This is a genomic window from Nitrospira sp. CMX1, from assembly GCF_054902215.1.
In genome coordinates, this window is sequence record NZ_JBUBKD010000068.1 from 1 (window position 1) to 57,152 (window position 57,152).

Below are 57,152 nucleotides of genomic sequence, written 5' to 3' on the forward strand. Positions count from 1 at the left end.
CTGACTCATCGTTCTTACCCTACGATTCCTCTGGACCTTCTCTTCGCGAACGATCGCCAGTCTCAATCGGCGCTTGCTCGCAGACAAGCGCTGCAGCTTCTTGGCGTCTCCCTGTATGTCTGCAGTCCGGAAGACCTGATTCTCCTGAAGCTCAAGGCTGGCCGTCCTCATGATTTTGAAGATGTGCTGGGCATTATCAAGAATCCTCACTTGCGCGTCGATCTTGACTACCTCTGGAGCTGGGCTGACCGGCTTGGGCTTCAGGGTGAACTGTCCTATGTGTTCCAGGCAGCCGACACCGGAAGGTAGAGACGCTTGCCTGCCTCGTTTCGGCCATGACCATGGTTTTGTCCCCCGACTCCTCCTTTTATCCAGCGGCCCAAACGGCACGTCGGGATTGTATTTGTTCACCGGATTCAGCGGATTGTCCGGATGATACTTGTAACTATATGGGGGTGCGCCTTGCCATCACATGGGGTCATATCTCCTCGGATTTACATCATGGGGACAGCACCTCTCGACCATCCTAGATCCTCATGGTCCGAGCAGAATCAAGGGACATGCCTCAGGGAGCCAGTCCGCCACGATGTGTGGCTCGGCACATCGCACCAGACACGATTGCAAATTGACCACGATTTCTTCCTTCGATATACTGTTATGGAATCGGAGGACGTTTCCATGCCTGTCTCCCAACTCTCTTCAAAGGGTCAGATTCTGATTCCCCGGCAACTTCGACGCAAGCTGGGGTTCAAAGCCGGGGGTAGAGTCCAGTTGACCGAAGAAAGCGGCCGCTTGGTCATTACGCCTGCGGCGGATGATCCTATCGCAGCAGCTACAGGATTTCTCACGGGCAAGTTCTCCCTGACGGACGACCTCCGTCGCGAGCATCGGGAGGAGACCCGGCGTGAGCAAAAAACTCGTCCTCGATAGTTTTGCGCTGGTGAGCCTCTTCCATAAGGAACCCGGGTGGGAAAAGGTCCGTACCGTTCTGTACGAGCAATAGCGGGCTGGAACCAAAGCCTACTTGAACTGGGTCAATTGGGGCGAATTCTTTTACATCGTCAAACGCAAAGTGGGCGCGGAACGGGCCACGGAATCCCTGCGGCTTCTGGAACAGTTGCCCATTGAACTGGTTCCGGTCGATCTGCCGTTGGTCCGCGAGGCGGCGGAAATCAAAAGTGCCTATGCGGTCTCTTACGCGGATGCGTTCTGTATCGCCACGGCCCGTCGCATCGGAGGAACGGTCCTGACGAGCGACCCTGAATTCCATGCTGTCGAGCATCTGATCACCGTTCGGTGGCTGCGCACCTAAGCGCCTTCCCCTCATCTTCCCCTCCCATCCAACGGTGCAAACGGCACGTCGGGGTTGTACTTGTTCACCGGATTCAGCGGATTGTCCGGATGGTAGCGATTCACCGGATTGAAGGGATTATTCGGATTGTATTGATTGATCGGGTTGGTCGGATTGCCGGGATCGTACCGGTTCACGGAATTGAACGCGCTGTTAGGGTCGTACTTATTGACGGGATTGAGCGGATTATCCGGCGCATACCGGGTTGTCGGAGTGAAGATGTTGTAGTCCCGCTCGTAGCGCCGGTCGAAGCCCATCTCGGCGTGGCTTGTTGTGGTCCACATCAGAACTAGCATGATCAGCAGCCCTGTCGGTCTCATTGTCGCCTCCTTGCCACCAGTTCATCGCGGCCTACTATACCGGACGACTGTGACATCGGAGGTCCCTTCCGAAACAATTTCCTTACCGCACACTTTCTTCGACTCTAGTAAGGGCTTCCGACAGCCAGGTCGGTTCTCGCTCTGAACTGATCATGACATCCAGGGTCTCTACCGATACCGGCGTGCCGTCCGATCACGATCTGGCCAATGCCGGCTTTCCAGTGAGAACGATTGACATCTGCCTCCTCCATGCATACGATACTGGCATATCAAAGAGAGGTGCTGAATGCGTACAACCTTAGATCTCAACGAGAAGCTCATTCGGAAACTTATGGACGTGACTTCCGCCAAAACCAAGACTGACGCGATCCATCAGGCGGCAGCGGAATTGATTCGGAGAAAAAAACTAGATGAGCTCAAGTCTCTGAGCGGCAAGATCCGTCTCGACCTGGATTGGAAAGAGCTGGAACAGACCGAGCTCCACCATCAAGCATCCTTGAAGCGCCGCCGTCATGGTCATCGCTGATACATCCGTCTGGATTCCATTCTTTAATCGTCCAAATTCGCCTCAAAAAGCCACTCTCGATTTACTTATTGACGCCGACGAAGTCGTCCTGGTCGGAGTGGTACTGGCTGAATTGCTCCAGGGTTGCCGCACATCGTCGGAACGGGAGACCCTTTCCGAGGCCTTGCTGGCCTTGCCCTACCATGAAGTGACTCAGTTCATTTGGTCGCAGACAGGTGATCTCTCGGCACAGCTGCTTCGTAGAGGCGTGACCTTGCCGCTGTCGGATCTGATCATCGCCGCCTTGGCTATCGAACACCACTGCCCGGTGTACAGCCTGGATACCCACTTCAAAAAGATTCCAGGTGTGCGTCTGTATTTGCCCGCATCACGCCGATCATTCTCATAGTGCTGAGCCGGAGTTCCTTCGTTGAATAGAGTCAGCCTCTTCCGCAACAGCTACTCGCAGACCGTCGGGACATACCACCCGGACACCGCTGCCAAAGCTGAGAATCCATCCGACGAGTTCCCGGCTGTCGGCAACGATCAGGGTCATCCGTAGCTTGCCGCCCGGCAACCGTTTCAATTGTTGACTCGGATGCCAGACACGATCTTTTGCCCACGCAGCCGTCCCTTTCTCGAAAATCAGTTCCACCTCAATGCGCGGTCCACGCATGACGGTGAGCGTATCCTCCACAAAGGCCTCGAAGTCGAAGTGCAGCGGGATTTGATACGGCAACTCGGTGGGCGTCACGGACTTGATCCGCTCGACGGCGAACATGCGTGGCTCGTTGCGAAGGTGGCAATAGCCGACGAGATAGAGCCCCCCGGAGGCGTACCAGAGCCGGTAGGGATCGACTTCCCGCCTAGTCACGCGCCCGCGCGAGGCGGACTCGTAGCGCATCTGGATCCGTTTTTTCTCGGCAATGGCATGGGCGACACGCTCGACGACCTCTCGATGACGTTTATATCGCTTATGCGGACCGAGGCCGACGGAAAATGTGCCTTCAAGTTGGTGCACCAACGCAAGCCCTTCCGGCGGCAGCGCTGCCGAGGCTTTACTCAAAGCAGATTGAAGGGAGGCATGCAGGGTGGTGCCTTCGAGCGGGGCAATGAGACGACGACTCAACGTAAGGGCCATGAGTTCTGTCGGTGAGAACCGGAGGGCCGGAGCATGGCGCACTCCATCGAGGAGCTTCCAACGTATCCGACCGTCGATCCGCTCGGTCACCAGCGGCCAGCCGGCCGATTCAATGGCATCGAGATCGCGTCGCACCGTGCGTGGATGGCGGACGGCGGAATGGTCGAACCCTTCGGCGAGTTGCTCCAGCGTGAGTCCCTGCCGCGACGCTTCCAGCTTGTTGAGGAGAATGAGCTGTCGGACAGCCTGGTCGTTACGCGGCATCGCCCCTCCCCGTTTGCCAGAGCCCTACGGAGCTGTAAACCACGAATGACGGTATTTCAATGTCAGAGGAAGGGCAAGCGAAAAGGGGTTCCCGATCTCGACACCGCGAAGACTCTCGTCAGATAGAGACATTCAAGAGGCACGGTGCCGCCAACGGTAGAAGCAGCACTCCTGCTCCGGTCATCGCGTGAATCGTCACATCAGGGAAGGACTCAGACCGACCATCACGATTTCTTGATTCGATCGAGGATCAGCGCGGTACAGCCGCCCAACAACCCTCCGCCCATCACCGTCGTCAGCAGCTCTACCAGTTTCAACTCCCACACCGACCCTTGCGCTTGCATGACTTCCCTGATGCCACCTTGCACCATGATGACGGACAACGCCATCGTGGCACCCACGACAAACCACCAGATAAACACGCGTACCGATGCCACGGAAGCCTCACACGTCAGGGTTACGGTCAAACGAACGATACTGAATCGCCTCTGCAATATGCACGGTCTCGATCCTCTCTGAGTCGGCCAGGTCCGCGATCGTCCGTGCGACACGCAGGATACGTCCGTGGGCTCGCGCGGAGAGTCGAAGCTTTGCCATCGCCTGCTCAAGCAACTCTTGAGCGGGCTGATCGATTCCACAATACCGTTTTACCAGCCGCGGCTTCAACTGCGCATTTGCATAGATCCCCTCCGCTCGGTACCGCCGCCGCTGTCGATCGCGCGCCGTCGCGACACGCGATCGGATCGCCGCAGAAGATTCTGCGGCGGGCAGCTCCGTGCGAAGCTCTCGAACCGGCACCGGCGGAACATCCAGATGAATATCCAGCCGGTCCAATAAGGGACCGGAAAGTTTTGCACGATACCGGCGAATCTGTATGCCGGAACAGATACAAGACCGAGTCCTGTCTCCATAATATCCACAAGGACAGGGGTTCATCGCCGCAATCAGCATGAACTGGGCTGGGTATTTAAGCGTCCCACTTGCCCTTGTCAGGATGACAGACCCATCCTCCAACGGTTGCCGTAGCCCTTCGAGCGCCCCTCGTTTGAATTCAAGCGATTCGTCCAAAAACAACACCCCGTTATGCGCAAGCGAGACTTCCCCGGGCTTGGGGATGGTCCCTCCCCCGACCAACCCTGCGTCAGAGATACTGTGGTGAGGGGCCCGAAACGGCCGAACGGTCAACAACGGTCGGTCCGGGGTGAGTAATCCCGCCACGCTGTGCACTCTGGTCGTTTCAATCGCTTCATCCAATTCCAACAACGGCAGGATGGACGGCAAGCGGCGCGCCAACATGGTCTTACCGGATCCGGGGGGACCGACCATCAAAACATTGTGTCCCCCCGCCGCTGCCACTTCGAGGGCTCGTTTGGCGTGGTCCTGTCCACGAACATCGGCATAGTCCTCATCTTCCGTCGTGCTGACCGCCCCCAAGATACCCAGACATGACTCGCTTGGAACGAGAACCCGGCTTCGCTTCAGAAATTCGACCGCTTCAGGAAGGGTGTGGATCGGATAGACACGAACCCCCTTGACCCATGCCGCTTCAGCCCCATTGTCTGCGGGAAGCAGCAAGTCGTAACCGGTTCGGCAGACCAGCGCAAAGGACAGGGCTCCGGTAATCGGCTTCACGCGGCCGTCCAACGACAATTCCCCGACAAGCACGGAACGATCGAGCACCGACTGCGGAATCACCTCCTCCGCGACGAGAATGCCGATGGCAATCGCGAGGTCGAGCCCCGACCCCTCTTTTTTGACGCCGGCAGGAGCAAGATTGACGGTGATGCGTTTGGCAGGGAAGTGAAACCCGGTATTCTTCAGTGCGGATCGAACACGGTCTCGGCTTTCCTTCACCGTGGCATCCGGCAACCCGACGACCGAAAACTGCGGGAGCCCGCCGGAAATATCGACTTCGACATCTACGAGATGTGCATCAAGACCGACCAGCGCCGCGCTCGTGACCCTCGCAAGCATGACCCCACGCCTTTCCCTAGCAAGATGCTGAAACAGTCCGCCGGCATCGTTCTCGCGTCGCTCAGACGCTCACCGTACGGCGGGGAGTACGGTTCGCCTCTTTACTCGCTGCGGCCTTGCCGGACAGCCTTTTTGAGCATCCTGTGCTCGTTCCTGAACCAGACTCTGGTGCGCCCCAGTTGCGTATGCGAGCCTTGCCCAGCTGGTTTTTCCGCAGCCTGCCGGCTGGGCCACTGAAAAAAATGTGTTCATTATAGGGAGTCTCTGTAAGGGTTTCAATAGAACCTTCTCTCGACCGTTTCGTCTCAGGCTACAGTTCGAGGCGGCTCGTGCCCCTTCGGCCGGACTTACCCGGCCACGTATGATCGGCTACAGGAGAGGCCTCCATGGAGAATGTGGGCTAGCACCCCATCAACCGGCTCTGTATAATTCGCCATGCTCCGCAGGGCACCGCCAGAGAATTCGGTTCGGTCGGATGAACCACCATGCTATGAACACCCCTCTCAGATCCTGATCCTTGGTATGACGCTCTGGTTGGGCTTACTCCCGATCCAGAATGATTCTGTCTTGGCGATCGACGGAACTACCGGCGTTCCTCGGCAACAACCCAAGCACGCTTCCCCTTATGTTGGATCAGCCATGGCCGTGCTGGCCACCCTTCAGCAGGCGGCAGTGCTTCCGCCCGAAGGCACGCGAGAGGCCGATCGTGTCATCCAAGCCGTCATCCAACTGCAATCCGTCTTTGCCAAGGGAGCGGATCCCGCAATTCAGGCATTCGCCCAACGTGCGCTGGCCGACAAGCACGGAGAACAAGCCGCACCTGCCCTGGAGCAATTTCGCGCCAACGGGTGGACAGCAGACGTGCTGGAAGCACTCGCGGATGCCGACTTCAAGGCCTCACCTGACGAGGGGGAGAAACTGGCGGTGGGGCTCGGACAGTTTAATGTGTCGGTGGATGATTTTCGGCGATTCATGCGACTCCTGCGGGACGGCCGATCGGCCCTCATGGCACAAGGATTGGCCTTTGAGGAGGTCTATACGCGTCATCGGAACACGATGCCGGGCACCACACGCTAGCACGCTCTTTCATGGTGCTGGTTTCGAGTGTCTGGTCTCTTGTGATGGCTTCATTGAAGGACATGAAACCCGAACCTTGCAACACGAAACCCATTTCACCAAGCGACATCACACGTACAACCCATATGGATATCACAACCTGAATAAAGGAGAATCCCATGGCGACGAGAGCGTACATTCTTATCAAGGTCAAAGCGGGACGAACGAAGGATGTGGTCAGTGCACTGAAGCGCATCCCAGGTGTTGAACAGGCTCACTCCTGCTTCGGCCGTCCGGATATTTTCGTCTTTATCAGCGTCCAGGACGAGCGCGCTCTCTCCGACGTGGTGATTACCAAAATCCATGCGATCGACGGCATCGAAGAAACGGATACCCACATCGTCGCAGAATCGTAGACCGCATCACGATAGAGAGGTATCTCGTGAAGCGTACGACGCTTCATGGGTGCACGTCACGGTTCACACTTCGGCAGGCTTACGGCCCTGAGTTCTTTCGAAGGGCGACCAACGGTCGACGATGACGGGAGCGCCCCCGAGCTGAGCCGATTGGTAACAGGCTTCGGCGATTTCCACAGCTCGGCACCCGTCTTCTCCCGTGATCGGCATAGGTGTGCCGTCATGGACCGCCTGAAGGAATGCTGAGAGGGTATCGAGGACGGTCAGGGACGGAGGGATGTCGATATCGGCTGTCGTTTCCCCGGAACTCGTTTCAGTACAAATTCGGCGACGCATCCAGTCGGCCTCTACCCGCCCCTGTGAACCGACCCAGATTGCTCGTCCCGCACGCTCACTCACAACTCGGGTGATCTCCATGCGACAGATCGTTCCCCCTGTCATGGTGAGATGAACTGAGGCCATTCGTTCCGGAGCAATCGGTGGGATGTGATCCATCGTGCAGCGCACGGCCTGTACCTCTTCACCCGTCAGAAACCGAGCCAGATCAAGCATGTGCACACCGATCTCCAGTAAGGCCCCTCGCTTCCCATAGCCCGCCACATGGTCCGGAGCCGTCTTCCGAATCTCGATCTGAAAGACTGCGTCAAGCTCCAGAGAGCGCCCGAGAGAGGATTGGAAGCGCTTCATGTGCTGAATGGTCCTGTCGAACCGAAGGGTCTGGGCCGTCATGAACGGGAGCCCGGCATCGTGGGCCAGCGCAACCATTGTCCGGGCATCGGTGACCGTTGTCGCCAGCGGCTTCTCAACCAACAAGGGTTTGCGGGCTTGCACAGCAAGTCGGCAGATCTCCGGGGAGTACAGAGGGGGAGTCACAACCACGATCGCGTCGACCGACGGATCAGCGATGAGCGCATGGGCCTCACCGTACACCGTAACCGAGTCGGCACCAGGGAGCTGAAACCCCTGTTCGGGATGTCGTCGACACACAGCCTGGAGAGAAGCCATAGGCAGATCATGAACAAGATGCTGGGCATATCGAGCTCCGTGCCGGCCGACCCCGATCAACCCCACTCTGATGCGGTCTCTGTTCATGATACGTCGGACTATCGTTAGAGCCACGTCATCCAGCCGTCAATTGACATTCCCACAAACGGCTTCATATAGTAACGCCATGTTCGGCACAACACCACTCCGGTAACAGAATCTCAATCATGCCTACAGCACCAATCGCTCCGTTTTCAGTCGATCAGATCGGAACGGGAACCGCCCGTTTCCCAAGCGGCGTACCGATCCCCACACATACCGATCAGATGGTGGACCCCTATTTCAAAAGCAAAATGCCGAAGGAGCACCAAGTCGATTGCCTGCTCTTTTGGCCGCAACAAGCCGGGACCTATCCAGGGCTTGTCCTGCTCCATGATTGGTGGGGACTGACGAGTCAGATGAAGGATCTTGGCGCACGCCTGGCCTGTGAAGGATACATGGTCGTTATTCCCAATCTCTACGGTCGATTGGGAGGGATGGTCACCGCCAACGACGACGTCGCCGCTGCCCTGCTGGCACGACAGAACGACGACCAGGTCATCACCGATATCAACTCGTGCTGCGAATATCTCAATACTCGCACCATGGCGAAGAAGAATATTCATGGGGTCGTCGGGTACGGAATGGGTGGATCGTATGCACTGCGGTTCGCCTGCCACCGAAAACGGTTGCGTGCGGCCGTTTCATATTACGGCAAAATGGTGACGCCCAACGAAATGATGAAAGACCTCTTTTCGCCGGTCCTCTATCATCAGGCGGGAAACGACACCTGGGCCACACAGGACGATGTCGAACAACTACGGAGTACTTCCGCAGCATACGCCAAGCGGGTCGAGATCCATTCTTACCCCAACGCCTCACATGCGTTCTGCAACGAGACGAAACCACATGCCTATGACGCCGACAGTGCGTCCCTCGCGTGGGAGCGTACGGCCGGCTTTCTGAAGTCGTGTTTCCAAGGAACATGAGTCAGGCCCGCTCTCCCCTTGACGATTTTCCATACATACTCGGCAATATGGCAAACAAGCTGACGCAGCATCAACCTGGTCTCGGACAACGGCAGGAAAGAGTAGGCCCATTCCTCATCCTGCTGGGCGTACTCCTCCTCCCGTCGTTGGCCATGGCGGAGGAACAAGGCTCTCCGCGCGTATTGACCGACGTGGTGACGCAACGAGGCGATCAGCTTGCGCTGCTCGAGTCAGACGAGGGAGCGCTGAGGTTGTTTACGACATCGGTCGGACCGGCCCTGGGGTTGAAAGATGCCGCCGGAGTCTTGGGAGCCAAACTCCCCGGCAAAATGGTCAAGGAACTTGGGGTGGTGGAATTGTCCCAGTCCGTCTCTGAGTTGATGAAAGCGTTGGGGACATGGCAGTTCGCCAATTCCCTTCGCCAGGAGGCAGGATCATCCGGTCCCGACGTTCCCCTTCCTACCGCACGGCAAGACTGGTTACGGGCAAAAAACCCGACGGCCTCATTTCCTGAGCTCCTCCGTCTGACAAAGGACGAACGAGGATCTCAGCCGGCGCAGGGAACATTGCAGGCACGAAACGTCGAACTGCTCTTGGCGGCGGAACGTACGGCGTTTGAAGCCAGTCACCACGCCATCACGGCCTGGTGGAACATCCATGGGTGGAAGGAGCGGATCCGACAAGCCAAAGGCCATTCACGACTCTGCGGGACCTGGCAATGGATCATTCATAATCACCAGATCCATGGAGAGCAGAAATCCACCATCATCTTTTCCCCGCCAGGACAAGCCTCGGCCAATGCTGCCGCGCCGGCGGAAAGCATCGTTCTCGGAGATGCCATTTACTTGCGTTGGGAGCAGAACGGACACATCCAAGAAGACAGTCTCCTGTTCATCAAAGACGATCAGAAGATCGAAGGGTCTTTTCAGAACAACACCGGCGGATGGGGTCCCATCAGCGGCAAACGCCTCGCTCCCTGCAAGCCATAGTGGATAGCACGCAGGATGTTCAAAAAGACCGTCCAGCGAGACCGCAGCAAGCGAAAGACCGAGGCGTACGCGGTTGGTAGGTTGAGGCCTTGAGCGATGCGAGAACAAAGCTGGAGGACTTTTTCAACATCCTCCCCAGCGCCAGGCACGCCACCCCAAAACACCCCAACCTGCGATGAAGAGCACGCCACCGACCGGCGTCACGGCGCCCAACCATCGGATACCCAAGAGCGATACTGCGTACAGGCTCCCGCAAAACAGGACGGTCCCGGCTGCAAACAGCCACCCCGCTTTGGCCGTACCGGTATCACGTCCGAGGTGCACTCCAAACCCGCTCAAGATCAGACCAAACGCGTGGTACATCTGATAGCGAGTCGCGGTATCGTAGACCGCCAACATTGACGGCTCCAAAATCGTCTTGAGCATATGCGCGCCGAATGCCCCAGCCGCGACGCCAAGTCCTGCACTGACGCAACCGATTCCCACCAACCACCGTGCTGACGAGTCAATCCCCATGGCACATCACTCCCTTACTCAACCGGCCGGAAACCAGCGCGGATCATACGCGATCTCAGCCGAATACTCCATCGCCAACACCGAGGAGCGGCATGGATTCTTCTGGTATAGTTGTTCGATGCAGCACCGATGGATCATCGTCTGGCTTGTGTGGCTCCCCGTTCTTTCCACAGGCGGAGCACTCGCCATGGCCGCCGACTCCCAACAAGTCGACCGAAACAAAGGACTCACCGTCGAAGATCTCACACGTGGATTACGGAGTGCCGCGAAGAATATCGAAAAAGAAATTCCCAAAATCGGACCGGCAATCGGAGCAACGATCAAATCCGTCGGAAGAGGGACTTCGAACAAAACACCGTCCCAGAATCCACCGTCCGATACACGATAGCATTCCGCCTCTCATCTCAAACGACCTCCCCAAATCAGTCTTTGCTTCTTGTTGCCGACTCCTGTATGGTTCATACCTATTTTTGCAACCACTCTGAACGAGGGCCATCATGTGGGACAAAAAACGAGAGGGCGATTCCGACAATGGGAATTTCACCGTCCTGGGAAAGGACGTCACGTTCAAGGGCATCGTCCACTTTCACAGCACGGTTCAGCTCGACAGCTCGATTGAGGGCGAGATCCATGCAAAAGGGATGTTGGTGATCGGTGAGAATGCCACGATCCGAGGAACCATCGTCGCGGAAACCATTGTGACCAGAGGAAAGATCCATGGCAACGTGACCGCGACGAGTAAGATCCAACTGCTCAAGCCCGCGGTCGTCCTCGGCGACGTCTCTGCTCCGTCGTTCTCGATGGAAGAGGGCGCTTTTTTTAAAGGATCGATCGACATGGGCTCACACCCGGTGGCCGATGAGCTCCAACAGACGCCCCTGGTCCTGACGGAATCACCGCAACGGCTGAGCCTTTCCCGTCCGGTATTGATCGAGAGCGAGCGAGAGGGCTGACGACCTCCCGCTCTGCATCCCGTTAATGCAAAAGTTCCTTGGGAATATTCCCACCGTTTGCCGCCAATTTCTGCAACACCGCTTTATGAAGCCACATATTCATGTGGGCTGAATCACCCATCTTGTCCGCAGGGCACCCGAGCTCGGTCGCAAGTTCTTTACGCGCCGTGAGACTGCTGTCCAAATTCAAGAGCTTCATCAAATCGACGATCGAGGTCTTCCAATTCAGCTTCTGCGAATTCTTCGCGGCAAGCCCTTCAAGTTTTCCCACGACATCGACCGCCGACATCGCAGTAGGCTTTGGAGCCGCCGGCGCGGCAGTGGGAGCTGACGGAGCGGCTGTCGCTGGTGCAGCAACCGGAGGTGCGGTTGCCGCGTGCGCCGCGGCACCAAATCCAAGTTTCTCCATAATCGTGCCGAAAAGTCCCATCGCAAATTCCTCCTGGTGGAAGAGTGGCAAATCACATTTCTCTGTCGTTGACATCGAATCTACCACTTAAGCAGAAACAAAATCACCCCACTTTTACTCGAGCAGCTATTCCGCTCATCAAGACTGTCTCACAATAGTACAGGTCCGCACTTTCATTCTGTACAATCCCTACACCGAACCTTTCCGCGTCGGATAGACATCGTTCGACTATTCAGTAACGTGATACAAAGGCTGCTCGTTACATCTCACTCTTCGTTATCTCTTCCCGGTTTTTTTACCCTGCTGTAAGATACCGCCCTAGCCGTTCACCAACCGGGAGGCTTACCGATGGCTCGAAGTGTTCCGCTTCGTTCATTGCGTCGTGTCATAAAAGCCGCGTTATTGACCGAACGACAGGACGGTTCTGCAGCCGATGCCCTTGATGTCATCGAAAAGCAGACTTCAATCATGGAGTCTCGAGTGATCTCGCGCCGCCAATTTTTAGCCGGCGCCGGCGCCACACTCGCCATGGGTACGATGGCCGGCTTTCCACGGCAGGCTGGTGCCAAACCGTTGCCTTCCTCACTCTCAGTCGGAATCGTCGGGGCAGGACTCGCCGGATTGGCTTGCGCGGATACACTTAAAGCCCAGGGCATTCGAGCCTCTCTCTATGAAGCAGCGGCCCATGCGGGCGGCCGCTGTTCATCATTACGCGGATTTTTCCCCGGGCAAGTGGCGGAACGTGGCGGGGAGCTCATCGACAATTTGCATAAGACCATGCTGGGCTATGCGCAACGATTCGGTCTCATCGTAGAAGATGTGAACAAGGAGCCGGGAGAAGTGTTTTACCACTTTGCCGGACAACGGTACCCGGAAACCGCGATCGTGAATGAATTTCGTGATTTTGTATCCGTGATGCGGACCGATTTGAGCCGTCTGTCGAGGGCGGTCACGGCGATCTCCCATACGCCTGACGATGTGACTCTCGACCGAACGAATTTGCTCGCCTATCTGGAGGGCCAGAATGGCGCCGGAATGAAGGCAGGCCCCCTCGCGAAAGCCGCCATCATTGCAGCCTATGAAGGCGAGTATGGCCTCACGGCAGATGAACAAAGCGCTCTCAATCTTCTTCTGTTCATCCACCCTGACCGCCGTTCGGAGTTCACCCCGTTCGGCATCAGCGACGAACGCTATCATTTAGTAGGCGGCAATGACCTGATCATTGAGGGATTGATCGGCGAACTGCCCGGGCAAATTCTGTATGGGAATAGGCTCATGCGAGTCCGCAAGATAAGCGATGGGCGCATCGAGCTCACCTTTCAACAAGGTGCTCGCACCGTCACGTTCTCTCATGATGCGGCCGTCCTGGCCATTCCATTTACGACTCTGCGCCACGTGGATTTGGACAGCAGCCTAGGCGTGCCTCCTGCACAGCACGCGACGATTCAAAATTTGGGATATGGCTCCAATGCAAAGACAATGGTTGGCTTTTCAAGTCGACCTTGGCTGGCACTGGGTGGGAACGGCACCTCCTACTCCGATCTAGCACATCTTCAGACGACGTGGGAGACAAATCCTGCTCTGGGATCGGCGACAAGAGGTGTTCTGACAGATTATTCGAGCGGGCCCCGCGCTACTCGCTTAGATCCTAATGCGCTCCAGGCAAATACTCAGCAGTTCTTACAAGATTTGAATCGGCTGTACCCTGGAGCCTGGGGGGCCGCCGCGCTGGTGCAAGGCCGGTATCTTGCCCATCTCGAACATTGGCCGTCGAATCAGCTGATGAAAGGCAGCTACACCTGCTACCGTCCTGGCCAATTTACTACGATGGCCGGACTGGAGGGTGTTCCTGTGGGAAACCTGTTGTTTGCCGGAGAACATGCGAACTCCTTCTATGAATGGCAGGGCTTCATGGAAGGAGCCGCTCTCTCCGGCATAACCGCAGCACAATCCATTCTGACAATGGCCAAAGCTCATTGACGTAAGCTCGTTCTCCCATGCGTCCAGCACATCCTCCAGCACGTGCGCGTCGCGCTTCGAAAGCAACATTGCGCATCCTGTCGCTCGGCGACTCGGCTCTCACCATCGAGTTCGGGAACGAGATCAATTCGAGAATCAATTCCCGAGTCGTGGCATTCGCAACGACCCTCTTCGACCAACATTGGCACGGTATCCGCGACATCGTCCCCACCTATCGATCAGTCACTGTTCACTTTGATCCGCTCCAATGGGATTCAGCCACATTGGCCAAGAGACTCAAGACCTTACCGCGACGAGAACCAGGCCCGGCTGAACCACAAGGCGTTCTCCATGAAATTCCCGTCTTGTACGGCGGTGAGTGGGGACCGGACTTAGAAGAGGTCGCCGCCTTCGCCGGGCTACGGGCAGATGAAGTAATCGCATTGCATACTTCGGTACCCTATCGCGTCTACATGCTTGGATTCAGCCCAGGCTTTCCCTATTTGGGACTCCTCCCTGAACGGTTGGCGATGCCTCGCCGAGCAACCCCACGGACAAAAGTCCCAGCTGGATCAGTCGGTATCGCTGATCGCCAGACCGGAATTTATCCCATCCCAACCCCAGCGGATGGCAGCTGATCGGTCGAACACCGGTCGCCGTTTATCGGAAGACCAAGACCAATCCATTTTTGCTGAAGCCGGGCGACAGAGTCCGATTCAAACCGATTGCACAGGATGAGTTCGATCAGCTGAGCCGCGAGACCGCGCATGACAACCATTGATCTGAACAGCGACATGGGCGAGTACGACACCCCTGAGTGGCTGGCTCGTGAGGCCGAACTCATGCCGTTGATCACATCCGTCAACATCGCCTGCGGTGCTCATGCAGGCCATCCCACGCTCATGCGCCGAACAGCCAGGCTGGCCTGGGAACACAACATCGCTGTCGGTGCCCATCCAGGATTTCCCGATACCAAAGATTTCGGTCGCGGAGAGCGTCGGACCACGCCGGAAGAAGTTGAGTCACTTGTCGCCACACAGCTGACAACGTTGGCCGATGTGCTGGCCTCGGAACAGCTGATGTTCACCCATGTCAAACTACATGGCGCGCTCTATAACCTGGCAGCCAGAGATCGCGTCGTGGCCGAGGCCGTTGCACGAAGCATTACATCATTCAATCCCCACCTGCTGCTGTTTGCCCTCGCCGGCTCGGAGCTGGTGAAGAGCGGAACGACCGCCGGACTGACCGTAGTCCAGGAAGCCTTTGCCGACCGAGCGTACAACTCCGACGGCACATTGGTTCCTCGCTCACGACCCCACGCGCTGTTACAGACTGAGCAACAAGTTCGTCGACGGTTGTGCGAGATCCTCAATGGTTCAGTCACGAGCCTCGATGGGCAGCGAATACCAATCCAGGCTGATACCCTGTGCGTTCACACAGACAGTCCGCACGCGATTGAGCGCCTCCATCTTATTCGACAGGAACTTGGATCGGCTGGTGTTCACATTGCAAAGCCGCTCTCGACATAATGGAACACCAACCAGCGACGATCCATGTCCTCAAGAGCGGGTGGCTCACCACCGTACAAGATCTGGGGCGTTACGGCTATCAACACTACGGCGTGTCCGTCTCGGGAGCGATGGACTCTTTCTCCACGATCGTGGCGAATCGATTGGTGGGGAACCCAGACCAGGCGGCTGTACTGGAATGCACCCTCAAAGAACCGGAGCTCCGGTTCGAACAGGATACCGTCATCGCCATCACAGGGGCGGATCTCTCCCCAACCATTGATGGCCACAATGTCCCGATGTGGGAATGCATCCTGATTCCGCTCGGCAGTCGATTACACTTCGGCGTACCACGTGCGGGAGCTCGTGCCTACCTCGCCGTCGCCGGTGGCATCGACGTCCCGCTCGTGTTGGGCAGTCGTTCGACCCATTGTGCCAGTGAAACCGGTGGACTTCAGGGGAGGCCCCTGAAACAAGGAGACATTTTACGTGGTGGGAAACTAGGACCAGTCATCAACCAGAGAATCGGCACAAGGCTCCCCGACCCGCTCCGTCCTCACTATGCGCGATCCGCCACCCTGCGTATCAGTCCTGGTCCACAGCAGAATTTCTTCGGGAACAAGCCATTCACAACCTTGACGGAGCCTCCCTATACCGTCGCTCCGCAGTCCAATCGCATGGGCTATCGCTTGACCGGCCCCAAGATTGCTCAGAAAGGAACTGCTCCGTATATCTCGGATGGCGCCGCCATAGGCGCCCTACAAGTACCCCCGGACGGGCAACCGATCCTGTTGATGGCCGACCGGCAGACCACCGGAGGGTACCCCGTAATTGCAGTTGTGATTTCAGCAGATCTCCCTCGTGCTGCACAGCTGGCTCCTGGCGACAGTATCACCTTGACACGATGCTCGGTCGCTCACGCCCATACAGTGCTGCGACTGCAACGGGCTCGACTTGACGCAGAATTGCCGCCATGTGACACGCTCCACAAATGATTGTCGTACACAGCCTTACCACGGACTATCCCTCCGACTGTGTTCACATCGACAACTTATACCGACGCTCTGCTTCCTCATGACGCCACACCGTATCCATTTGGATACTCGCTAAGTCAAACGCGACTCACCGTATCCGCGTCAATGTCTCGGTGAATAGCACAAGGCTTGAGAATTCACGATATGTCCCAAGAGCATGATGTGGTCCGTTCCTTGCTGAACCGTAACGGTACTGCGCCGAGGCATGAGGCACGGAGCCAGTCGGCATAACTAACCCCGTGCAGCCTGCGCCGGCAATCTCCGTGGGCATACAACCCTGCTACCAGAACGTGACGGTCAGGATGATCTCAGTCAAGCATACGTGACGAGGGAGTTTTGGCTGTAATCCCATTCCAAATTGGAAGGATGGTAACGGCCGATCGACAGGTCATCTATGCTCCGGACGAAATCGTCTTTAAAGAAGCCGGAATACCGCTGACTCCCCAAGTCTTTCCCGATTGTCCGCTCTGACCGCCCTCCCATTTCAGAGAAGCGTGACGGGCTTGACGGAAGTTCAGCCACGCCTGAGCTGAATCTAATTCGATACACCATGAATCGAAAAAGATTCACCTCATCGTCGTTCCTCGAATCGACTATACGTAATTCTTCAGATTCCGCACCACGGGTCATACCTTCTGCCTGGTCCATTCCTTGCTGAATGAGCGCGTAGCATTGAGTTGTTCAAAAGACATCTCATCCATGAATCTAAATGGATCTATCGCTGAATAGGGCCTATGCGGCTACATGAGTAGGGCTACAGCGCCTTATCCTGACGAGGGATCGAGCATATGAAGAGTAAGTGGTATTGTCCCGGCCGCGAGAATGACGAGAGCGGCGTGACGGGGAATGTGTTGAGACTCAGGATTCGACCATCAGCTAGTGGGAAGTGACCACGGAGGTGTAAGGCAAGGATCAAGTGCTCAACACGGTAAAACAACGGTCTTGCCTGGCGAGAATGGTTAGAGTCGGAAGCTCTCTACCACTGTACAAACGCCTAACTTCATAATCAAAGGGGCACAGTATGCCAACCAACGATGGAGTTCTTCGAGTTGCCGTAACGCTCCAGTCTATGATCAGCCAGATTCCTTTGGCATCTCCATTTCACCAAGTTGGATGGTGTCGGTCCACACACAAGGAGAACCAATGGAGGTTGCAACTCCAACAGCTGCGCTTAGTAGTCCTGGTTCTCACGGCAATGTGTCTAGGGCATGAAACTGTGCAGGCGCAAGATGCTCCAACGATTAGCGTAAACCCAGCGAGCCTTGTTTTTGCAGCTGAGCAGGGAGGCGCAAAACCAGCTGAGCAGGTACTTACTATTAGCACCTCTGGGGATCAGGACATAACGTGGACAGCAACGAAGAGTGCTCCTTGGTTGACAATAGACCATAGTACTGGAAATCAAGCCGTACCAATAAGGGCCACAGCAATCACAGGCTTTCTCGCCCCAGGGACATTTAAAGACGAGATCACAGTCGCCGTCAAAGGCGAGCAAGTAGCGAAAATCCCGGTAACATTTGTGGTTACCTCCAAGCAGGTTGGCCCGCTCCTACCATCTAGCACGAGGGAGCAGGATGAGAAATTCAGTATCCCCTCCAGTGCAAACTCCGAGTGGCACAAATATTGTGTCGATAACAGCCTCAATCTTAATGGTGACTTCCAATCGGCTAAATCTATTTTTGGTCTAATCGACGGACAGTGGTCGGTAGGCCCAACCGTATCAACACAGCTCATCAAATACGATATGGCGAAAAAGCAAGCCGGCTTCAACGCCTCTGTTGGTGCCGGCGCATCATTTCGATTCTACCGACCCATTAGAATTAAGGACCGCGATGGTTCACTTCTTCAAAAAGTCAATATTGGACAAGTCAGAACGGAATGTCGCCAGACCAGTTTTGGGTGGGACCGCAACTCATATAGAGCATCTCCATTGTTCTCCATCACGCCAACTTTGTATGCCACTAAACCGACGAGTGCGGGAGATTTGGCCATACAACCGGCCATCGTGTTGGGATTTTTTGAGGACGTTCTCAATTTTGGGGTTGGATTTAACCTCACGGGACCGCCAGAAGAAAAAGGCCATGTGTTCTTGCTGATGAGCATTGGGACTGGATTCAGTTTCTGACGTTCATTGCATCTTCTTCAGAGTTGAAGCCTGAACTCGCTATCGGATGAGTCGACCGACATAGGGAATGGAGTTTCACCTGCAAGCGATCCATACGATTCATAATAACTAAACTAGCCTTTAGTGGCACGGAGGTATCACGGATGGGAACGATCAGCTGTATATTTCCGCAGCAGATCTCTAGAACGGTATTCCTGACACTGGCTGTGAGTCTTACGACTGGATGCTCATGGGTTACCTGGTCTAATAGCAGCATCCGCGGGGGTGAGAGTACACACTCCCCTTCGGGAGCCACGGGATACGACAATGCGGTACCAGTCGCACTCGTTGAGAAAGGCCGAACTACCAGAGAAAGGGAGAAAGCGGGGAAGAACGAGATAGAAGCCTCCTTTGCATTTGAGAAACCTGTGGAAGCGGACATCGACGAGAGATGCTCAGGAGATAGCGATTGCTCTCATGAAAAGATCTCGTACGAATCTAAATTCTGTACGCAACTAGGTTCATGCAGTGCAGATCTTTTCGTTCTGGAATTTGATGACCAGGGGCGACTCTATCACCCCGAACAGATGGAGCACTTGTTTGAGTTCTTACAAGACACCATGTCTCCCCATGCCTGCAACCCCAGCGAACAGGAACCGTGCTTTGATGATGTCAGCCTGATCGTCGCCGCCCATGGCTGGCGACATAATGCGGACTTCGAAGACTGGAATCTTCGACAACTACGAGAAGTGCTTTACAGTGCCGTGTTGTTTGAGGCTCAGAAATCAAGCGAAGCCGAACGTTGGAATCCGTCGAACAAGCCTCGGAGAGTGGTCGGAGTGTATCTAGGATGGCGCGGTGCGACTGTAAAAGAACAGTGGATTGAAAACAACTTGTTGTCCAAGGTGCTATTTACAGTACCTGTTAAATTGTCCGCTTTAGCAACCTTCTGGGACCGAAAGGGTGCTGCACTGGACGTGGCCCTGGGCTCAACACGGGAGCTATTTGCACGGTTAGGACATATCCGAGCCAACATAAATGATATGGATGACCCCCATAACAAAACCAAAAGAATGGAACGACCTTGGAAATGGTACGGTAAGTGTGCTGCACAGGCCGAATCCAGCAAGAGTAAATGCGTTGCAATGAGAACGCTCATCCTTGGGCACAGCTTTGGGTCACTGGCTATCTACAACGCCATCTCGGAATCATTAATCGACAGTGTATCTGCTGGGATTTATAACAGTCCTTCTGCAGGCGAACAGGTCTCGTCTCCATACGCTGATCTCATCGTACTCATTAACCCAGCATTTGAGGGAGCGCGTTTTGAACCACTCTACCAAGCATCACTCAATCGCATGAAACGGAGCTCCTATAGTCTCACCCAGGATCCTGTGCTTGTCTTGGTGACAGGCATGTCGGATTATGCAACAAGATATGCCTTCCCCATGGGTCGCTTCTTCAGTACGCTCTTCCAGGACAACTCCCCCGAAAGCAAAGACGGTAAGGATATAGGCAGAAGAGCGGATGAAGAGCGAAACGCAAACCGGAACACGGTGGGCCACATCCCCCGGTACATGACGCACTATCTCGACAGTTTCCCTACCGTGCCAGATATGAAACCAACGAAAGATACACACAGCAGCTTGGACGTATGCTTAAAAACTGGCTGGAAAGAACTAGCTTCCATAGAAGCTTTGGGTAAGAAATCACTAGCAGGTGCACTTGATGAGACCGCGATGGAGTGGAAGAAGAAACTCCAGGAAAGCAAAAAGACGAAGCAGGGCTGGCCTGCTCGAGCCTTCTGCGGCGGTCTACGGCTAAGTGTTGCAATGCAGGAAGCACAGGAAGGCGAGGACCCATTGGATGATTTGTCCGATGACCAATCACATGACCAGGACCCTTGGAGTAATCAGCTCTTATCGAAAGAGATCCTTCAAGATAAATGGGGCCAGGGCCTGAGGAGCCCGCACAACCCTATTTGGGTCGTCCGCACCAAAGATACAAACATTATCGATGGTCATAATGGCTTTCTTAATCCCCGTATGGAGGGATTCATTCAGCAATTGTACCGAGAGGTACTGAACCCACAATAAGTTAGATACAACTGCTCCCTTGGTATACATACACATAAGAACACGGTTCCGACTACTGAGGCCTGGTGTCGCTTCGAAGGCACCAGGCCTTAGCTTTTCCACCCCCTCAATCAATGGTCATTCCTGACGGCGTTATAGACACCATTATTTTTACACAAGGGTTCATCCTATGCTTTCATGCATGCTGCGCATTCTTCTGTTGTTGGTTCTCGCTTCACAAAGTTTTGGGTGCAAGTCTTCTGATATTGGTCAGGCAGAGCAGAGCCATCCTATCCCTTTACGGGAGCAGTTCCATCATATCTCCGTAGATGAAGAGGGACACGCTCGTGGATATGTCCAATACAAAACCCAGTACGACAAAGAACAGGCCAAATTCGCTGTCCAGGCCGACTTCGAGAATAAGGAGCAATTGCAAGATGGCTATTTCCAGGCGCAGTACGTTGATCCAATCCTCAATAATATGGAGCGATATGTAATCGAGCAGCACGAAAAGGAACGGCCCGCTCAGATTCTGCTCTTCATTCATGGTGGCCTCAATAGCTATGAGGAAGGACTTGGGCACATCGACAAATTCTTGAAGGCGCAAACAGCGACAGAAGAAGAGAAGAGAACTTTAAAATTTCCAAACCTTAATTCTTATTTCCTCCTCTCACTGAACTGGGAGGCGGGATTACAATCAGCACTCTTTGATCATTTCTTTCACATTCGATATGGAAAACGAGATCCATGGTTCGCCACAGCAACGTCACCCATTGTCCTTTTTCACGACCTAGGAAACAGCATCATCAAAACTCCAGACGCCATCTACTCTGAAACGAAGGACCTATTTCAGAACCAATCAGCAGATTATACGAGCGCTATGATAACGACAGCTTTAATGGCCAGCTATTATGGGCTTCCCATTGCGGCCCTCCATCCTACGCTAACCATTGCAGGTGTGATGCCGTATGCAACCTATGGCGCTGCAGGCCTCTATGGCTATACCACCCTTAGGGATGATCTGACCCGCTACCTCTTCATGCCTATCCGCATGGCAAGTGCCCCGCTCGTAGAAGGATTTGGCACACCTGCCTGGGACATGCTGAAGCGCCGGCCCGATTTGTTACTGTTCAACCCCGCAACCAAAAAAGACAGTGCGACACAACAACTATTGAAACAGTTGGCAGATAGGATTGAGGATGGCAAGTGGCAAACGGCGGAATGTAAAAGCAATAAATCCGTCCCCTGTCCCCTCGTGGAACTGACGCTGTTGGGCCATAGTATGGGGGCCATGGTCTCCGACCGCATTCTCACAACACTGGCTAAGCAACTGACGTTCAAACACATTATCTATCTGGGGGCAGCGAACAGCATCGCCGATTTCAAAGTATCTGTGGTTCCTTATCTTAGAGACCATAAGCAGACTAAGTTTTGGTCTTTTGCGCTGTCCGAGGTGGACGAAAGCAACGAAACTTATGCCGCTGACCTCTTGTCGCGGGGATCGCTCTTGGTATGGATTGACCTCCTCCTTGAACGAACATACGGCCTCCCGCAAAAACGCTTTGGAAGAGAAGCCAACCAAGGGTGGCTTAACATCGATGATGGAGATGCGTGGAAGAGCATATGCCGCATATCTTTCAGCAGCGATCGTGCACGCAAGGAGGAACCACGGAAGCACGGAGACTTTACCGAACCGGACAAAGTAGAGCTAGTGCTTGGGATGGTCAAGAATGGATGCCCGGAGCCGGTGAAGCTTGTGAAAGCTCCCGAAAACACGATGAGTGACAACGAGTTTAGAAAGGATCTACAGCAGAAGCTTAATCGTGTTCCACGTTTTACACCCAAGTCGATTGGGGCGATCGTCGATAATGCGCCCTATTCGGATAAAGGCGATCTGGATTACGGGGAGTTTCTTTCGGAGCAATCGTACGAGGAAATTGGCAACTATATCTCTCCCATCAACATCAATATGGCAACAACAGACGAGCTTGCATTACTCCTGAGAGGAGATCGTTACCTGGCACGGCAAATCTTCGAACGTGCCTGCCAGAAACCATATGCCAGCTTTGAAGAGTTGAGAGAAATACAACATCTAAGTCCTGAGGCGTATATGCTTATTAAAGAGTATGGAATCATCGGTGATCCGAGGCCAATTTCAAATGATTCGTGGTTCGCTACCTTTAACATCTTGCACGATCTTAAGCCACAGGACTTGCCGACTTGTACACCTCCGGATTGGGGGCCGTACATTCGCCATCAGCTTATGCATTGGAGATCGAATGTTCACCCGCTGGATCCTGGTTATAAGAATAAGTCTAGGGAGCGATATAGAAAACTCTATACAGCCGATGACCGATATCGAAAAAAGGTAATCGATGAAATTAAAAGAGAAGGCATCGCTATTCCTCCCGTTGAAAGAGCAGGCATTTGGGATAAGCTTCTGAATACGAAGAACACTTGGGATGCGATTCTCTCCATCGAAGAAAGTCGCATCGCGATAGGGATACATAGCTGGGCTGACCTACAAGACAGATATGACCTGGAAGACCAAGAAAGGAACCATGCCGAGAGACTTGTTGCCGATATCAGTGTGCGAGCCACCAAATCTGATGTTGATGCCGTCATCTTCGTGACCAACGAAGATGTCTTTTCCAAGCCATCCATGGCCAAAGTGAAAGAGGCCATCCGGAGCGCGTTGGGCGAAAATTTCCACAGCGTTTATGGATTACCCAAGACCATTCCTGACAAGATTAAAGCCATTCTCCAGCGATACACGAAGGAGCACACTTCTTAGTGGAGTGAATTCCAAACACTGCGGGTCTGGCATCGGAAAGAAGCCATACAAAGTGCGGGCTGCTTGAACAGCACTCTCTCACTAGTACGGGCGATGGTTACCTCCGCTGGTTGGTTCTCCTGGTATAATACAGTCTTCATAGTTGCGTACTGAACGATCTAATCCAGTTAAATTGGTCCATCTGTGAAGACAGAGGTGTGGTACAGGTATGGGAAGCTATCAAGGAGAAGACAACGTGATGTCATCTCTCTGCCGTCTTAGGGTCCTCTGTGGAGGCATTGCACTTCTTCTTTCCGCATCAGCAGCCTTTGCTGAACCAGAGAATCCATTTGGCTTAGTTCGCGAGGCAGAATTTGATCAACGATTGAAAGAAGACATTGAGCCCTATTGGGAACAACATGGCCAAAAGGGCACTTTTATCGGTGTGGACGGTATCCAGATATCCTATATGACGTTCGTTCAGGAACATGAAGCGGGCGCCATCGTGATATCGAGTGGACGCACGGAATCGTATGTGAAGTACAAAGAGCTTGTCTTCGATTTAACTCGTCTCGGTTACTCGGTGTACATTCATGATCATCGTGGACAAGGCTATTCGGATCGCATGCTCCCTGATGAACGAGAGAAGGGCCATGTGAACCGGTTCGAGAATTATGTCAGTGATCTTGATACGTTTATTCGGACCGTCGTGTTATCCAAGCCGCATCAGAGATTATTCTTGTTGGGGCATTCAATGGGGGGCGGGATTGCAACGTTGTATATCGAGCGTTACCCTGACGTTTTTCATGCCGCTGCCCTCTCATCCCCGATGCACGCTCCCAGTATTAAAATACTGGGGTCGTCGGAAGCAGGATGCTGGTGGTTCAGGGCGATGGACTGGCTCTGCTACAACTGCTGGGCCGGCCTCTTTCCGGATCCTTATAAGCCGACGACTTTTGCAGACAATGAATACACGCACTCCGAGACTCGCTATCAACATCTGCTGAACACGTATCAAGAACACGAAACCATACAGTTAGGCGGGCCGACGCGTGGGTGGTGCGGTCAAGCTTGTGCTGCTTCGGTAACGATGCGGAAGGATACCAAGGCAATACAGATTCCCGTTCTGGTCCTGCAAGCAGGAGCCGACACTGCGGTCACCCTTGAAGCTCAAGATACATTTTGCGAGAACCTCAAAGAGGAAACCGGAAAGCCCTGCTATGGTGGAGCGCCAAAACGGTTTGACGGAGCGAAGCATGAGTTATTCATTGAATCTGATGAATATCGAATTCCAGCCATCACTGCCATTCTCAAGTTCTTTTCTCAGGTGAAATAGACATATTGATCTTGCACCAATATTTGAGGGCAAGTCCTAGACTGCACCTTCATCGTTCCCCCTGCCTCAACCTCATGGACCTTCAATTGATACAGTGACACTGTAGAGCTACTATTGATCTCGTTAGCTGGTCTCGCTACCATGCTCCTCCATGCGAATCGCTCTTTGGAAGGCAGAATTCTTCCTATTGATACTGGTTACCTCTCTCGCCGGTTGTGCCACCGGACATTACACACCGCTGGGTGAGGCCGGGAACGATGTCGTTGAGCAGCTCAAAGAGAATGTCTATCGGATAGAGTATCGGGTCGGGGCCTTCACGTCGCAAGATCAGCTGGACAGTTATCTCCGTCGACGTTGTGCAGAGCTGACGCTGCGCGAAGGATACGACTACTTTTACATGGGTGGGCGATTGGACGTGTTGGGGCTCTCACGTCGTACGGCCATGACAGTGACGTTGTACAAGAACCCCAAACCCATCGGTGTTCCGGATGTCCAGAATGCCAAGGACGTGCTAGTCGAAACTGCAGCCGGCACAAAGGCGGAATAGAGAAACTCCCATCACAGTTCGTAGCTTGCCAGAAAGAGGTCTTACGTCGCTGGACCTTTCCAGTCAGCCAGGAGCGACACATGCCCTTTCGCTTTGGTGCGTTTGACGTAAGCCGCATCCGCGGTGAGATACAAGCCTTTGGCACGAATAGCCAGCACATGATAAGCGGAGTCATAAAAGGTGACGTGCTTCACCTCCCGCATATGGTCGAGCACAGCCAGTCCATACTCTGTCCGCAACGGGACCTCGTCAAATTCGTACGCCAGCAAGGCACTCATCAATTCGACGGCCATGGTCGGATTTTTGAGGCCCAACACATTCCCCACTTCATACCGCCAGAGCGTCGGCAACCGAATCTCAACCGATTCGTCGAGCAGCGCTTGTTGCAACTGGATGGCTTTGCGATAATCGGGCTCCTGTTCCTGCTCCAAAACCCACTTCAAGAGCACGGAGGCATCAGGGACAAGAATCATCGGTCAGTTCGCTCCCGATCTCGACGGACGGCGTCTAGAATTTCCTTTCCGGTGAGAGTTGCACTTCGCTTCCGCAAGCGATGTACCACTTCGGTTGCCTGCCGGCGTTTACGTCGAAGCAGTTCATGCCTGAGTGCTTCGTTCACCACCTGGCTCCGCCGTCGAGGTGGAATAAGCCTGAAGAGCTCATCTCGCAATCGATCATCGATGGACACATTCAGTTTGGCCATACGTATCGCTCTCCTCAGAAGGCGCATCTTTCCATCCCTTCATTATGCGCCCACTATAGACGCCCTATCAAGGCGTTTTAAGAAGAACTACACGAAACCAGATACGGCTCAGTGCTGGGCGGACGGACGAGAAGAGTGTTGTTTCTCGGCGCCACGACGGCGACCGCCCGATACGCTCCTGCAACGGCCTACTAAAACACAATGGTCCATCCTTCTTTTTGTGCCTGCTGCGCCGTATACGAGACCCCGTCCACTTTCAAACCTTTATCGTTGAGCAGAGTGATCATCCCCCCCTTATTCCCCAGTTGCACATCCTGTGACAGCTTGACCGAGATCGCAGCGCCGGAAAGGATCGTACCGGACAGCGCCATTTTGTTCTTCAATCGGTCTGCAAGCTGCCAGCCTGCGAGATCAATGTCCGTCGGTGACGCATTGAGCAAGGTGACCGTTTCCTGCTCCGGTGCCGGACCGAGCGGATTCACCAGCGCCCCCACAATCCTCACAAGATGGTCTGGTTCCGTGGGGCTTGGCTCCGGCCCCGGTCCCGGATCCGGCACATCGGAACTGGCGTGGCCGGTGCGGTCATCGGTATGCCAGGCTTGGGACTGAAACGCTAAAAATACCGCGACCCATTGCTGGGTGGACGGAAAGTGGAACATCAAGGCCCCGTCTTGCCACACTCCGTCGTCGCCCTTATGGGAGGCATCATTCCCCTGGTTCATGTGAATGTCGTGAATGCCGTTCCCTGGTCGGAATCCAAAAATCTTATCGGCCTTTCCTCCCTCCGGCCCCCACCGTTCCCCAAATGCATAGACCCGAGCATCCGGTTCCTGCATGGCACGTTTCACATAATGCTCAATCTGATCACTCAGATCGTTATCCGGCCCGGGAAGATTCGGCGGAAGCAACCGCATGTCCGATCGATTGAAGAGATTGCCACGAATGAAATCCACCGCCTGCCCGCCCGGCTTGCTCGACAGCAGAGTAAACTCATCCTCCAAGCCGGGTAGATTGGCAGTGATGGGATGCTGGAAGTTGTCATCGACCAAAAACAGCAGCTCTGACGGACTCAGCTGAGACTTCACATTGACCGCGATGCGGTACTGGATCGACCCGGCTTGGATATGCACCTGATAGTGAGGAGAGGATTGGTCCTCTTCCCGTTTGGCGGCGATCGCTCTCCCTTTTAAAACGCCATATCGTTTCAGCGGCATGTATTACCTCCATCATCGGCTGTTGGTACATGTATACAGATGCCAACCATTCATTCACCTGCTCTGTCGTGTCTTCAAATAACGCCCTGCCCCCGCCCGATCACCTCGTCGCTCACACCGTTGGAGAGGCAAGGACACTCTGTTTGACCCGCGCTCTCCTGGCCATCAATCAGCTCATCCCCACAAAGACCAGTTGCAGCAAGTTGCGAGCCGTGTTGATCGAAAGCTCTGGAGGTCAACACCTACGCAGCATTCGCGAAAATGGTCTATGTGGCGGAGAGTTCAGCTGTATCGTTTTGGATAACGCAACGTATCCAAACAGATACGTTGGTAGAGGAACATTTCACCGGTGGGGAAGGCCAAGTGCACAGAGAATGACCCGACCCACGGCATCCTGCTGTCTGATGATGCCCCACCGGAATGATCGTCTCGCTGAACTGCGCCCGCTTGGGCATGGCAAACCATTCCGGCAGAGGACCATTCTTGTCCATGTTACTGATATCATGACACCTGCCTATCGAGACGTGAACGTGTGCACCGTGTCTGTAGCCATATCGGTGATGTAGCCTTCGGTGTGAAGCTGCTTGCAAAGGTGTGGGTAATCTCAGCATGGCTCCATTCGCTTGTCCATGGGCAGCTCTTGGATGGAAACAAAGAGGTGAGAGGTGATGCAGAACTTCTCTCGGTGGTCGACGCTGCTTGGGCTCGCACTTGTAGTCATATTGATCACGGGGTGTGGGGCGGCACCACGGCAGGACTCCGCCGATGCAACAAACTCGCTGACAGAACAGAGCCGGCAAGTCGATTACCTTAATAGGAAACTCATTGAGGTGTTCGGCCCCCTACCCGCCATCGCGTCAACACCATTTCTTGGCCTGGCAGTCTTGACCGGGACGGCGTTGTTAGTGGACGAACCTGTATTTGCCGACTCGAGCCTGCGGCTGGTCCGGCAGATCCGACAGAATTCGCTGATTCTCCAGGCCAAGCAGTATGCGAATTGGTGGCTCTTTGGCACATTCGCCTCCCTGGCTGGACTCACCTGGCTGGTCAACTCCGGGAAAATTCGGGGAACCTTCGGAAAGTTTGTTCGTATTGCCGAGGATGTCGCGGTGGGTCTCCTCTATCTGATGATCGGTGCGGATACGTTGATGCCGAGCGCACCACATGTGACCGCATCTGATCTTCATTCGGGGATCGTACAGGCAGGGATCGTGCCGGTTTGGGAATCCAGCACAGCGATCCTCATTCTGGCCGCCCTCATTTCGCTGGTCACGATGATGCTCACCAGGTTAGCCTTGGATGTCCTCATCTGGCTGAGTCCTGTGCCGTTCATTGATCTGATCTTCGAGACATGCAAGGTCATGTTCTCTCTGGCCTTTCTGGCGATCTACTTTTTCCTCAGTCCCCTCGTGGCGGCGATTCTTGGCCTGCTCCTGTTGGTTCCCTGCTTCATGCTCCTACCCTGGGCGATTCGGCTCTTACACTTTGGATATCGCATCGTGCTCTGTCCGATTCTTGTGCAACTTTCACCACAGTTCATTCCGCAATTGATCGAACCGACATTGGCACGAGCGGCCGGCGGTGGGGAAGTCACACTGGCATGCTTTGCCTGGGTGTTGAACGCGCGAGGCTTCAAAAAACGGGAGGCCGTCGCGCTCTTCCGCACGTCCGGGCACAGGACAGTTCGCCCTCGACATGCGAAACGGCGGACAAGAGCGTTGTGCAATGTGGACGAAGAAGTGCTGCTGGGTCGTGCTCTCGCATGGATCGAGCTACGCATCGTCGATAAGAGAGGACAGCTCTTAGATCGCTATGCACTGCCCCTCCCCATGATGAAAGACTTCGACCAGTTGCTCGTCTTGCTCGGCGCCAGCAACGCCGGTGATTTCGGAGTCATGAACACTCTCCGTACGATAATCAAACTTCCGGAGAACGTATCATCGCTCTGAAATAAGACTGAAGCGGGAGCCGCGTTGAACATGGCTTTAGATCTCCACGACGACACCGATTTCGACGACCTGTTCAGCGGGAATATGGAAGAACGAACTGGCCCGTTGAGAGTTGCGGCTGAGAAACACGAAAAGCCGCTCCCGCCATAGCGCCATACCCGGTTTTGATGTCGCCAGTGAGTTCACACGACTCAGAAAAAACGTCGCCCCCTCCAGGTCTACCTCCAGTCCCTGCGACCGGCAGGCCACGAGTACGCGGGTAATATCCGGCGTCTCCATGAACCCATATTGCACGACAACTCGCCGTACATCAGATGCAAGAGGATCGATGCGCATATGATGACTACTCGTGACGGTCGGCACACGAGCAGTCGTGGTTGTCAGGAAGACCAGTTGCTCATGGAGCACTTTGTTGTGTCGCACATTCTGCACGAATGAGGGCGGCGTCAAGTCAGGGAACTGGGTCAGGTACACCGCCGTCCCAGGTACGCGAGTCAGCGGTTTGGCGAGAACCTCCTGTAAATAGACCGTCAGTTGCGGCATCTTGCTCCAAAGATGCTTCGCCACGAGTCGACGGCCGCCGTTCCACGTCGCCATCAAGAGAAACAGGCCGGCGCCCAGGACAAGCGGCAGCCAGCCGCCGTGCGGAATCTTCAGGACATTGGCGCCGAAGAACGAAAGATCGAGGGTCAGGAAAAAACCGGTGACGAGCGTTGCCAGCGGCCAACTCCATTTCCATTGGCGCCGCATCACGACAAAAATCAGTAAGGTAGAAATGACCATGGTGCCGGCCACGGCAATTCCATAGGCAGCAGCCAAGTTACTGGAGGTGCCAAAAAACAGAACCAGGCTGATGGTGCCGATCAACATCAGCACATTGGTGGCAGGGACATAGATTTGTCCGATCTGGGAAGCGGACGTATAGCGAATCGCCATACGCGGCAGATAGCCCAGCTGAATCGCCTGCTGGGTAAGGGAAAAGGCACCGCTCAGCATCGCTTGCGACGCGATGATTGTCGCCAGTGTCGCAAGCACCACGAGAGGCAGAAGCAACCATCCAGGGGCCAGCAGATAGAATGGGTTGGCTACGGCTTCCGGCTGTCGAACCAACAAGGCGCCTTGTCCCAAATACTGCAAAACAAGCGACGGCAATACCACGCCGTACCAGCCGAGACGAATGGGTCCCTTTCCAAAGTGGCCCATGTCGGCATACAAGGCCTCCGCCCCGGTCAGGACAAGAAATACGCTCCCCAACACGGCAAAACCTTGTGTGGGATGATCCAGCAGAAACTGAACGGCATGGTGCGGACTGAAGGCCACGAAGATCTCGGGAGTCTGAATGGCACTCCTGATTCCTAAGGCAGCCAGCGTGACAAACCAGAGCAACATGATCGGGCCAAACCATCCACCAAGACGTCCGGTCCCGTGCGACTGGATGGCAAAGAAAATGGACAGCACGGCGACGGCGATCGGCAACGTATAGGGCTGATAGGCCGTCGTCTCGACTTCGATGCCTTCCACGGCGCTCAAGACCGAAATCGCCGGCGTAATGATGCCGTCACCGTAGACCAACGACGCTCCGATCAATCCCAGCGCGATCACGGGACCGATGCGTAGGGGGAAGGCAGACTCTTCACGATGGCGTTGGCCGAGGGCCATGAGCGCCAAAATGCCCCCTTCGCCTTGGTTGTCGGCCCGCATCACAAACAGTAAATACTTCACGGTGACGACCAGGAGGAGCGCCCAGATGATGAGCGACAGGATGCCTATGACTGCCGATAGGGTGACGGATAATCCATGTGACGCATGAAAACATTCTCGAAGTGCGTAGAGGGGGCTGGTCCCGATGTCGCCGTAGACAACACCGAGCGCGGCCAGCGCCAATCCGGTCGTCGTCGATCGCTCGGACTGGTTACTCATGGAGAAAAGAGAAGAGCTGGATGAGACGACTGGGGGTATGGGCGCTCTGCATGCTGCAGCGATCCTAGCTGGCTCAAGAGGTCAAGACAAGGCGATACAGGACGTTCCCTTCCTCTCCACATCCTTGCAGATCCCAAGTCCCAGGCGTTGTTCGATCAGCTCCGCGGCGCGCGGTGCCCCGCCTCCAGCCTGGATCGCGTCCCGGACTCGTTCGGCAGCCGCGCGATAGGAGGGCTCCGATCGCACACGAACCACTGCGGCGCGCAATGCCTCGGGCGTCACCTGCGTGTGTGGAATAGCCTCACCGGCCCCAATCCAGGAAACCCGGGCAGCGATCCCAGGCTGTTCGTTTGTGACGGGAACAGCCACCAGCGGAGTTCCAGTCGCCATCGCGTCGAGCACGGTGTTCAGACCGGCATGGGTGACCGCAAGGGCCGACCGGCGGAGGAGGTCCAACTGCGGAGCATAGGACACGACGACCGGGCGTCCAGGAAGAGCGCCAAGTGCTTCAGGCTTCACCCCGTGCCCCGTCGAGATGACCAGTTGGGCATCCAGCCCGTCGCAGGCCTCTGCAATCACGCGGAACGTCCCGGCAATTTTGTTCTGCAAGGTCCCCAACGAGGCATAGATCAACGGCCGCTCGTCCAGAAGCTCCCATGGAAACGAGACCGGTTGGTATCCGCCAGGGAGCCGAAACGGGCCGACGAACTCGATCTGTTTCGGCAACTCATGTCGAGGGAATTCAAAGAGCGCAGGTTGTTGGCTGATTTGCAATGTGTCGGACCAGACCTGTGAGATGTCTGCGGGTACCGGAAGACCCAACCGGCGGCGGTGGTTCTGAATGCGTGTCACGATGGGGGCATAGAGGCGGTTGAGTCCCGCCCATGCGATCCGGTTGCGAATCCTGGCCCACCACGCATCCCGAGGTTGCCAATGTGTACAGTACGGTGGGACGGCAGGATCAGGGTTCAGGAGGAGCGCATTCCCGACGCTCGCGAAAGGAAGTCCTAGTTGATCCGCCACCGTCCCACCGGGGAACGAGGCTTGATCGACCACCAGAGCCGTCACGCCGGCAGCGCGTACCACGGTCGGCCCGACTTCCAGAACCGCTTCTGCAGCGCGTGCGCCGATTGCCAGGGTATGTTTGAGCGCCGCACGGTCCTGTAGCGAGCCCAGCTTATGAATCTCGGCCTGGTACTGGTCCGGCGAAAAGACGGTCCCACCGAGACCGACGATCTCGAACCCGGCTTCCGCAATCGATGAAGGAGGCGCACCCAATAAGAAGAACGTGACTCGGTGCCCACGGGTCCGCATCGCATCCGCCAGCGCCACCATGGGGTTGAGGTGTCCCGGTACATTGGGACAGAGAATGCCGACATGACTCATCCTGTATTCCTTCTTCAGCGTATTCGACGTACACTCAGATTGAGCCTGACGCTCCGGAGAGCTGAATCCACCGAAGCTTCTTCCTGTCAGCCCACGGCGTTCATACGGGATAGTACAGAGGACAAACCATACGCTATGGATCGCGCTGATTCAATGAGGTTGAAAAGGCGGTAGTGGGTCCCTTTCAATTGAGTAGCCCGATAATTTCTTCCAAGCTCCACACATGATCGGCAACCCCTGCTTCCATGGCGGGAGTGACGCGGAGCGTTTGGTGAACCTTCGCAAAGTTGTAATGCATAAAGTGGATCGCCACGGCATGCGCTTGATTCTCTAATTTCTTGCTGAAGGCATTGGTTAACCTGGTCATGCGCCGAAGACTCATTCGCATCGTCAGGTTCTGCCGCTCAACATAGCTGGTTGAGATATGGGCTTCGTCAGGGTTGCCCTGTATCTTGATCTTCCTTGTTCCGCAACATTCAGCCGGGCTATACCGCGCCTGTCCTTCCCGAGGTGGGGCAGAGTAGATCTTCTCCAACATTGCATAGTCCACATCAGCTCCGAATGCTCCCTCAACCGCTCGCAAGTAGGCTTTATGTCCATCCGTAGTCAATTGAATACGATTAGCCAAGCGTGACGCGAGATCATGAATAAACTTGCTGGCATACTCTGCACTCCTCCCACCAACGAGATAGGAAACAATAAGCTTCGTGTCGGCATCGATTGCTACCCAGGTCCATACATCCCCAAAGCCAAGTTTCCCCTTGTACTCGTCAGGAACATTCTTCTCCTTCGCATAACAGAAGCTCCAAATTTCATCACACTGAATACGCTGGCAAGATAAGCGGCGGAGATGCTCATCTTGATACCGCGCACAAGCTGAACCAAGATCCATTAAGAGCTTCAGCACCGCTTTCTTGCACACGCCCGTCATGCGACAGGTTGCACGAACGCTATTTCCTTCGACTAGAGCGGAGATGACTTGAACTCGTTTGGCTTGCGTCAGTCTGTTCACGGCTCGCTCCAAGCTATGGAAGAATTATAGCTTGAGCGGTCAAGCATTTTCAATAATAAAAAAGCCATCCCAAGAAATAGGATGGCCTTTTTTATTCAAACATTATGAACGATGTGCGCAAGCACTAGCTTTCTTTGAAAGCTTTCGCGTTGAAAAGCTCCGTCTATCACTGTACTCCCAAATTGGTCCATCTTCCTTGGAGAGGGCAATAGCCCTTTCGACAGCTTCCCCCGTTGTGACTTCTCGCCGCAAATTGTCTATGGTTTTTTTATTGAGTGCGATCTCTTTCATGATTAAATTTCCCTTATTCTTCCACTCACAACAAGTGAGTCAAGGTATGGGATGATATCTCCCAGTATACTATTCACGTCCTCATTATCAGAGAACTTATCACATAAATTCAAGCCTAATCCGAATGTCTCCCCACCTATCCCAACTGTTTCACATCCCTCAGCTTCTTCCTTGTCAATTACAAAACCATGAGTGGGGTATCTTTCGACTAGCTGTCTTGCAATGCGTTTGGCATCAGTCCATGAGTAGTTTGGGCGCATGAGGCGCACCGCATATTCTTCAGCGACCTTTAGTTCTCTGGATTTCTTAGTATAATCTAAAGTGTCTATTTTTTGGAGCAATGGCTGTAAAAAATGCGATACGTAGTTCAAGACCTGAGGCAAAATTACATCTGTCCTTTTCCCAGTTCTGCGTATCAAGAGGAGCATAGTTTGATCGACAGCAGTCATAGCGAATGCATTCAATCTTTCTAGAGATTGGACGGCATCAAGTGCCGACCCGTAGGATTCTCGCTCCATATCAAACATTTGCACATCCAATGGCCCAAGTTCGGCTTCAGGCCCAAGAATTAAATCGGATGCCCCTAATGCTAATAACGTTCCCGCACTTTTCGCATACTGCGGCACGATAACCGTCAATTTATTCTGAGTGCGAACCTGCAACATCCTTGCGAGTCGATATGCATAATTGGCTTGGCCACCAGGTGATTCCAGTAGCAGTGCTACAGGCTTCCCCTTGGGCATATCTGACATCGCACGTTGGAAACCTTTAAATAAATCAGCCCCTATTTCTGACCATGGTCCATCATTATTCTGTACGATAAACCAAACAGGCATATCTAGGAGTTTCTCTAGGCGTTGGATAAGGTCTACGAATCCCTTTGGTACTGGAGAAGCCGGTCCAGGATATATTGATGCGCAAAACTTGGCGGGAGACGGAGTTTCCTTTGGAGGCGTTACGTCAGGAAGTGCTTCACCATTGGTATCCGCGAGCTTTTCGGCCCCATGACTTTGCCTATCTTTCTTCATTACTGCCCCCCCTCTTTCCCCACCGCAACCTTGCCGCCTTCTTGGCTATCTCAGATCTCTTTTTAGCAGACAGCTTATCGGCTCTTGCCTTCCCTCCCTTAAGCCCTCCTAATCGGCCCAGGGCCACAGCGGCAGGGTTCTTTTCTGATTTAGATGGTTGCTTCTTGGGGGGCTCGGTGGACTCTCCGGTCACAGCTTGCAGGATCTCAAACGCGGTCACATTGACATCGGTGGATGGTTTCTTTTTCTTCATGCTCCTAGCTTACATGACCGCTTAAGCAGGAACAAGACTAGGGAAATTCAAAGGGACCCACTACCGAAAAGGCCATCCCAGGTGAGGTAAGGACCTTGCGTCAATTCCTGAACGCTGGCAAGCTTCCGCATGGTTCCTAGAGAGACCTGTGAGGGAAGACGGAGGAGACCATCGAACTCATATGCGACGACCTTGGTGGACGTTCTCTCACTCGCTGACAATCCTGCTTCTCCTCTTCGTGACAGGCTGCGGCGCGACGCAGCTTGGGATGTGCGCGCCGCATACCAAGGAAGAAGGGACGCCGACCCGGAATTGGACCGAATGTTTTGAGCAACCCTTCTCGCGGGTGGGAGTCACCCATTCCGTATTCTGCCTCAATGACGGCACGGCCAAACCGCCGGTGCTCTTGCTCCATGAATTGACCGGACTGTCTCCCGGCACACTGGCCTATGCTGAGGAGCTCTCAAAAGATTTCACCGTCTACGTGCCGTTGCTGTTCGGTGAGAAAGGCAAGTTCTCGCTCGTTCATGGGTTGGAGGCCTACTGGTTTCGAGGCGTTATTGAGTCATTCCCTGGTGGCGAATGGGGAATGCCGTCCAAAGGCAGCGCGCCGATCGTGACCTGGCTGCGCGGCGTCGTCCAGAAGATCGGAGAGCGGCAGAGGGGGCAACCTATCGGTATCATCGGTAATTGTTTGACCGGACCGCTTCCTCTTGCCCTCTTGGATCATCATCAAGTCGCAGCAGCAGTGGTCGCGCAACCGGCGTTGCCCCTGCGTTTCTGATGGTATGCGGACGACGACAGAGCATCCCTCGGTCTCTCAGAAGACGATCTGCGGATCGCCACCGCGAGCACCGCCAAGATTTACGGATTGCGGTTTGAAACAGACTGCATGGCCCCTCCTGAAAAACAGAAGACCCTGACCGATACATTCGGCAATCGCTTCATCAACGGAGCGATCCCGGCCAGCGCCTATCAGACCAACGGCAAGCCGACTCACGCACATAGCACACTCATTGGCTCGTGGAAAGAGCAGGCCCAGGCGGGACAGGCCTCACGAGATGCGCGCGGACGAGTACGAACTTTTCTCCTCCAGGAACTCTCCTGAAACTTGTGCGAAAGAGTGATGGGTGACAATGACCTGCTCCAGGCGATTCCCGTAACGCTGTTGTTCTCACGCACACAATCAATCGCATTCCTTTGGAATGCGCCACACTTCGTATTGAAACTGCAGAAGAAGTCCGTTACAGTTCGCCCACTAGATTTTTTCACCCTAGGAGAACACCATGAATCGGATTTGCACGTCGTCCTTGCTCAAGGGAATACTGGTTGGAATGTTCTTGCTGAGTGCGACCCCGGCACGCGCACACGACGCCGATGGGGGCTGGGCCCATGAAGGCATGGCGGAAGAAGGAAGAATCACAGGAGGGTTTCGTGTTGGTCCGAGCTTCATGACACAAAACGCCGGCGTGTCCACGGTCGGTCCCTTGGTGAACTTTCAAGGCATGTATGGACTCAATAAATGGTTCCGTGTTGGGATGATGCTGGAATGGCAAAATCATGGTGTGGATGATCCTGGAACCGGCTCCGTCAATACCGTCACCTTGCTGCCTGTCAACTTGGAGTATCGTCCTGGACATTTTGGGAATCTGATTCCCTATGTCACGACCGGAATCGGTGTGAACATCAATACGCATAACGTTTCTGACAGTTTTGCTTGGCGGGTCGGCGGAGGCGTGGACTATGCCTTAACGAATTGGCTCCCAGGAGCCCCACAGGGAATGATGCTGAACGTAGAAACGGCCTGGAAACGGAATCATACAAACGGAGATGCCTCCACAATGGGGTTGTTGTTCGGCGTGCGCCACACCTTCTGAACAGTCGTTGGTCCCGCATGGGCAACGCCCATGCGGGACCGCAGATCACCCAAATCCTTCTTGATCCAGACCGGACCGGTCTCCACGTTGTATCCCACTCTCTATTGCAGGTCCGAGCCCCATCAAGTGCCCCTCTCTGGCAAGAGCGATCCCCCGCACAGGATCATGGCACACCGTGCCATAACTATTTCTCCTGATTACGGTGTTGTGACTCGAGCATTCTTCCGCCATTCCCATGGAGGCACTGGATCTGGATCAGCCCACAATCCTCTTTGGAAGTCTCGCGCCTCTTTCTCCAGCGCTTCGAGCTGGGCATCCCCGGGGGCCTGCTTCCGGTCCCACCAACACCAGCCCTGTTGCACCAACGTCCGACTCATATTCCTCTCATCTGGAAGGAGCACATCCGCAAGGACACGCCCCCGCTTGTCCTTGCCATAGACCTGAAGCGTGACGTCCATACTAAACGCCAGATCCGACGTCGCTTGCTTGGCTTGCTCACTGTAGGGCTGGCCGCCCTTCGGACAGGCAATCCCGTTCAAGCGGACTCGTTGTGCTTTCCCATTTCGTACCACTTCAATCGTGCCACCATCGAGGATGGTCACCACCTGGCCGCTGAACGGGAAGGCCTCTCCTCCGGTCAGGAGCATGCCCATCAGGAGAACGGTGATTCGTAAGGGGGAAAGAACCGGTTTCGGCTTGGTCGAAAGAATCGTTCCTTGTCGCATACGCACATCCACCTCAACACATCCGACTTACCCTCTTGTGTACTACACGGAGGCTCAGGAAAGTAACCCCATGAGTGTGGCAACTTCCACGAGACAAGCGAGATCTACGGGAATGAGCCTGTCGCGTCACGCAAGTCGTACGTTTCTCGCTTGTCTGGATGGATTCACACCGTTTCGTCCTCCAACCCTACGCTTTTCGGACGAAACTTGCACTGGACGTTTTGGCCTTCGCTCACTTATCATGCGCGCATCACTCTGCTCGGAGGTCTGCATGGGTTCTACGACCATGTTTCGACTCCTTATCCTGATCATTCCTCTTACTTGGGTCATCCTTCGCCTCTTGCCTGCCGATCACTCACGATCCAGCCATCTTCGTGGCGTCACACAGTCAGTCGAGGAGTACAAATCCCATGAAGAGACCGATCAGTTTCTTCGCCACGAATCCACCTTCAAGGCCCATTACCAGTCACACTATGCGACGTCGGGACAGACCTACCAACATTATCAGCTGGCGTACAAGTATGGATTCGACCTGGCCCAAGATCGCGACAACCAGAAGATGGACTGGAAGAGCATGGAACCGCTGGCCCGACAAAACTGGAATGAAGGCATCATGGGATCGTGGAGTCAGCACCACGAAGCCGTGCTGTACGGATGGGAACAGGGCATCAAGAACCACGGCGGATAACGACTGAGAATATCCGCATTTCACGCTCGACCAGGCCAAGCCGCCGCATCTCAACCCAATCCTGTGCGGTCGGCGAACGGTGGCGACCAAGCACCACATCCCCGCCCGACAGCAAGTTGAAATTGCAGTCTCCATATCGATGGTTAAGATAGTGATGGTGCCTCAGAAATCGGACATATCCGGTCTTGAGAATCCACCGCAGGACCGGACACACCCCTGTCAGCTCCTCTCCCTGCGGCCGATGCAAATAGGGATGCACGAACATGGCCAGGCAGGAATACGCGACGACGGCGGGAAGCGCTCCAAGAAGTCCCCACGGACCTAGCACGAAGCCGATCAGCATGATGCAAGGCAGGATCGGCAGATTAAACCAGACAATCCCAATACCCCGCAGCGTCATGCCATAGCGCTCTTGCCTGATCAACAACGCCTGAGAGCCCTTGAGTCTCAGATCAAGTCGTTCCCTTTCCTGTTGACTGGAAAACTGGGTCACAAAATCCTTCCGAAAGGTCCATCGATGATGGACGATACCGTGAGAGAAATAGGCTCGCCGAAAAGGTCCGCTGATCCTCGGGTAACGTGCCCAGAGCCGACGAGTTCGCAGCCCCGCGTGGTAGATCACCCGATGAAAGATCGACTCCAGTACGGTCGTCACGGCATATCCAAGCAGCAGCCCGGCACACATGTGCAGAAGAATAGACACCGCACCTCACGACCATGGGGTTCCGAGCAGGAGGTGAGTCCGGTCAAGACCAGACTCGACACAGTGATGCCCTACGAGTACAAACCTACGACAAGTTTTTAGTTATGACTACCGCATAACATTCCAGGCCATCGCATTCACATCCGCCCCGCAGCCTTCTGGGCCAATGCCTTGAGCTTCGCTTCGTCGCCGACGCCTTCCCTGATTGAAAGTTGCGCCAGCACAGCACCTTTTCTCATGGTGAGTTCCAGCGAACCGAGGCCGAGTCTGCCTCGATCCATATAGGCCTCCTCTCCGAAGCCGCTCACCGTCACCGGATTTTTCGCATCCTTGCGCATGCGCGCGAATACCTCACCAGTACCAATCCAAATTTCGAATTCGTCCTGGCCATTGGTAAATTCGTACGTACACGACTTGGCATCGGCCAGCGTTTCACCTCTTGGCGGCCCTTTCAACTTGCTGAGAACCGCCTCGACCTCTGCTGTTGTCACTAATGTACAGGGATCGAGGCCAGGCGGAGCAGCGCCGACAGGAAGGCTCACGCCCATCACCGGAATTGCACACAACACGACACGGCGGACCCAACTGAGTGTTGCTAAGTCCATGCGCTTTTCTCCTTGTTATGGGAACAGCATGTGAATGTCCATCGCCACGGCCTTGGTCTCTGTCGGTTCAGCTATGGACTCGGCGTAAGAACATTCTTGACCTTCGTCACCCAGTCAGCCCTGTTGGTCGAAACCTCGTCCACAACTTCGGCAATCAGTTTCCCATAATCGTCATATTCGGTTACCGTGACTTTCACGACATAGGTCCCAGTCCCCAACCTCGGCTTCTTGCTTCTGGGAATCAACGGGAACCACTCACTTCGGGCCGCGGCAATATTGGTAGTGTCCCCAAGCTTTAAATCATTCAGATGGATGTGCAGATCCGCCACATCCGTCCGATACGAGACATCGCTGTCATCTACCCAGTGGGCTTCCAGCACAATATTCACGTCGGCATCAATACGATCCCTGACCGTCGTGAACCACGTCCAAGGGATATACCACTTGCGATCTTCGACTTTGACTTTCCCCAAATGCACGTATGCGGAATCCCCCACAAGCTGCAACTGGCCGTTGGTAGAGAGTTCTTGCGCATCGACCGCAAAGGTCAGAATTGCGGCGGTCAGCGGCTTCCCATCGCTCACAATGGATCGCGTAATCCTCACTCCACCGAACTGGACCGATGTCCCACTCTTGTCGTCCGTGTAAAATTTACTTCCTGCCTTGGCCCCGCGATAGGTCGCTGTATGTTCGAGACGATCTTCATTGAGTGCCGGCCTCGTGGTTTTGACCGCATAGCGGGCCGCCACCGGTACGGTACCTGCCGCAATCACCGGTGCCGCAAGTGTTCCCTCGCTGACTCCCGACGCTCTCACTTCACCTGGCTTCAACACATCGACAACGACTTTTTCACCGTCCGCTTGCATGGAATAGGGATGTGCCGGCACACAACCGGCCACGAGCCCGATCAGCCCAAAGATCCTGGCAATCTGAAGCCCACTCGGTTTATACATACGACCCCTTCCTACTCACTCGCTCATCGCACTATAGACCACGAGGCGCATAGAAGTATACGTAGCCGTGATCGATCCCATGACTAGCTGCTACAGGACGGTCCCAGAGCGATACACCTCACAACTTCACTTGTCATGTTAGATTTTTCACAGAAGAGGATTGACAATTTTTCTCACCTAGGATACTGCTCCCATCAGAACCGTAAGGGAGAAGAACTTTCCGAACCGACTCGCGAAAGTACTCAAGATCACTCAGTATGCCCTATTCAGGATGCCGCAACCCCCATGACATACTCGATCCACGAGAGCAATCCATTAGATGATTAGGAACCAATCCTACCTTAGTGTGATCGGTCGACCCAGAGCGCCCTCTCGTAGTCTCTCAAACATGACGGAACCCTGACCATGGAAGGGATGCGCAACGCTTGCCATCCAGAGAGGGCCACCGTGAGGGAGAAGAGAATGTCCTGGCTCATGAAGAAGGAGAGCTGCCGATGAAAACATTGGTCTTGGCCAATCAGAAGGGTGGCGTGGGAAAAACGGCGATTGCCTGCCAACTGGGATACTTTCTCGTTGAAATGCTCAAGAAACGGGTCTTGATCATTGACTTAGACCATCAGGGAAACACATCGAAAAACATCGGCACCTCCAAACTGGCCACGATCTCGGCCGTCACCGCCGATCAACTGTTGACTGAGCCGGTCACCACCATTGAGGGTGGAACCTTTGTAGTGATTCCCTCACACGCCGATCTGCTCAAACTCGAGCGCCGAGAAGAAGATCACAACCTATTCGCGAATAATCTTCGGTTGTTCCTCAACGAAATGGATGACCGATTTGATGTGGCCATCATCGACACCAACCCCAACCCCGATATCCGCGTACTCGCCTCACTCGTGGTGGGGGATTTTGTGCTGTCGCCCATTCAGCTGAATCAAGAAGCCGTCGACGGCATTGCCGCACTTCGAGCACAAGTCCTTAAGATACAAAGCACGCTCAATAAAGATCTACGATTCATCGGCCTGCTTCCCAATCTGGTGGAGCCCACGCCTTTTCAACGCGCGAATTTCGACCAACTCTGTACGGCCTTTGCGTCCTTGTTCATTCGCCTGGAGGATGGACGGATGGCCGCTATTCCCTCACGCACGGCCGTGGCGGAGGCCCAGGCCATGGGAGCGCCGATCTGGACCTTGCAAAAGACCAGTTCCCGCGAGGCATGGCTGCACCTGAAACCGATCTTTCAAAAAGTGGCTCATACGATGGGGGTGATGGAATGAAAAAACCACTGATCGCGACGTTGGATCTTACCGCTCTTGATCGGACGACTCCCGCACCTACGCCAGATCCGATTGCCAAAGAACGAACCGTAACGGCTGAAGTCCTGGGGCGTCCGCTGCACATTCCCGTCAAAGACATCGACGAAGATCCTGGACAGCCACGCCAGGAGTTCGATGCGGCGAGCATGGAGGAACTGGAACAGAGCGTCAGAATCCATGGGGTCAAGACGCCGATCTCAATTCGCCCGCATCCCACCGAGCCGAAGCGATGGATCTTGAATTTCGGAGCGCGCCGCCTCAGAGCCTCCAGAGCCGTTGGGAAAAACACGATTCCCGCGTTCATCGATCGCTCACATACGGATTACCAACAAGTGATCGAGAACCTACAGCGGGAAGATCTGAAACCCCGCGAGCTCGCAATGTTCATCAAGAAAAAGATGGACGAAGGGGAGAAGCAGGCGCATATTGCCGAGCTCCTGGGGGTAAACCGGTCCATGGTGACGAATCACCTCGCGCTCATCGATCCCCCCTCCTGCATCGAAGAGATTTACACGTCCGGGAAATGTTCATCGGCCAAGACACTCTACGATTTACGAAATCTGCATAAGGAGTTTCAGAAAGAAGTCGAACGGTGGTGTACCACCGATCAGGAGATCACCCGTGCATCCGTGTCCGCCTTATCCGCCAAGCTGAGAGGTGCACAGAAACCAACCGCCACTTCGTCAAAGAATGAACAGGAGAATAAGAAGCGGATGGCCGGTGAGACGACAACGATGCCGTCGTTGATCGTCATCGTGCAGGATCGATCAGGCACGGTGGATCTGCAGCAGGCCCCACAGCAACCGAACCACCTGATCATTAATTTTTCAGATGGTAAACAAGAAGAGGTCCTCGCACAACATTGTCAAATTGAACAGATCATTTTCCCGTAGCTCCGCAAGTTTCATCCCTCTCTCCATCTTATGGATGGAGAGAGGGATCATCAGAACATCTCCTTACATCATATCTCCCCGTCAGCCACGAGCTTCATGCCCCCCACACCGATTGCCACCTCAGCACCTGAATTGCTGTTGAGTCAGTCGATATCCTTGTTGGACATGTCCAACAACAAAGTTCGCAAGATACTGCCCTTATTCACATCAGGCGATAGATCGCCATAGGCACTGATGAAATCTCGATCACGAGATAGCAGCAATCTGTTGGACATGTCCAACAGATTGCTGTCCACTTCGTATGTCATGGGATTGCTGATGATGGGGATGAATTGAACGGATTGGGAGATTTAACTACGAGACCCTCTACTCTTCAATACATTCGACAAAGGAAACAGAGGGTTAATGGTTATTAGAACTCTGCGCCCATGTGTTAAATCACAGTAACCATGAGGGCCAGGTTAGTGCTAGCAGTGCTGACCGAGGAACCGGGATCAACATAGCTTTGTAAGGATGAAAGAAATCATGGCCTCAGGGCTCTCCGTTACCGATAGGAAGGGACGATGCATACTGTCCTGCTGATCCTACCATTCCAGCTTGGTGACCGCTTTATTGTATTCAAAGAGTTGTCTGCCGATCCTGCTGCACAGTTTGAGCTCAAGAAGAAATAGATCTGGTGTTCTCAAATGGTTGCGAAACGATAGAACTTTCAGTCCCAGATCGTGTGCAACACAAAATTCACTGACTGTAAATTATTGAGATGTATCTCTCCTATACGAATAGAAGATCATTTCAGAAGTATCTGAGAAGATGTCAAGATCCTGCATTTCCCAACGGATGGCGCCCATTGATAGGGCGCCATCCCGGAGGCACGGTATCTACAGGAGAATGTCGGTGCCAGCCCCGCCGCCGACGAGCCCAGGGGAACCAACTAACTGAATCTCGAACTCGGATGCCGTATCCCCGTCAGTACTGCCAGAAAGAATTCCCCCGACATACCGCAGCTGGCCCGCCGCCGTAAATGCCGCACTGCCGATGTAGGTAAAGGCCTGATTGCCTAACGCGAGTAGCGTCGTATTGGCATCGATCGTGGCCAAATCGATTACATCGCCTTCCGTTCCGACAAAACTGTTGATGACATCTCTGTTGCTCGCACCGGGTTGACTTTCGCTAACTGAATTGTAATCGAAGGTATCGATACCAGAACTACCAGTTAGGTTATCGCGACCGGCCCCACCGTTTAGCAAGTCGTTACCAGAACCTCCAGAGAGCCCATCGTTCCCAATACCGCCTAAGAGAATGTCGTTACCTGATTCACCAAAGAGCAGATCATCGCCAGTGCCGCCATCGAGAATGTCATTCCCTCCATGTCCAAATAAAGGATCGTTGCCATCCAGACCTGCGAGCACGTTATTAGAGTTATTGCCGGTTATGACATTTCTATTTCCATTGCCCGTGCCATTGATAGTTGCCGTACCGGTCAGAAGGAGATCCTCGATGCCGAAGCCCAACGTATGGCTCACGGACGAATACACAGCGTCCACCCCGCCAAGAAAATCGTTAAAAGACTCCGCCGCCACATCGCCCAGGTTGTCCACAATATAGCTATCGTTTCCACGGTCACCATTCATATTGTCGGCCCCCACCCCACCGTCAAGACGATCAGTACCATTTCCGCCAGAGAGTTTGTCGTTACCGATGCCACCGAAGAGGGAATCGTTATGGTCGCCTCCGAAGAGCTGGTCAGTCCCGCTGCCGCCGTCTAGAGTGTCATTCCCTGCAAGTCCAGACAAAGAATCGTTGCCATTCAGGCCAAAAAGAATATTATTGACGCCATTGCCGGTGAGAGTGTCGTTGTAGTTCGTTCCGGTGATGTTTTCCATGCCCACGATGGTGTCGATCCCTGCCCCTCCCGTGTTCTGCGCGCCTACTAGACCGAGATTAACCTTGACACCAGCCGTCGCCCCGATGAAGGCGTGACCACTGATACTCCCATTGCTATAGTCGGCGGTGTCGCTTCCGGTTCCACCATTGAGCGTGTCATTTCCGATTCCACCGTTAAGCGTGTCATTTTGGCCTCCTGATGTATTATCACCGCCGAAAAGCGTGTCGTTGCCAGATTCGCCAAAGAGCAGATCACCGCCGCTGCCGCCGTCGAGGATGTCATTCCCCACAAGCCCAAAGACGGTATCGCCTCCATCAAGGGCGTTAATAATGTCATTACCAGAAGTGCCGAAGATGATGTCCCCTAAATTAGTTGCCATAACCACCTCCTATGGTTGGTTAGTCTCGTGCGCGGATCGTTCCTGACTAGGATGGATAAAAAGGGAAGGCTTTCGGACAATCTTCTCTCTCCCTTATGATTTATCACCAGTGCCCTGGTCATCATGATAAGCACTGGGGGTTGCTACCGAACTACTCTATTGTGGAGAGATCTTGGAAGAAACAGGCCGCACAGGATAGCACAGGCTGCGCATAATTGCAGGACTGACTTAGCATGACAAAACAGATACTTGTGGTGAAATCTAACTCTGTGCACTCAACCTTAATTATCACCAGTATGGTTTTGTCCATGTCACCACCTCACGCTCAACCCTGTCCTCAATACGACCGACATAATTACTGGCGAGCACCACTGACAACGATACGCTAGAAAACGCTTCGACAAAGGGGGCCACGGTGACGAACACACAACTCGATCAGACTTGCATCAATACGATCCGCACCCTATCCATGGATGCCGTGCAGCAAGCCAACTCCGGCCACCCCGGGACGCCGATGGCCATGGCCCCCGTCGCCTACTGTCTCTGGCAGCGAGTCATGCAGTTCGATCCGAACGATCCGATTTGGCCGAACCGGGATCGATTCGTCCTGTCGATGGGACATGCCTCCATGCTCCTCTACTCGCTCCTGCATTTGACCGGAGTGAAGGCCGTAAACCCACAGTACGAACGGCTCGGTGAACCCTCGGTGCAACTAGACGACCTCAAGCACTTCCGTCAACTCAACAGCAAGTGCGCCGGACACCCCGAATACCGCTGGACCTCCGGCGTGGAGACGACGACCGGTCCGCTTGGACAAGGCATTGCCACCAGCGTTGGGATGGCCATCGCCGCCCAGTGGCAAGGCCATTATTTCAATCGCCCGGGCTTCGACATGTTCGATTACAATGTCTATGCCCTGTGCGGAGACGGCTGCATGATGGAAGGTGTCGCTGCCGAAGCGGCCTCCCTGGCCGCTCACTTGAAACTGTCCAACCTCTGCTGGATCTACGACAACAACAAGATCACGATCGAAGGCCATACCGAGTGGGCCTTCAGCGAAGATGTGGCGACCAGATTCGTCGGTTACGGATGGAATGTCACCAGAGTCGGCGATGCCAACGACCTGGACATGCTCGAGCGAGCCTTCACCACATTTAAAAAAGAAGCGGATCGACCGACGCTGATCATCGTCGACAGCCATATCGCCTATGGCTCCCCCAATAAACAAGATACCCACGCCGCGCACGGTGAGCCGCTAGGTGAAGAAGAAATCCGACTGACCAAACGGAACTACGGCTGGCCTGAACAGGAAAAGTTTTTGGTGCCCGATGGCGTCCGCGAACATTTCCAGCAAGGCATGGGTAAACGTAGCCACGAAGCCCGCACAGCTTGGATGACACAATTTGAAGAGTATAAGAAGCAATTCCCCCAGCTCGCCAAAGACCTCTCAAACATGCAACAACGCCGATTGCCCGATGGGTGGGACAGGGATCTACCTGTGTTTCCAGCCGATGTAAAGGGTGTGGCCGGACGCGATGCCTCGGCCAAGGTGCTCAACGCTCTGGCCAAGAACATCCCCTGGCTCTTAGGAGGCTCTGCAGACCTAGCTCCTTCAACCAAAACACGCTTGACCTTCGAGGGAGCCGGAGATTTTACTGCAAAAGATCGCGGTGGGCGCAACCTCCATTTCGGCGTCCGTGAACATGCGATGGGCTCCGTGCTCAACGGGCTCTCTCTTTCAAAAGTGCGCCCCTATGGCTCTGGATTTCTGATTTTCAGTGACTACAGCCGGGGGGCAATCCGCTTGAGTGCGCTCATGGAAGTCCCTGTTATCCACATTTTCACGCATGATTCAATCGGAGTCGGAGAGGATGGGCCTACACACCAACCGATCGAGCAGCTCGCCTCGCTCAGAGCTATTCCAAATCTCATCGTTCTACGACCGGCAGATGCGAACGAGGTCTCAGAGGCCTGGCGCGTCATCATGCAATTGAAACATGAACCGGTGGCCTTGATTCTGACCAGACAGGCCCTCCCCACCATCGACCGCTCCACTTACGCCGCGGCATCCGGCGTCGCAAAAGGCGCCTATGTCTTAGCCGACGTGCCCGGGGGGAAACCGGACGTGCTGCTCCTTGCCAGCGGCAGCGAAGTCTCACTCTGCCTTGAAGCAGCAGAGCAGTTGAAGGTGGAAGGGATCACCGCTCGCGTCGTGAGCATGCCTTCGTGGGAACTATTTGAGCATCAACCGCAAGCCTATCGCGATAGCGTGATTCCCCCGAACGTCACGGCCAGGGTCTGCGTGGAGCAGGCCTCCACGTTTGGATGGGCACGGTATGCGGGACTGACCGGCGAGATCATCGGCATGAAGACATTCGGTGCCTCGGCACCGCTGAAAGAGCTTCAAAAGAAATTCGGATTCACAAGGGACAACATCGTCGCCGCGGCGAAAGGGCAGGTTCTAAGGAAAGCAAAAGCGGCCTGAGGTCTACCCCTGATTTGTGGGGGCAATGAGCGAATGTCGGGAACGCGCAGGCGATTTGTACATCAGCAACCGGATAAGGAGAGAAGTCATCAGTAGACTATTTCTCATAATCTTTTTTGTTCTTCAGATCGCCACATTCATAGTTTTTCTGTTTTCCTGCGTTGTTACTCTGTCCGACGCTCAAGGCGCATTGATCTTCATTTTTTCGCTACCCGTGATCGCCCTGTTGCTCAGTCTATCCTGGGCGATCGCTCGAAAAATGGAAAATGGGAACTCTCTGGAAAAATGGCCGAAACTTTCGGCTTTCTGTTTAGTGCTATTTTTTGTTTTTCCCTGGATTCCTGGTCTCAACGTCGTACCAGATGCTTTCCTAGATCTTGTCGGGAGGTCATTTCAGTTAGCCCTCGGCAAAATGCCGTACGTTTACTTCAAAGCGCGTAACTCCTTTGCTCAACTCCTTGAGCGAGAATTGGGAAAACAGCCGAACAGGGTTGACCTTGGTCTGCTCGGGGTATCATTCGCGTGGGACCACGTTTGCGTTTTTGGACCCTATACCAACAACGCTCAGGCTCGAGAAGTGCTCCACATCGACTGGAATATTGAAGAACGAAGCGAAATCGGTCATTCTGATTCCATCAATAGCCTCGTATTTCTCTTCGAGGGAAAAGTGAGTACGGTCATAGATCTACGTCGAGCTGTCGCAGATTTTAAGTCGGTTGATCGCTGTTGGGATCGTCGGCAAGCTGCTTTTCAGGTAACCCACAATCCAAATAATCGAACGATCTTGAATTGAACCGAGGTGGATGTATGGGGCCGGATATCATTTTAGAAGGACCGGCATTTCTCATCATATGATTCCGTTTGAAGCCATGCGCGAAATAGTCGTTGCCAGAATGGACCTTTCTGTTCTCCAACGATGTGGAGGGCGTGAAACCTGGCTGGCATCAAAGTCACTGCCTTGGCTGACGATATAGGAGAAGGTATTCGACGCCACCTGCTTCTCACCGCTTGCCGCCTTTGCGGTTGCCTATCTTCTCTTTCCCGACCAGCTCATGTGACACGCCGTGATTATTCACCGACGCGGGTTATTCGTCGTTCGTGAAACCAGGACATCAGTATCGCCGATCCACGGCCTCATACCGCCCGCATTGAGAGGATACAACAGCTTGGCTCCTCCTTTTGATGGGTGAATACCAAACGTGGCCTACAATGACTCCCGACCCTCTTAATTCTTCCCCAGTCTGTTCGTGGACAGGTTGAGGATTGAACAACACGTTGATTGAGACGCAATCAACACAGGCCCATCCTCTACCATCGCCATCGCCATCTCCAGTCAATGGCTGTGCCATTTCCGTCTGTGCCGATGCGTCATCGGCTCTGTGAATTTCGGCTCATTGGGTCTGATGCCGCAGGATGGGATTTGATGGAGCCGTCTGATCCAACATCTCGATACGCACCAGCGAGACTCTTGGAATGCATGTCCTGAGTACTTTCGAGTTGAGTGCCTCCCTTGTATCCACCGTCCCAAGCAGAACAGCCGACGAACAAGAAAATCCCACTCGTCGCCAGAAGATATGCCCACGTTTGTCGGATCGTCGCCATGATACGCCTCCGGTCGTAAGGTTAGATTAGCAGAGGATGTATCATACCCCAACGGCATAACGTTCGATACCAGGAAACACACAAGGCAGTGGATCCGAAAAGAAGCCGCCAGCTTGTGAGCTCTCGTTCACCGATGACCTCGGCATCGCTCTCTGTCACGCTGTGGCTTGCCGTCCCACACCGCTGACGAGGAGAACCGGAAAGTGACTGATTCCTATGCATCTCAATAAGAAGAGAAACAGTGCCGTTTGACCGATATCTTCGAGAACGAACTCCTACAGCCTCATGGTCAGATCAGCTTCGATCGCTTCCGGCTTGTCGCTCGGCGCATAGCGCTTCAGCACCGTGCCATCGGAGCCAACGAGAAATTTGGTGAAGTTCCACTTGATTGCCTCGGTGCCAAACAACCCAGGCATCGCTGACTTGAGGTACTGGTAGAGCGGGTGGGTATTTCCACCGTTCACCTCGATCTTGGTGAACATCGGGAAGGTGACGCTGTAGGTCCTACGGCAGAACAACTCAATCTCTGCTTCGCTGTTCGGCTCCTGATGCCCAAACTGATTACAGGGGAACCCAAGCACAACAAAACCTCTGTCTTTGAATTTATCGTAGAGCGCTTGCAGTCCCATATACTGCGGTGTAAAGCCACACTCGCTCGCGACATTGACGATAAGCAGTGTCTTCCCACGATAGACTTCCATTTTCTGCGGCTTGCCATCGATAGTGACGAGGTCGATGTCGTAGAGGCTCATAGAGCCCCCTTTCGTGCGTTATCCACCATGAGCTCTGCGGTTTCCCTCCCTTGTGACGACACGAGAGGCTATGCTAGCGCAGTTGACCGCACACTCGCCACAGCCATTCCATGCTGAAACAATACTTTCTCACATTCGCTCATCCCCCCTCTGATACCATTCAGAATGTTTCAGGTCTTATGGCTGCAACATTGCCTCAGTAAAGACTCCCGACCCCTTTATTTTCTCTCAAGACCTGGCAGCTGAATAGCTTGTCGTGCTTAGCCGAAAAATACGCCAGCGGGTCGGCGTCGATCTCTTGCACCAAGCCCATGGCACTCACCTAGCAACGTGCGTTCGCCTTGCAGGCAGTGGTTGTGACATCTTTCAAATGTTCGTGCAGAAGTTTCTCTGCCAGCCTCTTGGTGCAGTGCAATAGCATCGCAGAGCCTGAGCATCATGCCGCCCGCCTCGGAAGGATGCAACAGTCGGCACGGCCCTCTTCTAGACGAAGAGATACGGCACATAACCGTCTTTGGCTAATGTTGGATTGCAAGACCAGACTCTGTTTTACTGCTTATTTCTCACGGAACTGGTATGACTTACTCAATCTTGATGTGATTGTTCACCTCAGAGAGCTTCCCGACCGTTGTGATATCAGAGAGGTCACCAATGTCGAGGCTGAAGGCTTCCCCTCTCCCCGGAACCATCGCAACACGAAATTCACTTTGATATTCGAATGAATTGAATTTTCTGAAGGCACCCATATGGCCCGAATAGGTTGCTGGAGCAACATATTCTACAAGCTGCCAACTCAATTGCTGGCCCTGTGGCACTGGGCTATTTCGGACTCTCCGAAGAAATTCATCACCATCTTTTAGTAAAACATATGTATCTCCAAATCCAAAGTTCTTGGGATCAATTAACGTCTGCGGATCTTTGCGGCGTAGGGCATACATGCAAAAAACATTAATGCTCTGGTCTCTATCACGGGAGTATCTAATCGGTCCTGAAATTTCTGGTATGTCTTGAAAGACCCCGTTTATTTCCATCTGGAGTTTTACCTGATCCGATGGAAAGGTCCAATGGGTACCCTCTTTCCTATCGCTGCGCACCGCATCAGCTTCAATGCGCCTAAAATCGCAAAGCGATTTCATATAAAGCCTTCCCAATGTACAGAATTCTTCAATGTGTACATTCTTACCAAACTTAAACAGTCCCGGTACACCAGAGCTCATGATTAGAAAAGATGCTCCCCTATTGCTGTTGGGGCCTTACACGATCTAACCGAAAATTGTGATTGGATGGATTCTACCCGTTTCCGCAGACACCTTTACACCAGGTGTGATACGGCTTCAAACAGCTCTGGTCTGACCCCTCTTAGATGACTATGCGACGGAGGCGATTATAGAAGGTCTTGATGTAGTCGTCGATCTCAGCCGTAGCGAGCTCCCGAGTTGTGTAGATGCGCTTCTTGATCTGCTCCTTAATCTATCTGACCTAAGGGGGCCGCAGGAGGGAAAGTATGACCGACCATTGCAAACGGCATCAGGGATCTCGTTTATCACGTGTTGAGCCGAGAGCAAACAATGATTCCTGATACCTCTATCCCCAGAGCACAGGACCCGGATATAGCGGCGGCTCGACGACTTGGAGGTCTATGCTAGGCTCGAAAAGTTGACGCCTAGTTAGTCGTGCCCTTAACGCGTTGTGCCAAGGAGCGAAGCTGCAGCGGTATAGACAATAAGTGCTCGTTGGCAGTCGCCAAGGGCGCGATGAGAGTCTTTGGTGCTCAGGTTGCCATCTTTTGCAAGATCGGCGAGCCGATAGCTTTTCCGTTCTGGCCAAGCACGTCGCGCCATTATGAGAGCACAGGATACAGGATTATTTATCTGCATGCCGTGTTGCTTTGCTGCATTGTTGAGAAATGCCATGTCGAATTCTGCGTTGAATGAGACCAGAGGCAAGTCGCCAATGAAGGCTACAAACTCCTGAAGCGCATCCGTGAGTTGTTTGCCTTCTAACTCAGCCATAGATTGGGTTATGCCTGTAAGTTCGGTGATCTTTGTTGGGATGGGCTTACGAGGTCTCACGAGAGTCTGGAACACCTCATGATGCTTGGCGTCCCGGTTAACGCGTATCGCACCGAACTCAATAACTTCGTCCTCCTCAGCATTCAAGCCAGTTGTTTCGAGGTCAAAGACGATGAACTGTGCTGGAAGATGATCGAGGCTCCGCCGTGAAATATCGGCAGAGTGGTCGTGATGTTTCGATCCAAACAGAATGGGCAGAATGCCTTTGCCTAGCTTATAGATAAGCCACAGAATGCTGAGCAGGAGGACTGAGATTGCAATGAAGCCAACGATACCTGATTCCATTGCCTATCTCCTATTGATAAAGAAAATGGTGCCAGGAACCATTATTCCGCTGAGACGCCGCTCCTTCAATCGCGGCCAGAATCCTGTCGCGCGTTGGCGCATCAAATTCGTGTCCGTAGAAGCGAAGGAACAGGTCTTGTCGAATGTTGTGTTAGTGGGGTCAAGTCTTGCAATCAAATATTTCAAAAACCGGCCGACCTAGGAGCCTTTCGCGCTCACTCGAAAAAACAGGCCAGGGGGTCGGCGTCTATCGCTTGCACCAAGTCGTTGAGGCAGTTGCTTGATGAGAGTCCTGGCGATGTGCTGTCATGTCTGCTGCAGTGCAGCTATGGGGCATACATCAACTGACTCAAGTTCATCCGGTCGGCAAGCAAATGGCGGCTGCATTGGATGCGGGCCGATATGAAATAGCACGAATATCCATCCGATCTGCTTGCCATTACCGTCTACTCCACAATCGCGATGCCCTTTCTTTGATCTCTTGATACATCGCATCCGGCGCCAAATCAATCTGCCCAGGCCGTGCAACTGCGCCATGGTCTAGACACACTTGTTTGAAGAACATTTGGTCCTTCAATCGCGCAAACACACCGGTGAGATGTTCTGATGCAAAACGGACTTCACCTGCCAGTCCATCAGCGAATCACACAAACAGGCCCAGATGATCCAATGGTTTAACATCGATAACATCCCAATACATCCTCAGCCTCCTGACAACAGTGAAGCCCCTGCGGTCTTGCCACCGCTTCACGCCGCCTGAGAAGCAGCCTTCTCCAACAGTTCATGAATCAACGTCTGGTAGGGCTTCCTCCGCTTTGCAGCCATCCGTCTCAGAATAGCCAAGAGCCGCGGGGACAGCCGGATCGCAATCAATTGCTTCGCCATCCCCGTGGCGGGTCGCCCGATCCGACGCATTCGCTTCAGTTGCACATTCGACAGCTCAGGGATATCTGAAAAATCAATGGCTGAGTCTGAAATATGCCTTCCGCTCCTTACGACTCGCTTGCCGCGCACTGATAACGCGGATGGTTTCTCTTTTTTCATGACCCGTCCTCCTCAGGGTGTAGACGACAAAGAGGATACGTCCTGCTATGGATACTGCAATACGTTGGCGGCGCTGTTCGTGTTGTGAATGGTCGCTATCCTCCCCATCCAAGCCGTCAGGATCGGCAAATATTGTGGCGGCTTCTTCAAATGAAACCCCACTCTCGTCACAAGTAGACAGCCGCACACTCGCACCTTACGATCCATGTGTGACGGCAGGCTTTACGCAAAAGGTTTCGCTACCAGGGGATAGAAAGGTAGACCCCATTGGTTGAAAAGCCAATGATGTCTCTTGGTAACACGGCAGTGGTCCATACAGAGCTTGCTCGACCCGTAGCGCATACAATTGGTCTTAGCGACGGGATAGTACGCCACTAGTGATTCTTGTCCTTGCGCGTACCAGCGACTCTTTATCGCTTCATCGTAATTATTGTCGCCTGATAAAACCCACCAACTTTCCGAGGGACGCTGCATCGGGGGTTCAAAAATAAGAAAGCCTGCTGGCTTTCACCAGCAGGCTTTCTATTTGTAACCCGGCAGCGTCCTACTTTCCCACTGCCTCGCGGCAGCAGTAACATCGGCCTTGGAGGGCTTAACTTCCGTGTTCGGTATGGGAACGGGTGGGGCCCCTCCGGTATAACCACCGGGAACATTCATACACTGAATAGTCTTAAGTGCTAGGTACAGAGTCCTGAGTGTACGTAAGCCAAATGCTCAGCACTCAGAACTTTTTTTCGCACTCCGCGATATATTCTTCATATCGCGGTGAGACCATGTCTATCAGGAGCAAAGGATGTTAAACCGCACGACCGATTAGTACTGGTTAGCTACAGCGCTCACACGCCTTCCACACCCAGCCTATCAAACTCGTAGTCTACGAGTGGTCTTTAGGTAGCATACGCTACGGGAGAGCTTATCTTGAGGCACGCTTCTCGCTTAGATGCTTTCAGCGATTATCGCTACCGGACATAGCTACCCGGCACTGCCGCTGGCGCGACAACCGGCACACTAGCGGTCCGTCCTTCACAGTCCTCTCGTACTAGTGAAAGCCCCTCTCAACTCTCCTGCGCCCACAACAGATAGGGACCGAACTGTCTCACGACGTTCTGAACCCAACTCTCGTACCGCTTTAATAGGCGAACAGCCTAACCCTTGGGACCAGCTTCAGCCCCAGGATGCGATGAGTCGACATCGAGGTGCCAAACCTCCCCGTCGATGTGAACTCTTGGGGGAGATCAGCCTGTTATCCCCGGCGTACCTTTTATCCGTTGAGCGATGGCCCTTCCACACAGAACCACCGGATCACTAAGTCCGACTTTCGTCTCTGCTCGAGCTGTCGCTCTCGCAGTCAAGCTCCCTTCTGCCTTTGCACTCGACGGCTGATTACCGACCAGCCTGAGGGAACCTTTGAACGCCTCCGTTACCTTTTGGGAGGCGACCGCCCCAGTCAAACTACCCACCAGACACTGTCTTCGTCCTGGATAACAGGACCGAGTTAGAATATCAGAACGTTCAGGGTGGTATTTCAAGGACGCCTCCACGCGACCTAGCGGCCACGCTTCGCAGGCTCCCACCTATCCTACACAGCCCCTTCCAACATCCAATGTCAAGTTGTAGTAAAGGTGCACAGGGTCTTTCCGTCTAGTTGCGGGCACCCGGCTTCTTCACCGGAACAACAAATTCGCTGAGTCACTTCCCGAGACAGCGCTCCAGTCGTTACGCCATTCATGCAGGTCGGAACTTACCCGACAAGGAATTTCGCTACCTTAGGACCGTTATAGTTACGGCCGCCGTTTACTGGGGCTTCCCTTCAGAGCGTCGCCTTGCGGCTAACTCCTCCGGTTAACCTTCCAGCACCGGGCAGGCGTCAGACCCTATACGTCCACTTGCGTGTTCGCAGAGTCCTGTGTTTTTGGTAAACAGTCGCTAGAGCCACTTTATTGCAACCACGTTCGGCTTACCTTGTACAGACTCACCTACGCGTGGCACCCCTTCTCCCGAAGTTACGGGGCTAAATTGCAAAGTTCCTTAGGAAGTGTTCTCTCACGCCCCTTGGTGTATTCCACCTACCTACCTGTGTCGGTTTGCGGTACGGACACAATGATGACTCGCTACGAGGCTTTTCTCGGCAGCATGGGATCAGCCCGTTTGTGGCCTTGCGGCCTCCCCATCACGTCTCGGCGGTAACGGCCTTGCGGATTTGCCAGCAAGACCCGCCTACACGCTTAGACCGGGTATTCCAGGGACCCGGCGGTACCTACCCTTCTGCACCCCCCCTTCGCTGATAACGCCATCACTGTGGTACAGGAATATTGACCTGTTTGCCATCGCCTACGCCTCTCGGCCTCGGCTTAGGATCCGACTCACCCTGACCTGACGAACATAGGCCAGGAAACCTTAGGTTTACGGGGTTGATGATTCTCACATCAATTATCGCTACTTATGCCTGCATAATCTCTTCTCTGCGCTCCAGCTGTCCTTGTCGGTCAACCTTCACTGCACAGAGAATGCTCCCCTACCACTCATCTCTTGCGAGAAAAGTCCGTAGCTTCGGTGGCAAACTTGAGCCCCGATAAATTTTCGGCGCACCATCGCTCGACCAGTGAGCTATTACGCACTCTTTAAAGGATGGCTGCTTCTAAGCCAACCTCCTGGCTGTCTGAGCGACGTTACAACCTTTCCCACTTAGCTTGCGCTTAGGGACCTTAGCTGACGGTCTGGGCTATTTCCCTCTCGACCACGGATCTTAGCACCCGTAGTCTCACTCCCGTGCGTCCAGTAACGGCATTCGGAGTTTGATTGGGTTCAGTAGCGTTGGAACGCCCCTAGCCCATTCAGTGCTCTACCTCCGTTACGGCTGACACGAGGCTGTCCCTCTAGACATTTCGGGGAGAACCAGCAATCACGAAGTTTGTTTAGCCTTTCACCCCTACCCACAGCTCATCCGAGCTTTTTGCAACAAACATCAGTTCAGGCCTCCTCCGCCTGTTACGGCGGATTCACCTTGGCCATGGGTAGATCACTTCGCTTCGGGTCTATCCTACGCAACTAAATGCCCAATTCGGACTCGCTTTCGCTACGGCTCCGGCTTTCCGCCTTAACCTTGCTACGCAGGATAACTCGCAGGCTCATTAAGCAAAAGGCACGCGATCAGGCATTCCCTTGCGGGCATAGCCCTTTCGCTGCTTGTAGGTGTACGGTTTCAGGTTCTATTTCACTCCCCTCACCGGGGTTCTTTTCACCTTTCCCTCACGGTACTGGTACGCTATCGGTCATCAGCGAGTATTTAGCCTTGGAACGTGGTCGTCCCGGATTCCCACAGGGTTTCTCGAGCCCCGCGGTACTCAGGAACTCTATCCAGCAAGTTAGGGTCTTGTCGCCTACAGGGCTGTCACCTTCTTTGGCCGGCCTTTCCAGACCGTTCGACTAAGATCCTAATTTTTGACTTGCCGACGGCGCCGTATCACCGTCAAACAGAGCCCTACAACACCACAGCGACAACGCACACGGGCTTGACATCACTATGGTTTAGGCTGTTCCCTTTTCGCTCGCCACTACTAGGGGAATCTCGATTGATTTCTTTTCCTGCAGGTACTGAGATGTTTCACTTCCCTGCGTGGGCTTCTCACACCCTATGGATTCAGATGTGGATAGGCGGCATTCATCGCCTGGGTTTCCCCATTCGGACATCCGCGGATCACGGCCTGCTTGCGGCTTCCCGCGGCTTATCGCAGCTAGCTACGTCCTTCATCGCCTGCTGATGCCAGGGCATTCACCGTACACCCTTAGTAGCTTAACAATCACTTTGCTCCTGATACACATGGTCTTTCATCAAGACCTATTCAGTTTTCAAAGAACAATCTCGGCACGTAGGTGCCGAAAACTGCATAGAG

Annotated in this window: 55 protein-coding genes, 2 rRNA genes and 2 pseudogenes; 30 read left to right on the forward strand and 29 right to left on the reverse strand. The window is 54.0% G+C overall.

Annotated features, from left to right (window positions below; genetic code table 11):
- The 3 genes and pseudogenes from ACYX34_RS17395 to ACYX34_RS17405 form a co-directional block, all read left to right on the forward strand.
- Nucleotides 1–309, forward strand: a pseudogene (locus ACYX34_RS17395) (hypothetical protein); the annotation flags it as partial.
- A gap of 369 nt (nt 310–678) precedes the next feature.
- Complete coding sequence (locus ACYX34_RS17400) at nt 679–930, forward strand: AbrB/MazE/SpoVT family DNA-binding domain-containing protein (RefSeq protein ID WP_462077850.1); 252 nt, start codon at nt 679–681, stop codon at nt 928–930.
- Nucleotides 931–1,024: 94 nt separating this feature from the next.
- On the forward strand, nt 1,025–1,312 hold the full coding sequence (locus ACYX34_RS17405; RefSeq protein WP_462077851.1) for a PIN domain-containing protein: 288 nt from the start codon (nt 1,025–1,027) through the stop codon (nt 1,310–1,312).
- Nucleotides 1,313–1,323: 11 nt separating this feature from the next.
- Here ACYX34_RS17405 and ACYX34_RS17410 read toward each other — a convergent pair whose 3' ends face one another.
- Nucleotides 1,324–1,671, reverse strand: a complete 348-nt coding sequence (locus ACYX34_RS17410; protein ID WP_462077852.1) for a hypothetical protein — start codon at nt 1,669–1,671, stop codon at nt 1,324–1,326.
- A 286-nt stretch (nt 1,672–1,957) separates the two neighbouring features.
- Here ACYX34_RS17410 and ACYX34_RS17415 point away from each other — a divergent pair, with 286 nt between their 5' ends.
- Nucleotides 1,958–2,197, forward strand: a complete 240-nt coding sequence (locus ACYX34_RS17415) for a type II toxin-antitoxin system VapB family antitoxin (RefSeq protein ID WP_462077853.1) — start codon at nt 1,958–1,960, stop codon at nt 2,195–2,197.
- Complete coding sequence (gene vapC / locus ACYX34_RS17420; RefSeq protein WP_462077854.1) at nt 2,184–2,585, forward strand: type II toxin-antitoxin system VapC family toxin; 402 nt, start codon at nt 2,184–2,186, stop codon at nt 2,583–2,585. The genes ACYX34_RS17415 and vapC overlap by 14 nt, the downstream gene beginning before the upstream one ends.
- Here vapC and ACYX34_RS17425 read toward each other — a convergent pair.
- The 3 genes from ACYX34_RS17425 to ACYX34_RS17435 form a co-directional block, all read right to left on the reverse strand.
- Entirely contained in the window at nt 2,580–3,581 is a 1,002-nt protein-coding gene (locus ACYX34_RS17425; RefSeq protein WP_462077855.1) for a helix-turn-helix transcriptional regulator, read from the reverse strand. The genes vapC and ACYX34_RS17425 overlap by 6 nt on opposite strands.
- Nucleotides 3,582–3,805: 224 nt before the next feature.
- Nucleotides 3,806–4,018: a hypothetical protein gene (locus ACYX34_RS17430; RefSeq protein ID WP_462077856.1), complete on the reverse strand. Its 213-nt coding sequence runs from the start codon at nt 4,016–4,018 to the stop codon at nt 3,806–3,808.
- 7 nt (nt 4,019–4,025) lie between these two features.
- Complete coding sequence (locus ACYX34_RS17435) at nt 4,026–5,555, reverse strand: YifB family Mg chelatase-like AAA ATPase (protein ID WP_462077857.1); 1,530 nt, start codon at nt 5,553–5,555, stop codon at nt 4,026–4,028.
- A gap of 522 nt (nt 5,556–6,077) precedes the next feature.
- Between ACYX34_RS17435 and ACYX34_RS17440 the strand changes: the two genes are divergently transcribed.
- Entirely contained in the window at nt 6,078–6,632 is a 555-nt protein-coding gene (locus ACYX34_RS17440) for a YfgM family protein (RefSeq protein WP_462077858.1), read from the forward strand.
- A 158-nt stretch (nt 6,633–6,790) separates the two neighbouring features.
- Nucleotides 6,791–7,027: an Lrp/AsnC family transcriptional regulator gene (locus ACYX34_RS17445; protein WP_462077859.1), complete on the forward strand. Its 237-nt coding sequence runs from the start codon at nt 6,791–6,793 to the stop codon at nt 7,025–7,027.
- A gap of 63 nt (nt 7,028–7,090) precedes the next feature.
- On the opposite strand, the gene ACYX34_RS17450 is transcribed toward ACYX34_RS17445, so the two are convergent.
- Nucleotides 7,091–8,119 (reverse strand): Gfo/Idh/MocA family protein, encoded by a 1,029-nt coding sequence (locus ACYX34_RS17450; protein WP_462077860.1) that lies wholly within the window; start codon nt 8,117–8,119, stop codon nt 7,091–7,093.
- A gap of 119 nt (nt 8,120–8,238) precedes the next feature.
- Between ACYX34_RS17450 and ACYX34_RS17455 the strand changes: the two genes are divergently transcribed.
- Nucleotides 8,239–9,039: a dienelactone hydrolase family protein gene (locus tag ACYX34_RS17455; protein ID WP_462077861.1), complete on the forward strand. Its 801-nt coding sequence runs from the start codon at nt 8,239–8,241 to the stop codon at nt 9,037–9,039.
- On the forward strand, nt 9,036–10,028 hold the full coding sequence (locus ACYX34_RS17460) for a hypothetical protein (RefSeq protein WP_462077862.1): 993 nt from the start codon (nt 9,036–9,038) through the stop codon (nt 10,026–10,028). The genes ACYX34_RS17455 and ACYX34_RS17460 overlap by 4 nt, the downstream gene beginning before the upstream one ends.
- 123 nt (nt 10,029–10,151) lie before the next feature.
- Here ACYX34_RS17460 and ACYX34_RS17465 read toward each other — a convergent pair whose 3' ends face one another.
- A complete protein-coding gene (locus ACYX34_RS17465) occupies nt 10,152–10,544 on the reverse strand; it encodes a DUF423 domain-containing protein (RefSeq protein ID WP_462077863.1) in 393 nt (130 codons plus the stop codon).
- Between ACYX34_RS17465 and ACYX34_RS17470 the strand changes: the two genes are divergently transcribed.
- On the forward strand, nt 10,543–10,932 hold the full coding sequence (locus tag ACYX34_RS17470) for a hypothetical protein (RefSeq protein ID WP_462077864.1): 390 nt from the start codon (nt 10,543–10,545) through the stop codon (nt 10,930–10,932). The genes ACYX34_RS17465 and ACYX34_RS17470 overlap by 2 nt on opposite strands.
- Nucleotides 10,933–11,041: 109 nt before the next feature.
- Nucleotides 11,042–11,497, forward strand: a complete 456-nt coding sequence (locus ACYX34_RS17475) for a bactofilin family protein (protein ID WP_462077865.1) — start codon at nt 11,042–11,044, stop codon at nt 11,495–11,497.
- A 22-nt stretch (nt 11,498–11,519) separates the two neighbouring features.
- On the opposite strand, the gene ACYX34_RS17480 is transcribed toward ACYX34_RS17475, so the two are convergent.
- Nucleotides 11,520–11,927: a DUF3597 domain-containing protein gene (locus tag ACYX34_RS17480; protein WP_462077866.1), complete on the reverse strand. Its 408-nt coding sequence runs from the start codon at nt 11,925–11,927 to the stop codon at nt 11,520–11,522.
- A gap of 327 nt (nt 11,928–12,254) precedes the next feature.
- Between ACYX34_RS17480 and ACYX34_RS17485 the strand changes: the two genes are divergently transcribed.
- The 9 genes and pseudogenes from ACYX34_RS17485 to ACYX34_RS17525 all read left to right on the forward strand — a co-directional run bounded on the left by ACYX34_RS17485 (nt 12,255) and on the right by ACYX34_RS17525 (nt 25,239).
- Nucleotides 12,255–13,886, forward strand: a complete 1,632-nt coding sequence (locus tag ACYX34_RS17485) for a flavin monoamine oxidase family protein (protein WP_462077867.1) — start codon at nt 12,255–12,257, stop codon at nt 13,884–13,886.
- A 17-nt stretch (nt 13,887–13,903) separates the two neighbouring features.
- A pseudogene (gene pxpB, locus ACYX34_RS17490) lies at nt 13,904–14,646 on the forward strand (5-oxoprolinase subunit PxpB).
- Entirely contained in the window at nt 14,633–15,394 is a 762-nt protein-coding gene (locus tag ACYX34_RS17495) for a LamB/YcsF family protein (protein WP_462077868.1), read from the forward strand. The pseudogene pxpB and the gene ACYX34_RS17495 overlap by 14 nt, the downstream one beginning before the upstream one ends.
- Nucleotides 15,394–16,368 (forward strand): 5-oxoprolinase subunit C family protein, encoded by a 975-nt coding sequence (locus tag ACYX34_RS17500; protein WP_462077869.1) that lies wholly within the window; start codon nt 15,394–15,396, stop codon nt 16,366–16,368. The genes ACYX34_RS17495 and ACYX34_RS17500 overlap by 1 nt, the downstream gene beginning before the upstream one ends.
- 1,255 nt (nt 16,369–17,623) lie before the next feature.
- Nucleotides 17,624–18,529, forward strand: a complete 906-nt coding sequence (locus ACYX34_RS17505; protein WP_462077870.1) for a BACON domain-containing protein — start codon at nt 17,624–17,626, stop codon at nt 18,527–18,529.
- 407 nt (nt 18,530–18,936) lie between these two features.
- Complete coding sequence (locus tag ACYX34_RS17510) at nt 18,937–20,604, forward strand: hypothetical protein (protein WP_462077871.1); 1,668 nt, start codon at nt 18,937–18,939, stop codon at nt 20,602–20,604.
- Nucleotides 20,605–20,785: 181 nt separating this feature from the next.
- The gene (locus ACYX34_RS17515; protein WP_462077872.1) at nt 20,786–23,377 is read left to right on the forward strand and encodes a hypothetical protein; all 2,592 of its coding nucleotides are present in this window, start codon (nt 20,786–20,788) and stop codon (nt 23,375–23,377) included.
- 238 nt (nt 23,378–23,615) lie between these two features.
- On the forward strand, nt 23,616–24,692 hold the full coding sequence (locus tag ACYX34_RS17520; RefSeq protein WP_462077903.1) for an alpha/beta fold hydrolase: 1,077 nt from the start codon (nt 23,616–23,618) through the stop codon (nt 24,690–24,692).
- Nucleotides 24,693–24,843: 151 nt separating this feature from the next.
- Nucleotides 24,844–25,239, forward strand: coding sequence for a CC0125/CC1285 family lipoprotein (locus tag ACYX34_RS17525; protein ID WP_462077873.1), 396 nt, complete (start codon nt 24,844–24,846; stop codon nt 25,237–25,239).
- Nucleotides 25,240–25,280: 41 nt separating this feature from the next.
- Here ACYX34_RS17525 and ACYX34_RS17530 read toward each other — a convergent pair whose 3' ends face one another.
- The 3 genes from ACYX34_RS17530 to ACYX34_RS17540 form a co-directional block, all read right to left on the reverse strand.
- A complete protein-coding gene (locus ACYX34_RS17530) occupies nt 25,281–25,712 on the reverse strand; it encodes a type II toxin-antitoxin system VapC family toxin (protein ID WP_462077874.1) in 432 nt (143 codons plus the stop codon).
- Complete coding sequence (locus ACYX34_RS17535) at nt 25,709–25,942, reverse strand: hypothetical protein (RefSeq protein ID WP_462077875.1); 234 nt, start codon at nt 25,940–25,942, stop codon at nt 25,709–25,711. The genes ACYX34_RS17530 and ACYX34_RS17535 overlap by 4 nt, the downstream gene beginning before the upstream one ends.
- A 191-nt stretch (nt 25,943–26,133) precedes the next feature.
- A complete protein-coding gene (locus ACYX34_RS17540) occupies nt 26,134–27,156 on the reverse strand; it encodes a DUF2278 family protein (protein ID WP_462077876.1) in 1,023 nt (340 codons plus the stop codon).
- 668 nt (nt 27,157–27,824) lie between these two features.
- On the opposite strand from ACYX34_RS17540, the gene ACYX34_RS17545 reads away from it, so the two are divergent.
- Nucleotides 27,825–29,105, forward strand: a complete 1,281-nt coding sequence (locus ACYX34_RS17545) for a hypothetical protein (RefSeq protein WP_462077877.1) — start codon at nt 27,825–27,827, stop codon at nt 29,103–29,105.
- A 36-nt stretch (nt 29,106–29,141) separates the two neighbouring features.
- On the opposite strand, the gene ACYX34_RS17550 is transcribed toward ACYX34_RS17545, so the two are convergent.
- The 5 genes from ACYX34_RS17550 to ACYX34_RS17570 all read right to left on the reverse strand — a co-directional run bounded on the left by ACYX34_RS17550 (nt 29,142) and on the right by ACYX34_RS17570 (nt 34,995).
- Complete coding sequence (locus ACYX34_RS17550; protein WP_462077878.1) at nt 29,142–31,025, reverse strand: potassium transporter Kup; 1,884 nt, start codon at nt 31,023–31,025, stop codon at nt 29,142–29,144.
- Between the two features lie 81 nt (nt 31,026–31,106).
- On the reverse strand, nt 31,107–32,411 hold the full coding sequence (locus ACYX34_RS17555; protein WP_462077879.1) for a glycosyltransferase: 1,305 nt from the start codon (nt 32,409–32,411) through the stop codon (nt 31,107–31,109).
- A 184-nt stretch (nt 32,412–32,595) separates the two neighbouring features.
- Nucleotides 32,596–33,423, reverse strand: coding sequence for an IS1 family transposase (locus ACYX34_RS17560; protein ID WP_462077880.1), 828 nt, complete (start codon nt 33,421–33,423; stop codon nt 32,596–32,598).
- 293 nt (nt 33,424–33,716) lie between these two features.
- Entirely contained in the window at nt 33,717–34,742 is a 1,026-nt protein-coding gene (locus ACYX34_RS17565; RefSeq protein ID WP_462077881.1) for an SDH family Clp fold serine proteinase, read from the reverse strand.
- Nucleotides 34,729–34,995: a hypothetical protein gene (locus ACYX34_RS17570; RefSeq protein WP_462077882.1), complete on the reverse strand. Its 267-nt coding sequence runs from the start codon at nt 34,993–34,995 to the stop codon at nt 34,729–34,731. The genes ACYX34_RS17565 and ACYX34_RS17570 overlap by 14 nt, the downstream gene beginning before the upstream one ends.
- Before the next feature lie 181 nt (nt 34,996–35,176).
- On the opposite strand from ACYX34_RS17570, the gene ACYX34_RS17575 reads away from it, so the two are divergent.
- The 3 genes from ACYX34_RS17575 to ACYX34_RS17585 all read left to right on the forward strand — a co-directional run bounded on the left by ACYX34_RS17575 (nt 35,177) and on the right by ACYX34_RS17585 (nt 36,872).
- Complete coding sequence (locus ACYX34_RS17575) at nt 35,177–35,779, forward strand: hypothetical protein (protein ID WP_462077883.1); 603 nt, start codon at nt 35,177–35,179, stop codon at nt 35,777–35,779.
- Between the two features lie 108 nt (nt 35,780–35,887).
- On the forward strand, nt 35,888–36,103 hold the full coding sequence (locus ACYX34_RS17580) for a hypothetical protein (RefSeq protein WP_462077884.1): 216 nt from the start codon (nt 35,888–35,890) through the stop codon (nt 36,101–36,103).
- A 178-nt stretch (nt 36,104–36,281) separates the two neighbouring features.
- Nucleotides 36,282–36,872 (forward strand): outer membrane beta-barrel protein, encoded by a 591-nt coding sequence (locus ACYX34_RS17585; RefSeq protein ID WP_462077885.1) that lies wholly within the window; start codon nt 36,282–36,284, stop codon nt 36,870–36,872.
- A 197-nt stretch (nt 36,873–37,069) separates the two neighbouring features.
- Here ACYX34_RS17585 and ACYX34_RS17590 read toward each other — a convergent pair whose 3' ends face one another.
- Nucleotides 37,070–37,597 carry a thermonuclease family protein gene (locus tag ACYX34_RS17590; protein WP_462077886.1) on the reverse strand — a complete coding sequence of 176 codons (528 nt, stop codon included), beginning with the start codon at nt 37,595–37,597 and terminating at the stop codon, nt 37,070–37,072.
- A gap of 271 nt (nt 37,598–37,868) precedes the next feature.
- On the opposite strand from ACYX34_RS17590, the gene ACYX34_RS17595 reads away from it, so the two are divergent.
- On the forward strand, nt 37,869–38,285 hold the full coding sequence (locus ACYX34_RS17595) for a hypothetical protein (protein WP_462077887.1): 417 nt from the start codon (nt 37,869–37,871) through the stop codon (nt 38,283–38,285).
- On the opposite strand, the gene ACYX34_RS17600 is transcribed toward ACYX34_RS17595, so the two are convergent.
- The 3 genes from ACYX34_RS17600 to ACYX34_RS17610 form a co-directional block, all read right to left on the reverse strand.
- Nucleotides 38,266–38,988 (reverse strand): hypothetical protein, encoded by a 723-nt coding sequence (locus tag ACYX34_RS17600; RefSeq protein ID WP_462077888.1) that lies wholly within the window; start codon nt 38,986–38,988, stop codon nt 38,266–38,268. The two genes, ACYX34_RS17595 and ACYX34_RS17600, sit on opposite strands and share 20 nt — an antisense overlap.
- Nucleotides 38,989–39,125: 137 nt before the next feature.
- Complete coding sequence (locus ACYX34_RS17605; protein ID WP_462077889.1) at nt 39,126–39,593, reverse strand: DUF3558 domain-containing protein; 468 nt, start codon at nt 39,591–39,593, stop codon at nt 39,126–39,128.
- 71 nt (nt 39,594–39,664) lie between these two features.
- A complete protein-coding gene (locus ACYX34_RS17610) occupies nt 39,665–40,546 on the reverse strand; it encodes a hypothetical protein (protein WP_462077890.1) in 882 nt (293 codons plus the stop codon).
- A 494-nt stretch (nt 40,547–41,040) separates the two neighbouring features.
- Between ACYX34_RS17610 and ACYX34_RS17615 the strand changes: the two genes are divergently transcribed.
- Complete coding sequence (locus ACYX34_RS17615; protein WP_462077891.1) at nt 41,041–41,823, forward strand: ParA family protein; 783 nt, start codon at nt 41,041–41,043, stop codon at nt 41,821–41,823.
- Nucleotides 41,820–42,755 carry a ParB/RepB/Spo0J family partition protein gene (locus ACYX34_RS17620; RefSeq protein ID WP_462077892.1) on the forward strand — a complete coding sequence of 312 codons (936 nt, stop codon included), beginning with the start codon at nt 41,820–41,822 and terminating at the stop codon, nt 42,753–42,755. The genes ACYX34_RS17615 and ACYX34_RS17620 overlap by 4 nt, the downstream gene beginning before the upstream one ends.
- A gap of 143 nt (nt 42,756–42,898) precedes the next feature.
- Here the strand turns inward: ACYX34_RS17620 and ACYX34_RS17625 are convergent, their stop codons facing one another.
- Both ACYX34_RS17625 and ACYX34_RS17630 read right to left on the reverse strand, forming a co-directional pair.
- Nucleotides 42,899–43,063 (reverse strand): hypothetical protein, encoded by a 165-nt coding sequence (locus tag ACYX34_RS17625; protein ID WP_462077893.1) that lies wholly within the window; start codon nt 43,061–43,063, stop codon nt 42,899–42,901.
- 570 nt (nt 43,064–43,633) lie between these two features.
- Nucleotides 43,634–45,019, reverse strand: coding sequence for a calcium-binding protein (locus ACYX34_RS17630; protein WP_462077894.1), 1,386 nt, complete (start codon nt 45,017–45,019; stop codon nt 43,634–43,636).
- Between the two features lie 415 nt (nt 45,020–45,434).
- Between ACYX34_RS17630 and tkt the strand changes: the two genes are divergently transcribed.
- Together tkt and ACYX34_RS17640 are read left to right on the forward strand one after the other, a co-directional pair.
- The gene (gene tkt, locus ACYX34_RS17635; RefSeq protein ID WP_462077895.1) at nt 45,435–47,504 is read left to right on the forward strand and encodes a transketolase; all 2,070 of its coding nucleotides are present in this window, start codon (nt 45,435–45,437) and stop codon (nt 47,502–47,504) included.
- A 25-nt stretch (nt 47,505–47,529) separates the two neighbouring features.
- Nucleotides 47,530–48,297: a hypothetical protein gene (locus tag ACYX34_RS17640; RefSeq protein WP_462077896.1), complete on the forward strand. Its 768-nt coding sequence runs from the start codon at nt 47,530–47,532 to the stop codon at nt 48,295–48,297.
- Between the two features lie 1,084 nt (nt 48,298–49,381).
- Here ACYX34_RS17640 and ACYX34_RS17645 read toward each other — a convergent pair.
- The 4 genes from ACYX34_RS17645 to ACYX34_RS17660 all read right to left on the reverse strand — a co-directional run bounded on the left by ACYX34_RS17645 (nt 49,382) and on the right by ACYX34_RS17660 (nt 52,215).
- Nucleotides 49,382–49,858, reverse strand: a complete 477-nt coding sequence (locus ACYX34_RS17645; protein WP_462077897.1) for a glutathione peroxidase — start codon at nt 49,856–49,858, stop codon at nt 49,382–49,384.
- Between the two features lie 581 nt (nt 49,859–50,439).
- Nucleotides 50,440–51,075: a hypothetical protein gene (locus ACYX34_RS17650; protein WP_462077898.1), complete on the reverse strand. Its 636-nt coding sequence runs from the start codon at nt 51,073–51,075 to the stop codon at nt 50,440–50,442.
- 142 nt (nt 51,076–51,217) lie between these two features.
- Entirely contained in the window at nt 51,218–51,328 is a 111-nt protein-coding gene (locus ACYX34_RS17655; RefSeq protein ID WP_462077904.1) for an IS3 family transposase, read from the reverse strand.
- Between the two features lie 209 nt (nt 51,329–51,537).
- Nucleotides 51,538–52,215, reverse strand: coding sequence for a 3'-5' exonuclease (locus ACYX34_RS17660; RefSeq protein ID WP_462077899.1), 678 nt, complete (start codon nt 52,213–52,215; stop codon nt 51,538–51,540).
- Between ACYX34_RS17660 and ACYX34_RS17665 the strand changes: the two genes are divergently transcribed.
- Nucleotides 52,190–52,417: a hypothetical protein gene (locus tag ACYX34_RS17665; RefSeq protein WP_462077900.1), complete on the forward strand. Its 228-nt coding sequence runs from the start codon at nt 52,190–52,192 to the stop codon at nt 52,415–52,417. The genes ACYX34_RS17660 and ACYX34_RS17665 overlap by 26 nt on opposite strands.
- A 545-nt stretch (nt 52,418–52,962) precedes the next feature.
- On the opposite strand, the gene ACYX34_RS17670 is transcribed toward ACYX34_RS17665, so the two are convergent.
- From ACYX34_RS17670 to ACYX34_RS17685, 4 genes are all read right to left on the reverse strand, one after another.
- The gene (locus ACYX34_RS17670) at nt 52,963–53,259 is read right to left on the reverse strand and encodes a BrnA antitoxin family protein (RefSeq protein ID WP_462077901.1); all 297 of its coding nucleotides are present in this window, start codon (nt 53,257–53,259) and stop codon (nt 52,963–52,965) included.
- Nucleotides 53,174–53,446, reverse strand: a complete 273-nt coding sequence (locus ACYX34_RS17675; protein ID WP_462077902.1) for a BrnT family toxin — start codon at nt 53,444–53,446, stop codon at nt 53,174–53,176. The genes ACYX34_RS17670 and ACYX34_RS17675 overlap by 86 nt, the downstream gene beginning before the upstream one ends.
- Nucleotides 53,447–53,790: 344 nt before the next feature.
- Nucleotides 53,791–53,907, reverse strand: a 5S ribosomal RNA gene (rrf, locus tag ACYX34_RS17680).
- Between the two features lie 144 nt (nt 53,908–54,051).
- Nucleotides 54,052–57,058 (reverse strand): 23S ribosomal RNA (locus ACYX34_RS17685).
- Nucleotides 57,059–57,152 lie beyond the last annotated feature (94 nt).

Coding starts and splice junctions, on each gene's coding strand:
- ACYX34_RS17585 (WP_462077885.1), top strand. CDS start 36,282: ATGAATCGGATTTGCACGTCGTCCTTGCTCAAGGGAATACTGGTTGGA.
- ACYX34_RS17645 (WP_462077897.1), bottom strand. CDS start 49,858: ATGAGCCTCTACGACATCGACCTCGTCACTATCGATGGCAAGCCGCAG.
- ACYX34_RS17460 (WP_462077862.1), top strand. CDS start 9,036: ATGAGTCAGGCCCGCTCTCCCCTTGACGATTTTCCATACATACTCGGC.
- ACYX34_RS17565 (WP_462077881.1), bottom strand. CDS start 34,742: ATGAAGAAAGATAGGCAAAGTCATGGGGCCGAAAAGCTCGCGGATACC.
- ACYX34_RS17525 (WP_462077873.1), top strand. CDS start 24,844: ATGCGAATCGCTCTTTGGAAGGCAGAATTCTTCCTATTGATACTGGTT.
- ACYX34_RS17670 (WP_462077901.1), bottom strand. CDS start 53,259: ATGAAAAAAGAGAAACCATCCGCGTTATCAGTGCGCGGCAAGCGAGTC.
- ACYX34_RS17495 (WP_462077868.1), top strand. CDS start 14,633: ATGACAACCATTGATCTGAACAGCGACATGGGCGAGTACGACACCCCT.
- ACYX34_RS17400 (WP_462077850.1), top strand. CDS start 679: ATGCCTGTCTCCCAACTCTCTTCAAAGGGTCAGATTCTGATTCCCCGG.
- ACYX34_RS17665 (WP_462077900.1), top strand. CDS start 52,190: ATGAAGCCAACGATACCTGATTCCATTGCCTATCTCCTATTGATAAAG.
- ACYX34_RS17605 (WP_462077889.1), bottom strand. CDS start 39,593: ATGGACTTAGCAACACTCAGTTGGGTCCGCCGTGTCGTGTTGTGTGCA.
- ACYX34_RS17480 (WP_462077866.1), bottom strand. CDS start 11,927: ATGGGACTTTTCGGCACGATTATGGAGAAACTTGGATTTGGTGCCGCG.
- ACYX34_RS17540 (WP_462077876.1), bottom strand. CDS start 27,156: ATGCCGCTGAAACGATATGGCGTTTTAAAAGGGAGAGCGATCGCCGCC.
- ACYX34_RS17410 (WP_462077852.1), bottom strand. CDS start 1,671: ATGAGACCGACAGGGCTGCTGATCATGCTAGTTCTGATGTGGACCACA.
- ACYX34_RS17625 (WP_462077893.1), bottom strand. CDS start 43,063: ATGACATACGAAGTGGACAGCAATCTGTTGGACATGTCCAACAGATTG.
- ACYX34_RS17580 (WP_462077884.1), top strand. CDS start 35,888: ATGGCCCCTCCTGAAAAACAGAAGACCCTGACCGATACATTCGGCAAT.
- ACYX34_RS17590 (WP_462077886.1), bottom strand. CDS start 37,597: ATGCGACAAGGAACGATTCTTTCGACCAAGCCGAAACCGGTTCTTTCC.
- ACYX34_RS17610 (WP_462077890.1), bottom strand. CDS start 40,546: ATGTATAAACCGAGTGGGCTTCAGATTGCCAGGATCTTTGGGCTGATC.
- ACYX34_RS17575 (WP_462077883.1), top strand. CDS start 35,177: ATGCGACGACCTTGGTGGACGTTCTCTCACTCGCTGACAATCCTGCTT.
- ACYX34_RS17520 (WP_462077903.1), top strand. CDS start 23,616: ATGTCATCTCTCTGCCGTCTTAGGGTCCTCTGTGGAGGCATTGCACTT.
- ACYX34_RS17465 (WP_462077863.1), bottom strand. CDS start 10,544: ATGGGGATTGACTCGTCAGCACGGTGGTTGGTGGGAATCGGTTGCGTC.
- ACYX34_RS17595 (WP_462077887.1), top strand. CDS start 37,869: ATGGGTTCTACGACCATGTTTCGACTCCTTATCCTGATCATTCCTCTT.
- ACYX34_RS17475 (WP_462077865.1), top strand. CDS start 11,042: ATGTGGGACAAAAAACGAGAGGGCGATTCCGACAATGGGAATTTCACC.
- ACYX34_RS17470 (WP_462077864.1), top strand. CDS start 10,543: ATGGCACATCACTCCCTTACTCAACCGGCCGGAAACCAGCGCGGATCA.
- ACYX34_RS17435 (WP_462077857.1), bottom strand. CDS start 5,555: ATGCTTGCGAGGGTCACGAGCGCGGCGCTGGTCGGTCTTGATGCACAT.
- ACYX34_RS17425 (WP_462077855.1), bottom strand. CDS start 3,581: ATGCCGCGTAACGACCAGGCTGTCCGACAGCTCATTCTCCTCAACAAG.
- ACYX34_RS17530 (WP_462077874.1), bottom strand. CDS start 25,712: ATGATTCTTGTCCCTGATGCCTCCGTGCTCTTGAAGTGGGTTTTGGAG.
- ACYX34_RS17455 (WP_462077861.1), top strand. CDS start 8,239: ATGCCTACAGCACCAATCGCTCCGTTTTCAGTCGATCAGATCGGAACG.
- ACYX34_RS17515 (WP_462077872.1), top strand. CDS start 20,786: ATGCTGCGCATTCTTCTGTTGTTGGTTCTCGCTTCACAAAGTTTTGGG.
- ACYX34_RS17640 (WP_462077896.1), top strand. CDS start 47,530: ATGAGCGAATGTCGGGAACGCGCAGGCGATTTGTACATCAGCAACCGG.
- ACYX34_RS17500 (WP_462077869.1), top strand. CDS start 15,394: ATGGAACACCAACCAGCGACGATCCATGTCCTCAAGAGCGGGTGGCTC.
- vapC (WP_462077854.1), top strand. CDS start 2,184: ATGGTCATCGCTGATACATCCGTCTGGATTCCATTCTTTAATCGTCCA.
- ACYX34_RS17550 (WP_462077878.1), bottom strand. CDS start 31,025: ATGAGTAACCAGTCCGAGCGATCGACGACGACCGGATTGGCGCTGGCC.
- ACYX34_RS17450 (WP_462077860.1), bottom strand. CDS start 8,119: ATGAACAGAGACCGCATCAGAGTGGGGTTGATCGGGGTCGGCCGGCAC.
- ACYX34_RS17440 (WP_462077858.1), top strand. CDS start 6,078: ATGACGCTCTGGTTGGGCTTACTCCCGATCCAGAATGATTCTGTCTTG.
- ACYX34_RS17615 (WP_462077891.1), top strand. CDS start 41,041: ATGAAAACATTGGTCTTGGCCAATCAGAAGGGTGGCGTGGGAAAAACG.
- ACYX34_RS17415 (WP_462077853.1), top strand. CDS start 1,958: ATGCGTACAACCTTAGATCTCAACGAGAAGCTCATTCGGAAACTTATG.
- ACYX34_RS17620 (WP_462077892.1), top strand. CDS start 41,820: ATGAAAAAACCACTGATCGCGACGTTGGATCTTACCGCTCTTGATCGG.
- ACYX34_RS17630 (WP_462077894.1), bottom strand. CDS start 45,019: ATGGCAACTAATTTAGGGGACATCATCTTCGGCACTTCTGGTAATGAC.
- ACYX34_RS17545 (WP_462077877.1), top strand. CDS start 27,825: ATGCAGAACTTCTCTCGGTGGTCGACGCTGCTTGGGCTCGCACTTGTA.
- ACYX34_RS17535 (WP_462077875.1), bottom strand. CDS start 25,942: ATGGCCAAACTGAATGTGTCCATCGATGATCGATTGCGAGATGAGCTC.
- ACYX34_RS17660 (WP_462077899.1), bottom strand. CDS start 52,215: ATGGAATCAGGTATCGTTGGCTTCATTGCAATCTCAGTCCTCCTGCTC.
- ACYX34_RS17485 (WP_462077867.1), top strand. CDS start 12,255: ATGGCTCGAAGTGTTCCGCTTCGTTCATTGCGTCGTGTCATAAAAGCC.
- ACYX34_RS17570 (WP_462077882.1), bottom strand. CDS start 34,995: ATGAAGAAAAAGAAACCATCCACCGATGTCAATGTGACCGCGTTTGAG.
- ACYX34_RS17445 (WP_462077859.1), top strand. CDS start 6,791: ATGGCGACGAGAGCGTACATTCTTATCAAGGTCAAAGCGGGACGAACG.
- ACYX34_RS17555 (WP_462077879.1), bottom strand. CDS start 32,411: ATGAGTCATGTCGGCATTCTCTGTCCCAATGTACCGGGACACCTCAAC.
- ACYX34_RS17650 (WP_462077898.1), bottom strand. CDS start 51,075: ATGAGCTCTGGTGTACCGGGACTGTTTAAGTTTGGTAAGAATGTACAC.